This window comes from Glycomyces sp. YM15 (assembly GCF_016918015.1).
GTDB lineage: Bacteria > Actinomycetota > Actinomycetes > Mycobacteriales > Micromonosporaceae > Glycomyces.
In genome coordinates, this window is record NZ_JAERMK010000003.1 from 72,576 (window position 1) to 129,036 (window position 56,461).

Genomic DNA, 56,461 nt, shown 5'->3' on the forward strand with positions numbered 1-56,461 from the left:
TTTTACCCCGGCACGCCCCCACGCCCACCGGGCGCCGCCCCGGCCGCTCCGGGGGGGCCCGACGCCGTCAAGACGTGCGTTAGAGCTGGACCTCCGACCGGTCCCCCGACCAGTCCGTGTGGAACGTGCCCTCGCGGTCCACCCGCTTGTACGTGTGCGCACCGAAGAAGTCCCGCTGCCCCTGGATCAAAGCGGCCGGCAGGCGACGCGAACGCAGCCCGTCGTAGTACGCCAGTGCCGACGAGAAGCCCGGCGTCGGAATCCCCGCCAGCGCGGCCGTCGAGACCACCCGACGCCACGCGTCCTGCGCGTCCGTCACGATCTTCGTGAACTCCGGCGCCGCGAGCAGCGTCGGCAGCTCCGGGTTCGAGCGCCAGGCCTCGGTGATCCGGTCGAGGAAGCGCGCCCGGATGATGCAGCCCGCGCGCCACAGCGCCGAGCACGAGCCGAGGTCGATGCCCCAGTCGTATTCGGCGCTGGCGGCGGCGATCTGGTCGAAGCCCTGCGCGTACGCGACGATCTTGGAGGCGTAGAGCGCCTGGCGGACGTCCTCGACGAAGTCGGCGGGGAAGTCCACTTTGGCGGTGGGTCCGGTGAGCAGGTCGACGGCGCCTTCGCGCTGCTTCGTGCCGCTGGAGAGCGCGCGGGCGAAGGTGGCCTCGGCGATGCCGGTGACCGGGACGCCCAGGTCGAGGGCGTTCTGGACGGTCCAGCGTCCGGTGCCCTTCTGGCCGGCCTGGTCGACGATGACGTCGACGAGCGGCTTGCCGGTGGCGGCGTCGACGTGGCCGAGGACCTCGGCGGTGACCTCGATGAGGTAGGAGTCGAGCTCGCCGGCGTTCCATTCGGAGAAGGTCTTGGCGAGGTCGGCCGGTTCGATGCCGACGCCGCGGCGCAGCAGGTCGTAGGCCTCGCCGATGAGCTGCATGTCGGAGTACTCGATGCCGTTGTGCACCATCTTGACGAAGTGCCCGGCGCCGTCGGGGCCGAGGCGGGTGCAGCACGGGGTGCCGTCGGGGGCCTTCGCGCTGATGGCCTCGAGGATCGGGCCGAGGGACTCGTAGGACTCCTCGGAGCCGCCGGGCATGATCGCCGGGCCGAGGAGCGCGCCCTCTTCACCGCCGGAGACGCCGGTGCCGACGAAGTGGAGGCCCTGCTCGCGGAGGGCGGCTTCGCGGCGGCGGGTGTTCTCGAAGTGGGCGTTGCCGCCGTCGATGATCATGTCGCCGGGTTCCATGAGGGCGGCGAGCTGGTCGATGACGGCGTCCGTGGCGTTGCCGGCCTGGACCATGATCATGGCCTTGCGGGGGCGTTTGAGGGAGGCGACGAAGTCGCTGAGCTCCTCGGAGGGAACGAACTCGCCCTCGTCGCCGTGGGCCTCGATCAGCTCGGTGGTCTTGGCGTGCGTGCGGTTGTAGACGGCGACCGTGAAGCCGTGGCGGGCGAAGTTGCGGGCGAGGTTGGAACCCATGACGGCCAGCCCGACCACGCCGATGTCGGCGGTGCTCATGCCATTGTCTCCCTACGTTGCGTAAGAGGTGTGCGCCCCGATTCTCGCCGGTCGGCCCGGCGCGGGCGCCACCACGGCCGATCGTATCCACGCATCGGGAAGCGCGTGCCCGTGCGGGCCGATGCCGGGCCCGGGATCGGGCCGCCGATCGCGCCGCCCGGGTCCGCGTCCAGGTCGCACGGCCTGGGCTCCGGTCCTCCCACGGACCGCGGGCATAGGCTGTGAGCATGCAGTACTACGAATCCGTCCTCGACCTCATCGGCAACACCCCGCTGGTGCGGCTCAACGCGGTCACCGAAGGCGTGGCCGCGACGGTGCTCGCGAAGGTCGAGTACCTCAATCCCGGCGGGTCCATCAAGGACCGCATCGCGCAGCGCATGATCGACGAGGCCGAGGCCTCGGGGGCGCTGAAGCCGGGCGGCACGATCGTCGAGCCGACCAGCGGGAACACGGGCGTGGGCTTGGCGATGGTGGCGCAGCAGCGAGGCTACAAGTGCGTGTTCGTGTGCCCCGACAAGGTCTCCGAGGACAAGCGGAACGTCCTGAAGGCGTACGGCGCGGAGGTCGTCGTGTGCCCGACCGCGGTCGACCCGGAGGACCCGCGCTCCTACTACAAGGTCTCCGATCGGCTCATCCACGAGATCGACGGCGCGTGGAAGCCCGACCAGTACTCGAACCCGGCGAACCCGGCCTCGCACTACCACCAGACCGGGCCCGAGCTGTGGAAGCAGACGGACGGGAAGATCACGCACCTGGTCGCCGGGGTCGGCACGGGCGGCACGATCACCGGGATCGGCAAGTACCTCAAGGAGGTCTCGGGCGGGAAGGTGCAGGTCGTTGGCGCCGACCCCGAGGGCTCCGTCTACTCGGGAGGGACCGGGCGGCCGTACCTGGTCGAGGGCGTGGGCGAGGACTTCTGGCCCGAGAACTACGACCGGACGCTGGCCGACCGGATCGTGGAGGTCACCGACGCGGAGTCGTTCGCGATGACCCGGCGACTGGCCCGCGAGGAGGGCCTGCTCGTGGGCGGCTCGGCGGGCATGGCCGTGGTCGGGGCGCTCGCGGTGGCCCGCGACGCCGGTCCCGACGACGTCATCGTGGTGATCCTGCCCGACGGCGGGCGCGGGTACCTCTCGAAGATCTTCAACGACGAGTGGATGACCGAGTACGGCTTCATGGGCGGCTCCGGCGAGACCACCGTAGGCGAGGTGCTGGGCAGCAAGGGCGCGCAGATCCCCGAGCTCGTCCACGTGCATCCGCAGGACACGGTGCGCGAGGCGATCGACATCATGCGCCAGTACGGGGTCAGCCAGATGCCGGTGCTCAAGGCCGAGCCGCCGGTGACCAGCGGCGAGGTGGCCGGGGCGGTCGCCGAGCGGGACCTGATGGACGCCCTGTTCTCGGGGCGGGCGACGCTGCACGACCCGATCGAGCGGCACATCGGCGAGCCGCTGCCGACGATCGGCTCGGGCGAGCAGGTCGAGCGGGCCGTCGCGGCCCTGCAGGACCGGGACGCGCTCATGGTCTTCGCGGAGGGCAAGCCGGTCGGCGTGCTCACCCGCCAGGACCTGCTCAGCTACGTCGAGCACTGATGTTCTCCGCGTTCGGTTGACGCGCAGCGGCGACCTCGCGACGAACGGCTACGACTTCGCCGACACCGTCGGCTAGCGCACTTCGCCGTAGCGGGAGCACTTGAACGGCTCGGCCGGGTCTCACGGCCGCAGCAGTTCGCTCAGCAGCTGCGGATCGGTCAACGGGGGCTCCCGGCGAGGAGGGGCTGCATGCGGTGGACCTTACGGCCCCTGTGCGACACGTGCTCCCGGCTGCCGGACGCCCAGCATGGTGCGCAGGTGCGCCATGCTCCGCGCCAGGGCCCGCACGTACCCGAGGACGAGCGCCCAGATCCTGAACGCGGCCCGGTACAGGCCGAGGATCCGCTGCACGGACCATGGAACGGCTTCGAGGCCGGCGGACGCAAGCCGGTCGGCGAGGCCGGAGACCGCTTCGCGCGTCGATCCCACCGCGCCCGCGACGCCCTCGACCGCGTGGCCCAGCATCGCGGCGGTCGCGGCGACCGCCGCGATCCCGTTGACGTTGTGCGCCATCAGCTCCTGGTAGGCGAGGTGGTCGGGTCCGCTCCAGCCCTTGAGGTCGGCTTCGAGGCTCCATTCGAGGTCGGCGGCGATCTCCCGCAGTTCGGCCGCGATGAGCGCCCAGCGCCGTGCGGCGGCGGCGGCGGCCTCGCGGTCGACCTCCATGCGGTCGATGAGCGACCGGAAGGAGTCGGCCAGGGGCGCCGCCGGGTTCACGTCGCCCCGGGACCGCATTGGAGCGGCCGGGCCCCGGGCGGCGCCGTCGCCGCGGGGTGCGAGCCGGTCGTCGATCCAGGTCCGCTCCCGGAACTTCGCGACCAGCGCGTCGAAGTCGCCGGCCCGGCCTGGTCGCGACCCGGTGCCGTTCCCGGTGACCTTGCGGTTCTTGCCGCGGCCGGTGGACGCCCAGTAGTCGGGGCGGCGATCCCGGTTGCCGTTCCGCTTGCCGTCCGCCATGCGGTGGAGCTTGTGCGTCGCGATCTCGAGGTTTTCGGGGAAGCGCCCGGTCAACTGGTCCTGGTCACGGTGCCGGTCTTCGATGAGCGAGGCCATCGGGGCGCACAGGTCGCCGAACACGCCGGTCCGCAAGGCCGCCCCGGCGCTCACGTACCCGACCGATTCGATGCGGTAGCCGAGCAGCTCGAGGTTGCCGGCATGCGTTCGGAGGATCCGGGGGTCCACAGGGGGTGGAGAGCCCATCGGCCTCACTGCTCCTCAAGGGACCGGCGGCGGCAGAGTGGCCGCCGCGCTGTACCTGTGAGTCTACGCGGGCCGTGCCACCGCGGGGCGGCACGGCCGGGTCCCTTAGGCGATCGTCAGCCTGGGTTTGCGGCCGACGGTGAGCACGGGCTTGCGGGTCTCGGCGTAGAAGTCGTTGCCCTTGTCGTCCACGACGATGAACGCCGGGAAGTCCTCGACCTCGATCTTCCAGACCGCCTCCATGCCCAGCTCGGGGTACTCCAGGACCTCCATCGACTTGATGTTGTCCTGGGCGAGCTTCGCGGCGGGGCCGCCGATGGAGCCGAGGTAGAACCCGCCGTGGGCCTTGCACGCGTTCGTCACCTGGTCGGAGCGGTTGCCCTTGGCGAGCATGACGAACGAGCCGCCCGCGGCCTGGAACTGCTCGACATAGGTGTCCATGCGGCCGGCCGTGGTCGGGCCGAAGGAGCCCGACGCGTAGCCCTCGGGGGTCTTGGCCGGGCCCGCGTAGTAGACGGCGTGGTCACGCAGGTACTGCGGCATCGGCTCGCCCGCGTCGAGGCGCTCCTTGATCTTGGCGTGGGCGATGTCGCGGGCGACCACGAGCGTGCCGGTGAGCGAGACGCGGGTCTTCACCGGGTACTTCGAGAGCTCCTCGCGGATCTCGGCCATCGGCCGGTTGAGGTCGACGCGCACGACGTCCTCGTCGAGGTCGTCCTCCAGCACGTCCGGGACGTATCGGCTCGGGTCGGTCTCCAGCTGCTCCAGGAACACGCCCTCGGCCGTGATCTTGGCCATGGCCTGGCGGTCGGCGGAGCAGGACACCGCGATCGCCACCGGCAGTGACGCGCCGTGGCGCGGGAGGCGGACGACGCGCACGTCGTGGCAGAAGTACTTGCCGCCGAACTGGGCGCCGATGCCGAACTGGCGGGTCAGCTCCAGCACCTGCTTCTCGAGTTCGACGTCCCGGAAGCCGTGGCCGAGCGGCGAGCCCTCGGTCGGCAGCGCGTCGAGGTACTTCGTGGAGGCGTACTTCGCGGTCTTCAGGGTGTGCTCGGCGCTGGTGCCGCCGATGACGATCGCCAGGTGGTAGGGCGGGCACGCGGCGGTGCCGATGCCGCGCAGCTTCTCCTCCAGGAACCGCATCATCGCGTCCGGGTTGAGGATCGCCTTGGTCTCCTGGAACAAGAAGGACTTGTTGGCGCTGCCGCCGCCCTTGGCGATGAACTGGAACTTGTACGCGTCGTCGCCCTCGGCGTACAGCTCGATCTGCGCGGGCAGGTTCGAGCCGGTGTTCTTCTCGTCCCACATCGTCAGCGGGGCCATCTGGCTGTAGCGCAGGTTGAGGTCGCGGTAGGCCTGCCAGACGCCGCGGGAGAGATGCTCGGCGTCGCGGCCGTCGGTGAGGACGTGGCGGCCCCGCTTGCCCATGACGATGGCGGTGCCGGTGTCCTGGCACATCGGCAGGACCATGCCGGAGGCGATGTTCGCGTTCTTGAGCAGGTCCATCGCCACGAACCGGTCGTTGCCGCTGGCCTCGGGGTCGTCGAGGATCGAGCGCAGCTGCTTGAGGTGGGCGGGGCGCAGGTAGTGGGAGATGTCCTTGACGGCCTCGGTCGCGAGCCGCGTCAGGATCTCGGGCTCCACGGTGAGGAAGCGCCGCCCGGCGGCTTCGACCGTGTTCACCCCGTCCTTGGTGAGCAGGCGGTACTCGGTGGTGTCGGGGCCGACGGGAAGCAGGTCGGTGTAGCGGAACTCCGATGTCACGCGTTCCAACTTAGCGCGCAGCGTGACCGAGTCGGGTGTGAGGCGAAGCTCAGTCGGGGCCGGGCCGCGAACGGCCCGACGCGTTCGGTGTCGGGGCCGCGAATGTCGTACCCGGCCGGTAGCGTCACATCCAGGCGGCGCACTGAAGCCGCACCGCCTGTAAGCAGGTACGATTGCCCGGTTGCCCGTACCGGCCCGAACTCGGGGCGGCGCGGCACGCGCAAGTGAATCCTCCTGCTGCGGAGAGACCGCAGCCGTTGAGACCAAAGGGGGTGGAGCGATCTTGCGGCACTACGAACTCATGGTGATCCTCGAACCGAACATCGAGGAAGCACAGGTCAGCCCGACGCTGGACAAGTTCCTGAAGGGCGTCAAGGACGCCGGAGGGACGGTCGACAAGATCGACGTCTGGGGCCGGCGCCGTCTCGCCTACGAGATCAACAAGAGCAACGAGGGCATCTACGCCGTCATCGACCTGCAGTCCGAGCCCGGTCCCGTCGCTGAGATGGACCGCCAGCTTCGACTCAACGAGTCGGTGCTGCGCACCAAGGTGCTGCGACCGGAGCTTCGGTAACCCGACCCTTGCAACTGCGAGACCTTAGGGAGAAGAGGTCATGGCAGGAGAGACAGTCATCACGGTTATCGGCAACCTCGTCGACGACCCCGAACTGCGTTACACGCCGTCCGGTGCCGCCGTCGCGAAGTTCCGAATCGCATCGACCCCGCGCACGTTCGACCGCGAGTCGAACGCGTGGAAAGACGGTGAGGCCCTGTTCCTCACCTGCAGCGTCTGGCGCCAGTACGCCGAGAACGTCGCCGAGTCACTGTCGCGCGGTACCCGCGTGATCGTGCAGGGCAGGCTCAAGCAGCGCAGCTACGAGACCCGCGAGGGCGAGAAGCGCACTGTGTACGAGCTGGACGTCGAGGAAGTCGGCCCCGCGCTGCGTTTTTCCACAGCGAAGCTCAACAAGTCGGGCGCAGGCTCCGGCGGTGGCGGCGGTCGTTCCTTCGGGGGCGGCGGCAACACCGGCGGCGGCTCCGCACCTGACGACCCTTGGGCCTCGGCCGCCCCTGCCGGCGCTTCCGCCGGCGGTGGAGGCTTCGACGAGGACCCGCCGTTCTAACCGGACCGCTGCTTTGCAGGCACAGAAGTCCGGTAACGATCTCGAGTAAGAGGCAAGACAACACATGGCCAACCCGAAATCGGCTCCTCTGCGGAAGCCGAAGAAGAAGCCGAACCCGCTTGAAAAAGAGGGTATCGAGTACGTCGACTACAAGGACACGGCGCTGCTGCGGAAGTTCATCTCCGACCGCGGCAAGATCCGTGCCCGTCGTGTGACCGGCGTGACCACCCAGCAGCAGCGTCAGATCGCCGCGGCCGTCAAGAACGCCCGCGAAATGGCTCTGCTCCCGTACACCAGCCAGACCCGCTAAGGAAGGAGCGCAACATGAAGATCATCCTGACTCATGAGGTGCCCAACCTCGGCTCGGCCGGCGATGTGGTCGAGGTGAAGAACGGCTACGGCCGTAACTACCTGCTGCCGCAGGGCCTGGCGATCGCCTGGACCAAGGGCGGTCAGAAGGAAGTCGACGCGATCCAGCGCGCCCGTGCGGCCCGCCAGATCCACGACCTCGACCAGGCTCGCACCGTGGCCGAGCAGCTGAAGAAGACCGACGCCCACATCGTCGCCCGCACCGGCGACGGGGACCGGCTCTTCGGCTCGATCACCGCGGTCGACGTGGTGAAGGCCGTCGACGAGGCCGGGGGTCCGAAGATCGACCGCCGCCGCGTCGAGCTGCCCGCCGCGATCAAGTCGATCGGCACCTACGACGTTGCGGTCAAGCTGCACCCGGAGGTGACCGCGAAGTTCAAGCTTCAGGTCACGCCGGCCAAGCGCCGCAAGAAGTAGGACGCGTAGGCGACCAGAGGGCCCGCCACCTGTTTCCGCAGGTAGCGGGCCTTTGTCGTACCCGTATGGGAGGGTGTCCTTTTCACTGGTAGTGGTGAAGGTGGGATCGGGAGGGTACCCGGGGCCACCCGTACGGCCTCGCCGCCGGCCGCGGCACGGCCGAACCGTCGGCCCGCCCCCCTCAGATCACCCAGCCCGCGGTCCGCAGCACCACCGTCACCAGTCCGGCGCCGAGGATCGCGGCCGCAGAGCCGGCGACGCCCGCGCGCCAGCCCGCGCGCGGCAGCCGCAGGAGCACCGCCACCAAGAGGCTCGCGGTGAGCGCCGAGAGCGTCCACGCCCAGCCGCCCGCGATCGCCGCCGAGAGCCGCCCCGCCACGGTGCACCCGCCTTCGATGCAGGTCGCCTCGACCGGCGGCTGGGAGAGCACCCACGCGAGGTACACGAGCATCGGCACCGCGTACCAGGCCACCGTCACGAGCAACGTCGGCGTGAACGCCCGCTCCCCCGGGCGGTCGTCGCCGTCGGGGTCGAGCCGGGGCCTGTGCTCGGGTCGCCGGGGGGCGTTCATGGGGTGTCGCTCCTCTGATCCGTGCCGGGGGTCGCCCCTCACCTTAGCCGCAAGTTGGCACGAACGAATGTCCGTCCACAGGCGGTGGATAACGTCGGCACAGGTGAACGCCGTGAACCGAGCCCCGATCGCGTTCTTGTCCACAGGTTGTCCACAGGCCGCACGCGGTTATCCACAGGTTATCCACAGCTTTGTCCACAGGTTGTCCACAGCCTCGTTTGCAACCGTGCCCGGCGCGACATAGCGTCGTTGACGCCGCTGATCTGTCTTATGCAGGCGGTACATTCTCCATGAACGCACGGTGACCGAGGGGGTGGACGGCATGACCGACGTGTCGGCGGAAGGCGTCTACTCGCGGGGCGCCAACGGCTCCAGCAATTCCTATTTCGACACTCCACCCGAAGACCCGTTCAGCGGCGGCGGCGGGGGCGGCGGCGCCCGCGCCTACGAGCGCACCCCGCCCCAGGACGTCCAGGCCGAGATGTCGGTCCTCGGCGGCATGCTCATGAGCAAGGACGCGATCGCCGACGTCATCGAGGTGCTCGGCCCGGGCGACTTCTACCATCCCAAGCACGGCATGGTGTTCGACGCGATCATCGACAAGTTCGGCAACGGCGAGCCCGCCGACGCCGTGACGATCGCCGCGGCCCTCGCCGACACGGGCGACCTCGCCAAGATCGGCGGCGGCCCCTACCTCCACGACCTGCTCAACGCCGTGCCCACGGCCGCGAACGCCGGGTACTACGCGAAGATCGTCAAGGAGAAGGCGATCCTGCGCCGCCTCATCGAGGCCGGCACCAAGGTCGTCCAGTACGGCTACGGCGGCGGCCAGGGCGGACGCGACATCGACGACCTCGTCGACCTCGCCCAGCAGGCCGTCTACGAGGTCACCGACAACCGCCAGAGCGAGGACTTCGCGGTCCTCTCCGACCTCCTCCAGCCCGCGATGGACGAGATCGAGGCGATCGGCGCCAGCCAGGGCCTCATGACCGGCATCCCCACCGGGTTCGCCGACCTGGACCGGCTGCTCTCGGGCCTCCAGGCCGGGCAGCTCATCATCGTCGCCGGGCGTCCCGGTGCGGGCAAGTCGACCGCCGCCATGGACTTCATGCGGCACGCCTCGCTCCACCACCGGCACGCCGCGGCCCTGTTCAGCCTCGAAATGAGCAAGCTCGAGATCGTGATGCGGCTCTTGAGCGCCGAGACCCGCGTGCCGATGCACGTCCTGCGTTCGGGCGACCTCTCCGACGACGACTGGACGCGCCTGGCCAAGCGCATGGGCGACATCTCCGAGGCGCCGCTGTTCGTCGACGACACGGCTTCGATGACCATGATGGAGATCCGGGCCAAGGCCCGGCGGCTCAAGCAGCGCCACGACCTCAAGCTCATCGTGGTCGACTACCTGCAGCTCATGACCTCGCCGAAGAAGACCGAGTCGCGCCAGCAGGAGGTCTCCGAGATCAGCCGCGGCCTCAAGCTGCTGGCCAAGGAGGTGCAGTGCCCGGTGATCGCGGTCGCCCAGCTGAACCGTGGCCCGGAGCAGCGCACCGACAAGCGCCCGCAGCTCTCCGACCTCCGCGAGTCCGGCAGCCTGGAGCAGGACGCGGACGTGGTCATCCTGCTGCACCGCGAGGACTACTACGACAAGGAGTCGCCGCGCGCGGGCGAGGCCGACTTCATCGTCGCCAAGCACCGCAACGGCGCGACGGACACGATCACCGTCGCGGCCCAGCTGCACCTCTCGCGCTTCGTCGACATGGCCGTGTAAGACGGCGGCTCAGTCGCCGAAGAGGATCTGCAGGAGCGTCCGGCGCTCGCGTCCCTTCGAGGCCTCACCGTTCACGTATTGCGGCATCGGGGAGGTCGCCGCGCCGTCCTGGGCGCCGTTGACCCACTTCTCGGTGTCGATGAGGTGCTCGAGCTCGCCGCGGTCGAGGAGGACGGCGCGGCAGGCGGAGCACTGGTCGACGACGATGCCGTTGCGCTCGTACTGGCGCATCAGGGCAGCACACTTGGGGCAGGTGAGTTGCATGCCCGTCACCGTACTCCGCTTCGGCCCCTTGCCGTTGCGCGCCTGAGGCCCTTCAGCGCCACCATTCGACCGCCATGGACGGGCCGAGGCCGGTCTCCTCCTCGAGCTCGTCGACGACCTCGTCGTCCTGGGCCAGGCCCTGGAACAGGGTGCCGGTCACGGTGCCCGCCACGGCGTCGCGCAGCGGCAGCCACCAGCCGAGCAGGACCACCGGGTAGAGCAGGTACCCGAACCGGGTGGAGGGCATGAGCAGGAACGCCGTCGAGAGCCCCGCCGCGCACCACAGCGCCGCCGACGCCGCCGTCACCGGCGGCCGCGTCCACAGCAGGCCCGCGATCACGAGTGCGGCGAGCCCGAGCAGTGCCGGGGCGATGAGGTCGCCGCCGGGGACGTAGTGGGCGACGAGGAATCCGGGCAGCGGTGACTGCGCGGGCGAGGTGACCACGCCGTGGCCGAGGCCGAAGGCGATGACGTTGTCGAAGAAGCCGCGGGCGTCCACGGCGAGGACGGGCAGCATGGTGGCGGCGACGGGGACGGCGAAGCCCGCGAGATAGTGCTTCAGGCCGCCGCTTCCCGCCCTCGGCGAAGCTTGCGGGCCATGTGTTTGCAGAGTGAGGAACGCGATCACGACGGCGGCGGGCCACGCGAAGAGTTTGAGGGCGGCGGCCGCGCCGATCGCCAGGCCCGCGGCGAGGGGGCGTTCGCGGTGGGCGAAGGCGAGCGCGAGGACGATGAGGGCGACGACGGGCATGTCGTCACCGCCGGTGGCGAACGTCAAGGCGCACACCGGGAAGACGAACGTGGCCTGGACGGCGCGCAGCAGCGGGCCCTTGCCTGCGCCGGTGGCGCCCAGGGCGCTGCCGGGGCCGCCGCGCAGGAGCCGGACCGCTCCGATCGCGCAAGCGGCGGCGGCGAGGAGGAAGTAGACGCGGGCGTCGGTCCACCAGTGCTGGCCGAAGAGCGCGGCGGGGATGCCGAAGACGGCCATGCCGGGCTGGTACGGGTTGTAGCCGAGGAGGGGCTCGGGGAGCGCGGCGATCGCGTCGGCGTGCAGGTACGGGCTGCCGGTGCCGAGGAGGCGCGCGCCGGAGGCCTCGACGACGAGGACTTCCTCCTGGGCCCGCCCGCTGACGCCCGAGGCGCGCTCGATCGCCATGAGCGTCAACGGGATCGCGGTGACGGCGAGGGCGGCGCCGACGGTGACGAAGGCCCTGCGGCGCCAGACCGGGCCGGGCTGGACCAGGAGGATCACCGCGCAGATCGCGGCGGGCAGGTAGCCGCCGAAGGCGATCGCGCCCCATTGGGCGTGCGAGTCGAGCGTCGTCCAGAGCGCGGTGGCGCCCGCGAAGAGCGCGGCCGCGCCGTAGCAGGCGAGGTCGATGATGAGCGGACGGTTGGACACCCGGACAGCGTACGGGTGCGCGGCGAATCAGGGCGGGTGCGGCGGTGCCACGGGGTCGGGCGTGGCGGTTCGCCGTCGCCCCCGTATCGACCATGGCTCAGGGGTGTGACGTCGGGTCGGGGTGCGGCGCCGCTGGAGGCCCGAGGGGCGGTTCGCTCTCAGTGCACGGGGATGCGGGCCCAGACCTCTTGGGTGCCGTCGCCGAGGGGGCGGGCGCCCCAGTCGGTGGACAGTTTGGACACGATGAACATGCCGCGTCCGTGTGCGGAGTCGAGGTTGATCGCGCACACGTGCGGGTGGGTGCGGGAGCCGCCGTCGATGACGCGGACCTCGACACCGGCGGGTCCGAGCTCGTAGCTGACGCAGACGTCGCCGCCGGGGAGCGGGCGGGCGTGCCGTACGGCGTTGGAGACGAGTTCGGTCGCGCACACGAGGAGGTCGTCGCGGACTTCGTCGGCGAGGTCGGGGAGGGATTCGCGCAGCCATCGGCGCACCTGGCTCGCCGCCCCGGACTGGTGGGGAACGCGCAGCCGCTCTGGCGCCGGTATCGCAGCGGGCATCGCGGTCCCCTTCCTTCCTCCGTGCCGTGGGGAGGCTATACAGCAACCTACCTGTCAACGCCGTATGACGCCAGCATTACAGACGGACCCCGAGTCCGTCCCGGGGAAGCCGGCGGGCAGGCCCTAACCGGCGAGGGTCTGCCGGATCGCGGCCGGGCGGTCGGTGAACATGACGTCGACCTCGAGTCCGGCGCAGCGCAGCGCGGTGTCGGCGTCGTTGACGGTCCAGGTGTACACCTGGTAGCCCGCTTCGTGGCTGCGTTCGACGAATCCGGGGGTCGATTCGAGGTAGTCGACCCGCGAGCTGAGCACCTGGACGCCTTCGGGCGGGCGGCGGAACGGGTACTCGAAGATCCAGACGAGCGGCGTGTCGGCGTCGAGGCCGCGCCAGGTCTTGAGGGCGGCGCGGGAGAAGGACATGACGGTGACGTCGAGTCCCGGCCAGCGCCGCAGGGTCTCCCATAGGCGCAGTTCGAGGCGGGGGCCGAACTTTGAGGGGTGTTTGGCCTCGATGAACAGTTTGAGGTCTTTGCCGGAGTCGACGACGAGGCCGAAGAGGTCCTCGAGGGTGGGGATGCGCTCGGCTTCGGGGTTGCCGGCGCAGTCGGGGAACTGGTGGGCGAAGTTCAATGCCCGCAACTGAGCGAGGGTGAGATCCGCCACTGCGCCTTTGGCTCCGGCGGTGCGTTTGACGGTGCGGTCGTGGTGGAGGACGAGCTGCCCGTCGGCGGTGAGGCGGATGTCGAACTCGAAGCCATCGGCGCCCTCGACGATCGCCTGTCGGAACGCGGCGATTGAGTGCTCCGGGAGGAACTCGTTCGCGCCTCGGTGGGCGGCGATCAGCGGCTGGGACACCCCTTGACGATAGTCGGTGAGTCCGACGCCGGGCCCGCTTGGCGGTGTCCGTCCGGGGTGGTGGTGGTGAACGCGCCCTGGCGGCGCGGGGCCCGGTGAACGGCGGGCGCTGCGATGGGGCCGGTGTGGGCAGGTTCCCGGCGCTGGGACGGGTCCGGTTCCGGTGGCGGCTGGTGCGGGGCGGGAGGGAGGATGGGGGGCGTGCAACTCGATCCTGAATCCGCGTTCGACGAACGGCCCGAGTCCTCCGCTTCGCAGGCGTCCCCCGGGGCCGCGGGCCCGCGGGGGTTCGCCGGGGCCGGGGACGGCTACCGCGACCTGGGCTGGGCCAAGATCGATACCGGCCGTCCGGCCCGGACCGGGACGGCCGAGGCCGTGTACGCGGCGGGGAAGACGCCCGGGCAGGTCGTCGGGGCGCTCGCGGCCCTGCGTGCGGCGCATCCGGGCCGGGTGGCGGTCGCGACCCGCTGCGATGACGCCTGCACGGCGGCGGTGCGGGAGGCTTTCGGCGATGACGTGCTGGTCGAGAGCGGGGTGTGCGCGGTCGGGGCGTTCCCGGACGCGGAGACCGGGCTGCTCGCGGTGGTGTGCGCCGGGACATCTGATCTGCCGGTGGCGAGGGAGGCCGAGATCGTGGCGCGGGCCAACGGGATCGACACGCGGCTGGTGGCCGACGTGGGCGTCGCGGGGCTGCACCGGCTGCTCGACAAGGTCGCGGAGCTGCGGGAGGCGGCGTGCGTGATCGTGGTGGCGGGCATGGACGGGGCGCTGCCCTCGGTCGTGGCGGGCCTGGTGGCCGCGCCGGTGGTCGCGGTGCCGACGTCGGTGGGCTACGGGGCCGCGTTCGGCGGGCTCGCGCCGCTGCTGACGATGCTGAACTCGTGCTCGCCGGGGGTCACGGTGGTGAACATCGACAACGGGTTCGGTGCGGCGATGGCCGCGTCCCGGATGCTCGGCATGAAGGCGGCACAGTCGTGAACGAGCGGGACGACGGGGCGGCCGTGATCGCGTGGCTGGACTGCTCGGCGGGCGCGAGCGGCGACATGTTCCTGGGGGCCCTGGTCGACGCCGGGGTGGACCCGGCGGTGATGCAGGCGGCCGTGGACGCGCTCGGCACTGAGCCGATCCGCTTGCGCGCCAATAGGGTGACGCGGCACGGACTGGTCGCGACGAAGGTGGACGTCGAGGCCCCCGAGGTCGCGACGGACCGGCGCTGGCGGTCCATCCGGGCGATGCTCGAAGGCGCGGGACTCGACGCGGCGACGCGGAAACTGGCGTTGGGCGCGTTCGCCCGCCTGGCGGCGGCGGAGGCGGCCGCGCACGGGATCGACGAGGAGGACGTGCACTTCCACGAGGTGGGGGCGCTCGATTCGATCGCGGATATCGTGGGCGCCTCGGCGGGTCTGGCGGCCTTGGGCATCGGCCGGTTGACCGCGGCGACGGTGACCGTGGGCGGGGGTACGACGCGCGGTTCGCACGGGTCGATCCCGCTGCCCGCACCGGCGGTGCTGCGGGTGCTGGCCGACGCGGGCGCGCCGGTGGTCGGCGCGGTGCCGTACGAGGCGTGCACGCCGACGGGCGCGGCGATCATCGCGGCCGCGGCCTCCTGCTACGGTCCGATGCCGGAGATGGTGGTCGAGCGCATCGGGGTGGGCGCGGGCGGACGCGACCCGAAGGAGCGCGCGAACCTGCTGCGGCTCTTGGTGGGCCGCGAGGTCAGCGCGCCGGTCCGCGGGTCGCACGTCCGTCACGGCCACGGCATCGCCGCGTCGGATCACGGGCACGCGCATCATCATCACGAGCACGGTCATCCCGCGTCCCTTGCGCCTGCGGTGCGTGAACCTCGCGACGGTGCGCCGCGGAAGGCGCACGTCCGCAGCGGGGCGGCCGCCGCGGCCCTTGAAGGCCACGCGCAGGCTTCGGCGCGACCGGTCGTCATCGAGACCAATGTGGACGATCTCGATCCGCGCCTGTGGCCGGCCGCGCTGGCGGCGCTGCTCGCCGCCGGGGCCTCCGATGCCTGGCTGACGCCGATCCTCATGAAGAAGGGCCGGCCGGCGCACACGGTCCACGTCCTGTGCCGTCCCGAGGCGATCGCCCCGGTGCGGTCGGCGCTGGTCCGGCACACCACCACGATCGGCATGCGCTTCTATGAGATCGACAAGTACGCGCTCGAACGCCGGTACACGCACGTCGAGGTCGACGGTCACCGGATCGGCGTGAAGGTCGCGCTGGAGGACGGCGAGGTCGTGAACGCCTCGGTCGAGTACGAGGACGCGGCCGCCGCGGCCGCCGCGCTCGCGCGTCCGCTCAAAGTGGTGATCGCACAGGCCACTGCGCTTGCGGCCGATCAGTATTAGGCGGAACGCGGTGGTGGGGCCGTACCGATATCCTGCCCGCATGATCGATTTCGAGAACGGTTCGCTTTTCAAGCTCAAGCTCACTGACGACCCCGGCTTCAGCGACGAGGTCCAGCCGCTGCTGGTCGACGGTGAAGCGGTCGCCCTGGCCTTCGAGGGCATCCGCGACTTCGTGGTCTTCACGAACAAGCGGGTCATCGCCGTCAACGTGCAGGGGATCACCGGCCGCAAGAAGGACTACACCTCCTTGCCCTACAACAAGATCCAGGCCTACTCGGTCGAGACCGACGGGCTGATGGACAACGACGGCGAGCTCGACCTGTGGTTCAGCGGCCTCGGCCGGGTCCGCTTCGAGTTCAAGGAGAACGTGGACCTGCCCGCGATCGCCAAGCACATCGCCGCCTGCTCGCTCTAAGACCTGTTGCGGCGCAGGAAATCCCGTTCGTGGTGCCTACGGGCGGGACTTCCTGCGCCGCGTCGTCTCCGGGCCCTTGCGGCCTGGAGCGGCTCAGTGCCCGCCGTGGGAACCGGCGGCGGCGCTGACCGGGACCGTGCCGATCTCCTCGTCCTCGCCGAGGACCACGAACTGGCCCATCATCCCCGAGTCCTCGTGGGCGAGGATGTGGCAGTGGTACATGTACGGCAGGTTCGGGTCGGTGTAGTCGGCGAAGCGCATCGCGAGCCGGTACTTGGCCTGCGGGACCAGTTGGACCGTGTCCTTCCAGCCGCGCAGGCGCGGCGGCGGCTCCCGCCCGTCCACGGTCAGCACCTGGTACTGGACGTCGTGGACGTGGAAGTTGTGCATGAAGCCGTCCGCGTTCTCGACCTCCCAGACCTCGACGGTGCCTTCGCGGACCCCGAAGTCGATGCGCATGGGGTCCATGGACTCCCCGTTGATCTGATTGAAGCCCGAGAGCGAGAACGAGCGCTCGGCGGCGATCTCGGCGTCCGCGAGGTCCGGCGCGGTGCCCATGGCCTGGGGGATCTCGGTGGTGTCCGCCAGGGTGTCGGCGGCCCGGAACTCGCAGATGTCGAGCCTGTCGTCGCCGCCGTTGAAGCGCCCGAGCGGGCCTTCATAGCCCTCGTCGGCCGGGTTGGAGCGGAGGACCACGGTCTCGCCGGGCTCGAAGGCGACCACGATCTCGGCGCGTTCGCCCGGTGAGAGCTGGAGGCGGTCGGTCTCCCAGGCGGTGGGAAGCAGGCCGCCGTCGGTGGCGATGAGCGAGAACGGCCGGTCGTCGCTGAACCCGAAGTTGTACAGGCGCGAGACCGAGCCGTTGAGCAGGCGCAGACGCAGCAGGCGGGTCGTGACGTCGAAGTAGGGGCCGAGCGTGCCGTTGACCATGATCGCGTCGCCGAGGATGCCCTGGGTGCTCATGAACGAGGCTTTGTCGTCGAACTGGTTGTCGCCGTCGAACTTGCGGTCCTGGACGATCATCGGCACGTCGTCCACGCCGTAGTCGGAGGGCAGGTTCAGGCTCGTCGATTCGTCGTCGTCGACGATGAACAACCCGGCGAGACCGCGGTAGACGTGCTTGCCGGTGCGGCCGTGGGGATGCGGGTGGTACCAGAGGGTCGCCGCGGGCTGGTTCATCGTCCACTGGGGAGTCCAGACACCGTCGGGCTCGACCTCCTGGTGGGGGCCGCCGTCCATGACCGAGGGCAGGTGCATGCCGTGCCAGTGGATCGAGGTGCCCTCGTCGAGGCCGTTGTGCACCGCGAACGCGACCTCCTCGCCGCGCTTGGCGCGGATGGTCGGGCCGAGGAACGGGCCGTTGACGCCCCAGGTCTCGGTCTCGCGGCCGTCCTTGAAGGCCATGCTGCCCGACTGGATCTCGAGGTTGAAGACCCGCGCGCCCGAGGCGTCCTCGGTCGACTCGGCGAGCGGGGGGACGGCCAGGGGGTTGTCGAAGTCGACCTCGCCGACGGTCTCGAGCTTGGACTTGTTCCAGAAGTATCCGAGGGTCCCGGCTCCGCCGAGCACGACCGCCCCGACACCGCCCCCGACACCGATGAGGGTCCACTTGAGTGCTTTACGCCGCTTCATGGCTGCAATGGTCGTGCGGCGGCCCGACGGTTACATCGGGCCGGGGAAGGCAATCCGCGTACCACCCGGGGATGACGCCTCGGGCCGGCGTCAACCTCCAGTAGCGGAGCCGGGGCGACCAGCGCGGTCAGCCATCGGTGAGATAGCCGCGCAGGTGCGCCGCGTTCACCGCCGCGGCGCGGCCCGCGACCTCGAGTTTCGCCATCGCCCGCGAGAGGTGCACGCTCACCGTCTTCTCCGAGATGTACAGCTCCGCGCCGATCTGCTTGTTCGTCAACCCGCGCGCGACCTGCCGCAGTACCGCCAGCTCCCGCGGAGTCAGCGGCGTCGTCGTCGGCACCGCCGCGTCAAGACCCGCCCGCTCCGCGAGCGCGCACAACTCCTGCACCAGCGGGACCGCGCCCAGACGCAACGCGGTCGCCTTCGCCTCGGCGAGCACCGCGACCGCTTCCGTGCGCGCCTCGGCCCCCGGCGCCGCCAGCAGCGCCTCCGCGAGCCGCCAGAGCGCGAGGGCCTGCCGGTACGGCTCGGCCCAGGTCGGGTCCTCGTGCGCGGCACCGTCGACCCCGGCCTCGAACAGCGCCAAGGCCTCAGAGGCGACCGGGTCGCGCAGCGCCAGTTCCAGCCGCGCCTGCTCGTCGAGGTGCACATCGAATTCGACCGCGCCCGCCGCGCGCTTCGGCGGCGCCTGGACCGATCCGGTCTCGGCGTTGCGGTAGTCGAAGGCCGCGGCCACCGCGCGCCACAGGTCCGGGTCGCCGTCGCTGTAGAGGCGGGATTCCTCGGCATCGAGCTGGGCGACCCATGCCAGGCCCTCCGGGCCGAGCGTGCCCGACAGCGGACGGCCGTGCTCGTTGAAGAACCGGGCCCGCTCGGCCAGGCGCTCCCCCGCCGAGACGGCGCCCTTCGCTCCCGCCGCGTCGCCCTCGCGACGCAGCCGGTGGGCGAGATCGGCGGCGGCCCCGACGCCGGCGGCGCACACCGACACCCCTGCGAGGTAGTAGCCGCGCATGCGGGTCATCCGCTCGGTGGCGCGCTCCGCGCGGCGCAGCGCGTCCTCGGGACGGCCGCGCCAGCGGTCGAGTTCGACGCCGCACAGCGACGCCAGCGCGAGCACCTGCCCGTCGAGCTGCCAGCGGTCGGCGAGGTAGTCGAGGCGCCGGTCGGCGGCGTCGAAGCGGCCGCGCGCCACGTCGACGAGGAGCACGGCGGCGGCGAGGCGGGTGAGCACGACGCCGGGCAGGACGCTGGAGGCCATCTCGCCGTTCGCGTCGACCTCGTCCCAACGGCCGATCATGTAGTTGGAGATGACCTGGCGCACCGCGGTCTCGAGGCCGTAGCCGCTCCACTTGTCGCCGGTGCTGCGGGCCAGGTCCATACCGCGGTTGAAGTGGGTGAGGGCTTCGCCGATGCGGGCGGCCTCGACCATGACGAGGCCGTTGTTGAAGTGCGCGCGGAGTTCGACCTCGTGCCAGCCCTTGCCGCGCACGAGCGCGCGGGCCTCGTCGTTGCGGGCGACGGTCGCTTCGAGGGTCTGCCCGCCGCGCCGGAACGCGCCGATGCTGCGGGTGAGGAGCGCGTCGGCCTTGGCGGCGAGGTGCCCGTCGCGCATCGCTCCGGCCTCGGTGGACGGGTGTCCGGCCTGATCCTCGGCGGCGAGCGCCGCGGCGACCGCGTCGGCGGTGGCGATGGCGCGGGCGCACCATTCGGCGGCCTCGTCGTACTTGCGGCTGTGGTAGACGGTGCGGGCGACCACGGCCTGGGCCCAGGCCTTGATGGTGTGCGGCTCGTCGTCCTTGACCAGCTGCCATGCCTCCCAGGCGACCCGGTGGGCCTCCTGTTCGCCGCCTTCGATGGAGAGGAGGTGCTTGGCGTACTTGCGGCGCGTGTAGGCGCCTTGGAGCCGGTCGCCGGAGGCGTCGGCGAGGCGCACCGCGGCGGCCGAGTACGACTGGGCGCGTTTGATCTCGCCGGAGGCCTCGGCGTTGGAGGCGGCCCGGACGGTGAGCCGCAGTTCGGTGAGGCCCTCGGGGCGTTTCTCGGCGGGGACCTTCCCGAACAGGGTGAGGGCCCGCTCGAGGTGGAGCAGGGCCTCGGCGGGGGCGGCGAGTTCGACGGCTTCGTCGGCGGCGCGCACGGACGCGGCGAGGGCGCAGGGGAGGTCGCCGGATTCGTGTGCGTGGTGCGCGAGCTCGGCCTCGGCGCCCTTGCCGTTGTCGTCGGCGAGGGATTCGGCGATCTTCTGGTGGTAGCGGATGCGTTCGCCCGGAAGGAGATCGGTGTAGACGGCCTCACCGAGGAGGGCGTGGCGGAACGCGTACGTGTCCGCGCTCTTCTGGACGATGATGCCGTGCGAGATCGCGGCGCGCAGGGCTTGGTCGAGTTCGCGTTCGTGGCGCAGGCCGTTCTCGTCGAGCATCGACCAGGCGGCGGCGTTGAGGCGCTGGTAGGTGAAGCGGCGGCCCATGACGGAGGCGAGCTGCACGACCTGCTTGGCCGAGTCGGGGAGGCGTTCGAGCCGGGCGAGGAGGACTTCGGCGAGCTCGAAGGTGACCGTGTGGGTCTCGGCGGCGGCGAGCTCTTCGGCGAGGAACGCGTTGCCCTCGGAGGCGGCGGCGATCTTGGCGACGGTCTCCGCGTCGAGCCCGGTGTTGAGTTCGCGCACGAAGTCGGCGGCGTGCTGCGAGTCGAAGGGGTCGAGGTGGAGGCGCTGCACGGCGGGGAGGCGCACGAGCTCGGCGAGGAGGGGGCGGAGCGGGTGGGCGCGGTGCACGGCGTCGGCGCGGTAGGTGCCGAGGATGAGGACGCGCTGGCCGGTGAGGCGGGAGGTGAGGAAGGCGAGGAGGTCGCGGCTGGAGCGGTCGGCCCAGTGGAGGTCTTCGAGGGTGAGGACGAGCGGCTGCGCGGCGGAGAGGTCGGCGAGGGCGGCGTGGAAGGCCTCGAAGAGGCCGAGGCGGCCGAGGTCGCCTTCGGCGGGGGTGGGGTGGCCGGGGAGGAGGGGGCTGAGGCCGGGGTGGTTCGCGGCGAGTTCGGGGTTGTCGCGGGCGAGGGCGCCGACGATCTCGGCGAAGGGGAGGTAGGGGAGGGCGGAGTCGGCGGTGTCGAGGCAGTGGCCGGTGACGGTGAGGACACCGTCACCGGCGCTGTCGTTGAATTCGTGGAGGAGGCGGCTCTTGCCGACCCCCGCGTCGCCGGAGACGAGCACTGTCGCGGGGCGCCCGCCGCGGGCGGCGTCGAGCGTCTTTCGGAGTGTGGCGAGCTCGGCGTCGCGGGCGAACAGGGGGAGATCGGAACCCAGGCGCGGCATGTCAGCAATCATGACACGGGCCTACGACGTTCCGCGCCTGTCATTTCGCCGGCCGGACACGGGCGGCCCCGTGTCCGCCGGCGGGCTTCCCGGTCTCCTCGCCGCGGCCGAAGGCCTTGGCGACGCGGGAGGCGAGGCCCGCGTGGCGGACGTTCGCGCCGCCGCGGCGGGTGGCCTTGGCCGCTTTGACCATCTCGCGGGCCTGGCGTTCGTGCTCGGCCTGCTTGATGAGCTCCTCGGAGCGGGCGTAGTGGAGGTAGTTGAGTTCGAAGTCGTTCATTGCGATTCCTTTGGTGTCGTGGCCGGGTTTTTCCGGCCTGACACCAATACTCGGACTGAGGCCCACGGGTGGGCATCAGGCTTCCACGCAGTCTCGGCCCTTACGGGCCTTAGTTCGGGGCCCGTCGCGCCTCAGGTCCCTTACTTTCGGCTGAGGGCCCTTACCCGGGACAGCCGCGAGGGCCACCAGACGGTCCGGCCGAGGTCGAAGGCGAGCGCCGGGACCAGGAGCGAGCGGACGATGACCGTGTCGAGGAGCACGCCGAAGGCGACGACGAACGCGATCTGCGCCAGGAACAGGATCGGCAGGACCGCGAGCGCCGAGAACGTCGCCGCCAGCACCACCCCTGCCGAGGTGATGACGCCGCCGGTGGCGACCAGGCCGCGCAGGGTCCCGGCGCGCGTGCCGATCCGCGTCGACTCCTCGCGGACCCGCGTCATCAGGAAGATGTTGTAGTCGATGCCCAGGGCCACCAGGAACACGAAGCCGAACAGGACCACAGTGGGGTCGGCGCCGGGGAACCCGAAGAGGTGGTTGAAGACCAGTGCCGAGACGCCCATGGTGGCGCCGAAGGACAGCACGACCGTGGCGGTGAGCAGCAGCGGCGCGAGCACGGCGCGCAGGAGCAGCATGAGGACCGCCAGGATGACCGCGAGCACGATCGGGATGATCACGGTCCGGTCCCTTGCGGAGGTCTCGAGCGTGTCGAGCTGGATCGCGGTGGGGCCGCCGACTTTCGCGTCGGCGCCGTCCACGGCGTGCACCGCGTCGCGCAGGCGCTCCACAGTGCTCATGGCCGCGTCGCTGTCGGGCGCGTCCTGCAGCACCGCGTCGATCGCCACGAGCCCTTCGGCTTCGACGACCTGCCCGGACGGGTCGGTCTTCGGGGCGACCTCGGCGACACCGTCCACTTCGGCCGCGGCGAGCACCGCGTCGAGCGCGTCGGCGTCGGCGATGATCAGCGCGGGCGCTCCCGAGCCGGCGGGGAAGTGCTGGGCGAGGACCTCCTGGCCGGCGACGGAGTCGACATCGGTGAGGAACACGTCGGTCTGCGCCGTGCCGTCCGCCTTGAGCTGCACCATGAAGGCCGCGGCGACGAGCAGGCCGACGGCCGTCGTCAGCCAGACCGCGCGAGGCCGGCGGGCGACGAGCCCGGCGACCGAGGACCACAGCCGGGAGCGGCGCGCCCTGCCCTTGGCGACGCGGCGCGGCCAGAACGCGGCCCGTCCGAACAGCGCCAGCACCGCCGGGAGGAACGTCACCGCGGCCAGGAACGCCGCGGCGATCCCGATCGCCGCCACCGGTCCCAGGCCCCGGTTGGAGTCCAACTGGCTGAACAGCAGGCACAGCACGCCGAGGATCACGGTGCCCGCCGAGGCGGCGATCGGCTCGATCGTGGCACGCAGGGCCCGGCGGACCGCGGTGAAGCGGTCGGCGCCGGCGTCGAGCTCCTCCCGGAACCGGGCCACCAGCAGCAGCGCGTAGTCGGTGGCCGCGCCGAACACGAGGATGAACAGGATCCCCTGGCTCTGCCCGTTGAGGTCGATCGCGCCCGCGTCGGCGAGGGCGTAGACGACGGCGCTGGCAGCGGCGAGCGCGAACCCGCACGAGAGCAGCACCAGGATCGGCAGCAGCGGGGAGCGGTAGACGAGGACGAGGATGACCGCGACGACGGCGGCGGCCACGAGCAGGAGCAGGCCGTCGACGCCGGCGAAGGCCTCGCCGAGGTCGGCGCCGAGCGCGGCCTGGCCGGTGACGAGCACGTCGAGGCCGTCGGGGCGCTCGGCTTCGAGCACGGCGCGGATCTCCTCGACCGCCGCCGCGTCGTCCTCGGCGTCGATGAGGACGACGAGCTGCGCGGCCTCGGGCGGGGTCTCGGCCGAGAGCTGCGGCGGGATCGGCGGCCCGGCGTTGAACTCGAGGTCCGCCAAGGCGGCGCTCGCCGTCTCGAGGTAGGCGAGGTCGGCGTCGGTGAGGCCGCCGAGGCGTTCGGCGACGACGACCGCGGGGGTCGCGTCGGTCTGGTCGAACGCGGCCCGCAGGTCGTTGACCTCGGTCGACTCGGCGGTGGACGGCAGGAACGCGGAGCCGTCGTTGGAGGCGACCTCGCTGAGCTTCCCGGCGAACGGCCCGGCGAAGGCGCCGAGGGCGAGCCAGGCCAGGGCCAGCAGTGCGGGTACGAGCCAGCGCAGCCGGGGTACGGGTCGGTCGGGCGCCATGAGCGGGTCTCCTCGCGTCTCGGTGTGGTTCCACGTCAGGATAGTTCGATGATCGAAGCATTTCGCGGAGGCGTGGCCGGGATCATGGGGGATGATGGGTCGCATGACCCGCGACTCCGGCGACGAGCAGGCGCTCACCGACCTCGACCTCACCCGTCTGCTCCAGACGCTCACCGTCGAGTCCGACCGGTACGCCGAGCGGTTCGGCGCGCACCACGGCCTGCACCGCACCGACGTGAACGCGCTCGCGCTCATCCTCGCGGCCGCCCGCCGCGGCGACCACATGTCCCCCACCGCCCTCGCCCGGGAACTCGGGCTGAGCCCTTCGGCGACGACCGCGCTCATCGACCGGCTCGAGGCCCTCGGGCACGTCCGGCGGGCCCGGCCGGCCGGGGACCGCCGCCGCGTCGCCCTGGAAGTGCCCGAAGCGGCCCTGGAGGAGGGGCGGCGGATGTTCGTGCCGCTCGCGGCGGCCTTCGCGGCGGCATGGACGGGCTTCGACGCCACCGAGCGGGAGGTCGTCGCGCGCTTCCTCGAAGTGAGCACGGAGGCGATGCGCGAGGTCGGCGCCGAGTGGGGTCACGACGACCCCCAGCGCCGCCGGTAGGACCCGTCGGGGTCGAAGCGTTCGGCCTGCCTGGCGTGGTTGAAACCGCGGTTCGGCCGGGTGTCGTTGCCGGTCCCGGCCGTCCACTGCCAGTTGCCCCAGTTGTTCGCCTCGTCGAGGTCGACCAGGTGGCGGGCGAACCAGTCCGCGCCGTCGCGCCAGTCGAGGCCGAGGGTCCTGACGAGGTACCCGGCGCAGATGAGCCGTGCGCGGTTCGGCATCCAGCCCTCGTCGAGGAGCTGGCGCATGCCGGCGTCGACGATGCCGATCCCGGTGCTCGCGCTCTGCCAGGCGGCGAGGGCGGTGAGGTCGACCCGCCACTCGTCGCGGGCGCCGCGGCGGTAGGGCGTGTCGGTGAGCGCCGGGAACGCGTGGAGGACCTGGCGGTGGAAGTCGCGCCAGCACAGCTGCCTGACGAATGCCTCGGGCACGCGCGGGTCGGTCGCGAGGGCGCGGGCGGAGAGGCAGCCGAGGGCCAGGTGCGGGCTGAGCCGCGAGGTGCGGTCCGCGGCGAGCTCATCGCGCCGGTCGCCGTAGTCGCCCGCGCCGGGAGCCCACGCGTCGAGCCGGGTGAGGGCCGCGCGTTCGCCGCCGACGGGCAGGTTCGGTGCGGTCCCCTCAGGTGCGGGCAGGTCGTCGCTCTTCGGGAAGTCCTCGGGGACGCGCAGCCGTTCGGGCTCGGGGGCTTCGCCGCGCCGGCGCGCCTGCGACCAGGCGCGCCAGTAAGGGGTGAAGACCTTGTAGTGGTCGCCGCCGCCGCTGGGCAGGAGTCCGCCGGGCTCGACGACGGAGGGCCCGGCCGTGACGGTGCAGGCGATCCGTTCGCGCTCGCAGGCCGCGGCGAGGCGTTCGCGCAGCCCGGTCTCGAAGCGGCCGACGTCGCCGCCGCAGACGACCGCGTCGGCGCCGGTCTCGGCCCGCACCGCCATCACCAGGTCGACGGTCGGGCCGCGGCGCACGGCGAGGTCGCCGCCGAGTGCGCGGAGGGACCGCCGCAGGTCCGCGAGCGCGTCGAGCAGGAGGCGGCGGCGGTTCGGGTTGGACGCCCGGGCGGGGTCGTCCACGTAGAGCGGTACGACGCGGTCGGCGCGGGCGGCTTCGGCCAGCGCCGGGTTGTCGTGGACGCGCAGGTCGCCGGTGAACAGCAGCAGTGCGGTGGCGGGCATGTCGACTCCGGACGCTCCAAGGGGGCCGTCCATTGCGGACGACCCCCAGGAATCGTATGCGATCAGGGCATGAGGACCGTGTCGATGATGTACACGGTCGCGTTGGCGGTCTGGACGTTGCCGCAGACCACGGCGGCCTGGTCGTTGACGGTGAAGTCCTCGCCGGAACCGGTCACGGTGAGGCTTTCACCCTGGAGGGTGGTGTGCTCTCCGGCCAGGTCCTCGGGCGCGAGCTGGCCCGCGACGACGTGGTAGGTGAGGATGCCGGTCAGCGTCTCCTGGTCGGCCAGCACGGCTTCGAGGTCGGCCGCGGGGATCGCGGCGAACGCGTCGTTGACCGGCGCGAAGACCGTGATGTCCTCGGCCGAGTTGAGCGTGTCGACCAGGTCCGCCTCGGTCACCGCGGCGACCAGTGTGGACAGCACCGGGTTGTTGCTCGCGGCGGTGGCGACCGGGTCGTCGGCCATGCCGGTGAAGGAGCCTTCGCCGTCCGCCGGGACGGCCGAACACGCCGCGCCGAACTCGCCGGAGGCCATCTCCTCGGTGGTCTCCTCCTCCGCCATGGTCGTTTCAGAGGAGGTGGCGTCCTCGGCGGCGTCGTCACTGCCTCCGTCGGAGCAGGCGGACATGGTGATCGCGAATCCGGCGGCCGCGGCCAGGGCTCCGGCGCGGGTCAGGAATCGAGTGTTCATGGGTCTTGCCTCTCTCATCGGATGCCGGGGGCGGTCGCCCTCGGCGGTCGTTCGGGTGGTCTATGCGGCGGTGACGACGACCGAGTGCCAGCCGGTCGCACCGTCGGGGAAGGGGGTGACCCGCTCCTCGGTCTGGGTGTCGCCCGCGGCGTCGGTGGCGCGGACCTCCAATTTGTGGCGCCCGGGTGCGGCGTCCCACTCCCACAGCCATTGGCGCCACGTGTCGGGGCCGATCACGGGAGCGAGGTCGGCTTCGGCCCAGGGGCCTTCGTCGACGCGGACCTCGACGCGGTCGATGCCGCGCCGCTGCGCCCAGGCGACCCCGGCGACGGCGGTGCGCCCGGCGGCGATGGTCCTGAGCGGCTTGGGGGTGTCGATGCGCGAGAAGGTCTTGATCGGGGCCTCGGCGGCCCAGTCCCGGCGGACCCAGTACGGGTCGAAGTCGGCGAACGAGGCGAGCTCGATCTCGACCAGCCACTTGGTGGCCGACACGTACCCGTACAGGCCGGGGACGATCATGCGGACGGGGAAGCCGTGCTCGATCGGCAGCGGTTCGCCGTTCATGCCCACCGCGACGAGCGCGTCGCGTCCGTCGGTGCACGCGCTGGTGGGGGTCCCGGCGGTCCAGCCGTCGTGCGAGCGCCCGACCACCTGGTCGGCGCCCGGCCGGACGCCGGCCTCCTCGAGGAGCTCGGCCAGGGGGACGCCGAGCCAGCGGGCGTTGCCGGCCAGGGTGCCGCCGACCTCGTTGGAGACGCAGGAGATCGTGATCTCCCGTTCCACCAGGTCACGGTCGAGCAGGTCCTGATAGGCGAACTCCAGCGGGCGATCGACGCGTCCGGTGACGCGCAGGCGGTAGTCGTCGGGGAGGACCTGAGGGAGCACCAGGGCGGTGTCGACGCGGTAGAACTCGGCGTTCGGCGTCAGGTAGGGGGTGAGGCCCTCGACGTCGAGGCCTTCCCCGGCCGGGCCGGCGTCGATCGGTTCCGGCAGCCGGACGGCACCGCGGGCGGTCTCGACTTCCCCCGTGCCGCCCAGGCGCCATCCGGCCGCTCCCACCGCGCCCGCTCCCGCGAGCGCGATCAGGACCCCGCGCCGGTCGACGACCCTGCCGGGCACCGGCGGCGGTGCGGCGCTCGGCCGTCGGTACAGCATCCGCAGCACGAGCGCGCCGGCGACCGCGCCGACCAGGGAGGGCAGTGCCCAGGCCGCTGCGGCCGCGGGCCGGGAGAGGGCGGCAGCCGCTCCCGTCGCGCCGAGCAGCGCCAGGGCCGTGTAGCCGACCGCGATCCGGCGGCGTGCGAGCACGCCGACGGCGGCCGCGGCGGACGCGAGCACGAGTCCGATCCCGATGAACAGCACCAGCTTGTCGTGGACCCCGAAGGTCCGGATCGCGAAGGCCTTCACGGGTTCGGGGACGGCGTCGACCATGACCGCGCCCACGGCGGCGACCGGCGCGCTGCCGGGGGCCACCGCGGCGGCGGTCAGCTGGGCCGCGGCCAGGGCGGACCCGGCGCAGGCGAGGCCCGCGAGGGCTGCGATCGGTCTGCCGTTCATGCCGGGTATTCGGGGCCGGGCCGCCGGCGGATGGGCCCTGGATCAATCTTTTTCGGATCAATGCCGTGAACGGGTAGGAAACACGGCGAAGGCCGGGCCCGCCGGCCCGGCCTTCACTCCTCCCCAGGCGCCTACGCGGGCAGTGCCACGTCGGCGACCATCGGCAGGGTCGGGGTCGTCGACCCGCCCGCCGGCTCTTCGGTGACACCGATGAGGTCGGTGTCGCCCAGTCCTTCGATCAGCATCGTCGCCGAGGAGTCGCCGGCGTCCATGACGCCCGCCGACTCCTGGCCGCCCTCATCGACCAGCCACACCTGGTACGAGCGGTCGTCGTCGACGGCGGCCAGGCCGGAGACGACCACGACGGCGTCGTCGAGCGATTCGGAGGCCACGACGGTGACGCGGCCGCCGCCGTCGGCCTCCTGATAGGCCACCTCGGCATCGGGGGCCTCCAGCACCGCGATCATGCGCTCGGACTCCAGCGGCTCCTCCGGCCGCATGACCGTCCAGGCCGCGAAGATCCCCGCGAAGGCCGCGACGGCGGCGAGCGCGGCGGCGCCGACGGCGAGCCGCAGGCGCGGGAAGTGCAGGCGCGGGAGGCGCAGCCGCGGACGGCGCCGGGCGGGCCGCGGCGCGGCGTCAGGCTCGGTCGCGGCAGGGGCCTCCTGGCGAGTGCGGCGCACCTCCGCGAGGACGCGCTCGCGCAGGGCCGCGGGCGGTTCGGCCAGCGTCACGTCGGAGAGGCGCCACACCGCCTCCCGCAGCTCGGCCGCCTCCTGAGCGCACGAGACGCATGCGGCCAGGTGCTCGTCGACGAGGCGTCGCTCGTCGTCGTCGACCGCGTCGAGGACCCAGGGGCCGATGAGGGTGTGGACGTCGGTGCTCATCGGGCCACCTCCAAGCAGTCGCGCAGTTTCGCGAGGCCGTCGCGGATCCGCGTCTTGACGGTGGGGACGGCCGTCTCGAGCAGGGTCGCGACCTGCCGGTACGTGTGCCCGCCGTAGTAGGCGAGGGTGACCGCCTGCCGTTGGAGTTCAGTGAGGGTCTTCAAGCAGCGGCGGACCTGGCGGTGCTCCAGGCGGCTGGCGGCGGTCTCGGCGACGGTGTCGTACTCGGGTTCGGCACCGCTCGCGGCGGCGCGTCGCTCGCGGTCGCCGGCGGCCTGCGCTGACCGGACCCGGTCGACGGCGCGGCGGTGGGCGATCGTGGTGATCCAGGCGCTCGCCGACCCGCGGCGCTCGTCGAACCGGGTGGCGGTGCGCCACACCTCGACCAGGACTTCCTGGGCGACCTCCTCGGCCTGGGCCGGGTCGCGCAGGACGCGCACGCACAGCCCGTAGACGCGCGGCGCCATCAGGTCGTACAGGGAGGCGAAGGCCTCGTCCTCGCCGAGGGCGGTGCGATGCAGCAGCGCCTCCGGGCTCGCGGCCGCCGTAGCCGCGACGGCGGCCAGGTGCGGCTCTCGCCTGGCCCCGGCACCGGTGTCGAACATCCTCACGCTCCCGCGGTCGACTTGAGTGGTCGCTCAAGGTTCGCAGCCGGAAGGCTCCCGGATGGGTCGGCGCGGCGGATTTCTCGCGCGGCGGGTCAGGGCCGGGGCGGCTCCACCTCGACCTGGGCCTTGACGACACCCACGGGGCAGGAGAGGCCGGTGGGGCCGTGGTTGCAGTACCCGTTCGGGTTGTGATGCAGATATTGCTGGTGGTAGCCCTCGGCGAGCCAGTAAGGGCCGGCGGGGAGGATCGCGGTCGTGATCGGGCCGAGCCCGGCCGCGCGCACGATCGGCTCGAACACGTCCTTGCTCACCTCGGCGGCGTCCTGCTGCTCGGAGGTGGTGGTGAACAGGACCGAGCGGTACTGACTGCCCACGTCGTTGCCCTGCCGCATGCCCTGCGTCGGGTCGTGGTTCTCCCAGAACACCTTGAGGAGCTGCTCGTAGGCGACCGCGCCGGGCTCCCAGACGACCTTCACGACCTCGGCGTGACCGGTCAGGCCGGTGCAGACCTCCTCGTAGGAGGGCGTCTCGGTGTTGCCGCCCATGTAACCGACGGAGGTCGTCCACACACCGGGGACGCGCCAGAACAGGCGTTCGGCGCCCCAGAAGCAGCCCATGCCGAAATAGGCGGTCTCGGCGCCCGGACCAGGGGAGCCTTCGATGGGATGGTGCAGGATCGGGTGCGTCGTGCTCATTTGGCAAGTCTGTCACGCGCGAATAACGATCGCCAGCCGTCGTTGCGGGACGTTAGCGTATGCGCATGGTTTCATCTATCAACCAGGTCACGTTCGACACCCGGGACGGCTATGCGCTCGCGCAGTTCTGGGCGAAGGTCACCGGTTACACCGAGCACCCCAAGTACCCGAACTCGCCCGGCGACGAGGAGCACTTCATCGGCCCCGGCGGCGGCCACCCCGGGCTGCTGTTCATCAACGTCCCCGAAGGCAAGACCGTCAAGAACCGCCTCCACCTCGACCTCGTCCCCGAGACCACCCGGGACGAGGAGGTCGAGCGCCTCCTGGGGCTCGGCGCGACCCTCCACGAGGACCACCGGCGCGAGGACGGCACCGGCTGGGTGACGCTGCTCGACCCCGAGGGCAACGAGTTCTGCGTCGAACGCTCCAAGGCCGAACGCGGCGAGGACTGAACGACGCCGCGGGCGCCCCCGGCCGGGGGCGCCCGCGGCGCGAAGTCTGACGGGCATTGCGGGCAGGGTGGGCACCCGCCGAGGAGAGCGGGCCCTACTGCTCGGCGACCGCGTCCATCTGGCCGTCGCCGTTCGCGTCCACCACGGCCGCGTCGTACTTGCCGTCGCCGTCGTTGTCCAGCAGCACGTGGTCGATCACGCCGTCGCCGTCCGCGTCCACGGCCAGCATGTCCGCGGTGCCGTCGCCGTCGACGTCCACGTGGTACTCGACCGAGCCGTCTTCGTTGCGGCGCACGCCGACCGTCTCGTCGACGCCGTCACCGGTGATGTCCATCTTGTGTACTTCGTCGAAGCCCATGAGGCGCCCCTTAACTGAAGTGGGAAAGTGTTGTCTGCACGATAGCGTGCCTATCCATAGGCAGTGGTACTCGCGTCGGTTAGCGTAGGGACATGCATGAGGGTCACGGGTTTTCCACACGAGCCATCCACGCCGGGCAGGAGCCCGACCCGCTCACCGGTGCGGTCGTCCCGCCCATCTACGCCACCTCCACGTACAAGCAGGACGGCGTGGGCGGCCTCCGCGGCGGCTACGAGTACTCCCGGTCGGGCAACCCGACCCGCACCGCCCTCGAAACCTGCCTCGCCTCCATCGAAGGCGGCACCCGCGGCTTCGCGTTCGCGTCAGGCCTCGCCGCCGAGGACACCATCCTGAGGGCCCTCCTCGCCCCCGGCGACCACGTCGTCATCCCCGACGACGCCTACGGCGGCACGTTCCGCCTCTTCGACAAGGTCGCGACCCGCTGGGGCGTCGAATACACCGCCGCCCCCATCGCCGACGTCGACGCCGTCGCCGCGGCCATGAACGCGCGCACCAAGATGGTGTGGATCGAGACCCCCACCAACCCGCTCCTCAACATCGCCGACATCGAGCGGCTCGCCGACCTCGCCCACCGCAGCGGCGCCCTCGTCGTCGTCGACAACACCTTCGCCAGCCCCTACCTGCAGCAGCCGCTCGCGCTCGGCGCGGACCTCGTCGTGCACTCCACCACCAAGTACATCGGCGGCCACTCCGACGTCGTCGGCGGCGCGATCGTCGTGCAGGACGCAGCGATCGCCGACGCCATCGCGTTCCACCACAACTCGATGGGCGGCGTCGCCGGACCCTTCGACGCCTTCCTCACCCTGCGCGGCATCAAGACCCTCGGCGTGCGCATGGACCGCCACTGCGACAACGCCGAAGCCCTCGCCGAATTCCTCGCCGGGCACGCCAAGGTCGCCGAGGTCCGCTACCCCGGCCTCGCCACCCACCCCGGACACGACGTGGCGGGCAAGCAGATGAAGCGCTACGGCGGCATGATCTCCTTCCGCCACAAGGACGGCGAACAAGCCGCCGTCGACCTCTGCGCCCGAACGGAGGTGTTCACGCTCGGCGAATCGCTCGGCGGCGTCGAATCCCTCATCGAGCACCCCGGCCGCATGACCCACGCCTCCGCCGCCGGCAGCGCCCTCGAAGTCCCCGCGGACCTCGTGCGCCTGTCCGTCGGCATCGAGGACGCCGACGACCTCCTGGCCGACCTGCGCCAGGCCCTGGGATAGCAGGACCGCACCCCTGACATCCCCCGTGAGAAAGAAGGACGTGCAGTGAGCTGGTCGGGAACCACCGCGCAGCAGATAGCCAAGGCGGTCCGGCGCGGTGACGCCGACGCCGCGATCGTCGTCGACCACCACCTCCGCCGCATCGAGGACCACCGCGAGGCCGAAGGCGCCCTCACCAGCGTCCGCAAGATCGAATCCCTCGCCGAAGCCGCGGCCGTCGACGAGATCGACAACCGCGACACCCTGCCCGCCGCGGGCGTGCCCGTGGCCGTGTGCGAGCAGCTCGCCGTCACCGGACACGCCCCCAGGCTCGGCTCCAACGCCGCCGTCCTGCCGATCGCGGACACCGACCACCAAGCGGTGCAGCGCATCCGAGGCGCGGGCGCCGTGATCGTCGCCTTCGGACGCTCCTCCGAGCTCGGGCTCTGGCCCGCCACCGACGACGACGGGAACGTCCCGGCCAACCCCTGGCGCCCCGACCGCGGCATCGGCGGCCCCAGCGGCGGCACCGCGCTCGCCGTCGCCACCGGAGCCGCGCCCATCGGCATCGGCCTCGACGGGCCCGGCTCGGCAGGCGGCGTGCGCACTGCGGCCGCCGCGTGCGGCATCGTCGCCTACAGCCCCGAGCACGTCCCAGCCGACATCAACACCGACCCCGAGCACTGGCTCGGCGCCCACACCGGGGTCATGGCGACCACCGTCGAGGACGCCGCGCTGGCGTACGCGGCGCTCACGCACCGGCACCCGCGCTCCACAGGTGACCCCGGACGGCTGCGGATCGCCGCCACCAACGTCGCGCCACTCCCGGCCCGCGTCGACGACGAGGCCACCAAATGGCTCCTCAAGGCCGTGCGCTCCCTCACCGACCTCGGGCACGACACGTTCCGCGCCAAGCCCCGCTTCGGCGCCCGCCTGACCCCGGCCTCTTCCGGGGCCTGGACCTGCGCGGCGTACCTGCGCAGCCTCAAGTGCGGCCCCGACGGGCTGCAGCGGCGCACCCGGCGGCTCGTGTCCGTGGGCGAGAAGACCTACCTGCGCGGCCTGTTCGGCGGCGTCCTCGGCGACGGCAACCGCGTCCGCCGCCACCTCGAGGACTGGTTCGACCTCGAGGACTACGACCTGCTCATCACCCCGGGCCTCCCCGCGGCGCCTCCGGCGGCCAAGGAGTGGTCCACGGAGACCCTGCGCGCCAACGTGACCCACCTCGCCAGCGCCGCCGCCTTCACCGCCCCGTTCGGCCTCGCCGGCCTCCCGGCCCTGGTGGTGCCGGTCGGCATGCGCGGCGACGGCGCCCCGGCCACGGTCCAGCTCGTGGGGCCGCCCGGCTCCACCGGCCGCCTCTTCGACGTCGCGGCCCAACTGGTGGCGAAACTCCGCCCCCGCCGTTACGCCCCCGGCCTCAGCTGGGACTGACGACAAGGTCAGGGCCCTCGCGCTCGGCGCGAGGGCCCTGACCTTTTCCATGCCCTGAAACTCGCCGCTCGACCCACCCGACCAGCACCGCAAACCCCCAGCTCACCAACGTGACCGCCGTCTCCAGGCCCTCCCTGGGGCGGCCCCCGAACACTGTGTAAACTAGTCCCGGTTCCAAGGTCTCAGGCCTCTGGAACGCCAATCAAGGGGCTTTGGCGCAGTTGGTAGCGCGTTTCCATGGCATGGAAAAGGTCAGGGGTTCGAATCCCCTAAGCTCCACAGAAACGGACAATACATACATGAGCGGTCATCGAGTTGATGACCGCTCATTTGTGTTTCCAGGGTTGTCTCTTGGGTCGGGGCCCGTGTCGCCCATAGGCCCGAGCATTTCCCGGCCGCAGGTGGGCGGTGAGGGCGCGTGGCTGTGACTGGATGAGCTCCCGGCTTCACGTTCTTCGGGCGCACGGCGCGTGTCCTTGCGCCCGGGCAGACGATATCCGTATACAAGGCACGAAAAACTCAGGACAGCGAAAATGGCTTCGCGTTGTTACCCTGAGTCGGTTGGAGCGGTGAGACCGCTTCCCAAAGCCCCGACCCCGCGAGGTTTCCGTGTCAGATAGAAAGTTCGATGCTGCCGAGATTCGACGTATCGGCGAGGAGGTTTGCCCCAAACTCGCGGACGAGTACGAGAACGTCGTCGACACCGCGGACGAGGCCGGGCGGTACAGCAGGGCGTTCGAGGGCAGCTCGGGGGCGATGTCCGACTTCGGTGAACTCTGGGACCAGTGCTTCAGGCTGTTTTACAACGCGGCCTACGAGACCGGCGTCAATGTTCGGGGCTACGGCTCGGCCCTGGTTGACATCGCCGACCAGGGAGAGGCCGACGAGCACGCGATTGACCAGAGTTTTCATCAGGCCGTCGACGACAACATGGCCGAGGGGTACAGCACTGTCTCCGAGCAGACCGCCGAGCAGGACATCAACCCGGAGACTGATGACATCTACAACCTCGACCAGGCGCCCAACCCATACGAGGAGGACCTCAGCCCAGATCCGAACGCCGGTCCCTCCACGTTCAACTGACGACACCTGACCGAGAGAGGAAACCACATGGGAGAGATGGACGCCAGCCAAGTGCCCTCGCCGGGGGACATCTTCGATCTGATCGAGGAACTCCGTGCTCCGCTGTACGCGGCCAAGGTCCGCCAGATCGCCGGCAATCTCGCAGGTGACGTCGCCATTACCGAGGACTATCAGGAGATCATCGGGAGCAAGGGCTCCTCGGTCGACCGTTCGTGGATCTTCGAGTACTCAGCTGCGCAGTACTCGAGCTGGAACGGTTTCCTGCATCAGGACGAGGCCGTCTCCGCGCCGCCGTGGGTCCAGCAGATCTACAAGGTCAAATGGTCGAACTACACCGATTGCCCGGTTGACGAGGACTGCGGCGATCAGACGCAGTGGGGCATCAGCCAACAGGCCCAACATCAAGTCGACACATTGTTGGCCTCGATTCACGACGAGTTCAAGGAATACCTTGAGGACGGCAACCTGGCGAGCATGACGCTGTTGCAGTCGCGGATGACCACGGCCAAGGACGCGATGGTCGCCCTGGTCGACACCGCGGAGAAGTCCTGGTACGAGGACATTCGAACCCTCACCGTTCCTGAGAGCGAGGTGTGGAAGGGTGCTGATGCGGACGAGGCGCACGAGCAGTTCGGAGCGGTCGTTCGCCAGGCCGGACAGTCCCAGGAGGCGATGGCCCGGACGCTCGAGACCGCTGCCGATGCCGAGACTGCGGCGAAGGCCGCGCTGCATGTCGGTCTCCACGAGGCGTTGAAGCACGCGCACAACACGATCTACCAGAAGACCTATTTGGATCACATGAGCACCTTCCCGCTGCTGGGCACGGTGGGGTTGATTATCGGCGCAATCACGCTGCCGATCTCGCTGGGCACTACGGTCGCGGTGGTCGGGTTCGCCGCCGGAGCCATGAACTACTTCGGGAAGGACGTTCAGATCGACATCACGGTCAGCCATGTCCTCAACCAGGACCAGGCCGATGACCTGGTCGCGGATCTGCGGGAGGCTGCGCGCGAGATCAATGAGGCGCGGGTAGCGTTGCGCAAGGAGCTCAAGGACGGGCTCGAAGCCCAGTTCGACCCGTTCTTCTACAGCGCCGCAACCGGGGCGCTGGACTTGATCCCCGGCCAGAGCTTCGGAGAGGACTGATGTCGGTGAACCGGCACTTCATGTCGATCGGTATCGGTATTGCGGCCGCTCTCGCGTTGCTCGCCACCGGTTGCGATGCGAACTCGCCCGACTCCGACCCCTCGAGCGAGGAAGCCAGCAGCGAGGGATCGGCGGCCGCTGAGATGCAGGCGTGGACCGAGTTCTGCGACAAGGCCGACCCGGATGTGATCGCGGAGCACTTCAGCGCATCAGCGGTGACGATCGACGACGACGGGTTCACTGGTGAAGGCGCCTTCGGGGAGGTCGCTTCGGGCTCGTGTGGCGGTACGTTCGAGTTCGAACCTGGGAACAGTGTCCCGTTCCAGGTAGCACTCCGCGCGTATGGTTCGGCGTCCGAGGCCAGGGAATCCTTGGACGAATGGCGTGATGCCGACACCGGGCCGGCTCCGGCGAACGAGGTCGGGGCAAAGGACGCGGACCTGTGGATCGTCCAGCAGGATATGGGCTCGACCTACAAGATCGACGGCTCGGTCGCTCAGGACTTCTACCGGATCACCTTCACGGTGACCTACCTCGTGTACGACGAGGAGAATGAGTGCGGCGAAAGTGGCCCCGCCTGCACGGAAGATCCGGTCACCACGTTGCAGTGGTTCGAGGCAACTTACCTGCCCGGTCTCATTGCCAGGATCGACGAGACGCAAAGGTAACAGAGCGGATCTCTGATTTCGAGCTTGTTGATATGCAGGACAACGCAAACAGAGATCCGTTTCCACCAAACCTGCTCCCCCCGCCTCTGCCGAGGCTCCTTGTGAGGCTATTCCTCCTGCCCGGCTGTGAACGAACCGGATCTCGCCGAGCATCACGAGCAAGGCGTTTGACGCTGGAGAGGCTGATGCCGTACTTCTGCGCGAGCGTCTTCTGGGTTACCCCTGCTTGATATTCGCCGACGATGGCGGCGCGGTCTGCGCCGGTGAGGCGGCGGTCCAGGGACCAGGGCTTTCCGTTGGATGTACGGGGTACCGGCTGTTCGGTCGTGGGACAGGGGTCAGGATTTCGGGTGGGGCGGGTGAATAGGTCAGGGAGCCGGTTTGCGTGGGTGTTGACCTGGGGTGATGGGTTCAAGTAGGCCGCTGCAAGCTCCACAAAAGGATATACAACGCGTGAGCGGTCATCAGGTTGATGACCGCTCATTTGGTGTCCGGAGGCTCCTCAAGTCCAGTCAATCGGCGGGGTCGAGCAATGCCGCGAGATCGTCTGCGCCTAGGTACTGACGGCGGTCTGCAATGCCCGCTTCGCTGAATCGGATCCCATCAGCCTCGAGGTGTTCTCGCGCCTTCTCTGCGCCTGAACCGTCGGCGTATCTGAAACCTTCGGCGACCTTGCCCTCGGCGATGAGCACTCTGTGCGCATTGAAGATGCTCGGGTTCTCCTTCAGATGGCTGCCCACGGCTTGGGCGGCAGACCCGATGAGTCGTGCGACGGCGCCATAGCTGGTCCAGGAAGCATGCGGCAGTGCCGCAAGGACCTCGTGCATTTTTTGCCAGTCGCGTCGGCGAGTAGCTTCGCCAACTCCTGCTAGTGGGGCCGGCCAGATCCTGATCGCACGGTCGGCGAGATCGTCGGCTCGGGCGCGGATCTCGGCGGCACCCCACTTCGGTGCCTCGGCGATCTCACGATTGGCCTCGAGATGGCTCAGGTCGAAGATCTGGCGTTTGCGTTTGAACGGGTGATTCGACAGGTCCGCGTTCATGGCGGTGAGGGTCAGGTTTCCGATCGTGTGCACCAGGCTCTGATGCAGGTCCTCTGGCGTCTCGTCCTCCCCGCACTCTGCGGCGAGCTGATTGAACCAGTCTTCGGACGGCTTCTGAGGTAGGACGTGCTCGATCGTGTACTGCGTGCTCGCGAAGTTGACCGGCTCGGGGTGTCCGTAGGACTCTTCCAGGTACTGGAGGATGTACCGGCGCTGCGATCCGCGGCCGCGTTGGTAGAACGGGCTGAGCTGGAACTGTTCACGGATTTCGGCATCCGTCGGCCAGTATCGGCGTTTGGCGGACAGGAGCCGGTGTATGCCGTCGATGGGAGAGGGTTCGGCAGCGAGTTGCGATGGCAGCGCGAGGAAGATCCTGTTGAGGCTGTGGGTCGGCACCCAGGCGATCATGCGACGCACCAGGAAGCTCTCGATCAGGGCAAGACCTCGCGCGACCTGTTCAGAGGTGATCGCCCCCGCGTCACGTTGATCGAGGAGGTAGAGCATGGCGGGCTCAGCAGTGGTTGCGCCCCATTGCCGAAGTCGATGCAGATGCTCGCTGACGACTCGATCGGGTTCCCGGCGAGGGTGGATCATGAGCGCGAACAGATGGGACCGGCGATTCAGTTGCTCGACGTACCTAATGATGGTGTCATGGTCTTCGCCGTTGCGGGCGAACCACTTGACTTGTTCGCTGTATAGGTCTTCTGCACGGGGGTTCTCGACGCCGAGTAGCGCCATTTGAAGGAGGAGAAGGCGGCTCAGCTGGTCTTCGTCGGAACTGCGGGTGTCGAGCACCGATTCGATGGGTTGCCAGTGGTCGCGGTGGACTTGGTCGGCTACCTCGCCCAGCCTCATGAAGAGGTAGTTCTTCAGCAGGTCTGCTTGGCTCAGGCGCAGCCCGGTGTTGTTGAGCGACTCGTAGATGCGGTGGGCGTTCTCGTCGGCCCCCACCGTGATGCTGACGAGATTGAGCCGTTCTCCGATGACCTTCTCGATGTGGAAGATGTCGTACGGGTCGGCAGGATCATCCACAGCCGCGAGCTTTTGCATGAAGAACCGATAGGCGCGGGTGATTGCCGATCCTTCGTCCGGATGGTGCAGTCCGAGCATGACGGCCCGGTAGGCCTCTCGATCCTGTTGCGTCGGAATGAGCCGGAACCGGTCATCGCCTTCGCTGCGGGTGTTGAGGAGGAACTCCGCGTTGATTCGAGCTCTCGCGTCCGAGTCCCCGCTCGCCTCCTGATAATCCCTGAGCGCCGCGAGTGCGATGGTGAGCGTGGTGAGGCGTTGCTGACCGTCCACGACGATGTAGCGGGGAAATCGGGCTTCGGTCAGCGGCGACGTTGCGAGGACCACTGCGCCGAGGAAGTGGTTCGGTGAGCCGCTGTCCGCTGCCATGCTCTCGGCCTGGCTGAGGATGTCTTTCCAGAGCGTGCCAAGCTGCTTCGTCCCCCAGGAGTACACCCGCTGATAGAGCGGTACCTGGTACTGCTGACGGTCTCGGCCGATGAGGTCGAAAAGATTGTCTTCGGAGGCTTTCATCAATCTCCAACAGGCCGTAGGGGTCTGATGACACGGTACCTCTTAACAACAGACGCTCCGCCAGGCCCCTTTTCGAAATGCTTGACAGGAGGTTCCAGCCAAAAGGACGAAATGATCATCGAAAGTACTTTTGATATCTCTCTTCACTTTGGCATACAGGTTTGCCAGAGTGTTTTTTGTTGTTCCAGACTTGACCTATGCAGCGACTGATTCGTGTCTTCGAGGATTTCGTCTATCGATTCGATCGTGGTGTCGATGTGCCGTTGGAAGCGGCGCATGCCCTGGTTCGCGGCCTTGAAACTCCGGGCCTGGTCGAACTCGCCGGGATGCATCGCAATCAGACACTCGACATCGAGGATCTGATCCCACAGGTCATCGACGAACTTGGCATTGCCATCGCTGCGCGCAGCACGGTGGTCGAGCGGCGGGCGAGCGAGATTGCGTCCGGCTACCTCGCCGGCGATATCGCGTTCATCGACGGGCTCTCGGGTGTGTTGTCCTGGCAGACCCAGTATTTCGAGGAAGGCTACGGATATCGGTGCTGTGATTCGATGCTTTGGCTTGAGCCGTGGCTCATCTCCGTTGACGACGACGGCGACACGACCTACTGGTTCGGCTCGCAAGCTGCCGCCAAGGAGGCGTTCAGGGAGCACTGTTCAGCGATGGTCGAAGGCCGCAAATGCCCGAAGCCCGAGAAGAGCCGCTAGCGGTCACCTCGTGCTCCGTGACGCTCGAAGCAGTCTCTTGATGCTGGAGAGGCTGATCCCGTGGCGGTCGGCGAGGACCTGTTGGCGGACACCCTCTCGGTACGCGGACACGATGGCGCTCCTGACTTCGTCGGACAGGCGGCGGTTTAGCGCCCAGGCGGTGACGGTGCTTTGGGGTGATGGCGCGGGGTCAGGATTTTTGACGGGCCGGGTGAACAGGTCGGGGAGCTGGTTTGCGTGGGTGTTGAGCTGGGGTGATGGGTTCAAGTAGGCCGTTGCAAGCTCCACAGAATCGGATATTCAGTATGAGAGCGGTCATCAGATTGGTGGCCGCTCGCTGCTATCTCAAAGGCGATGCTCGGCGAGAAGACCTCGCGGTGGTTGTCGACCCTGAAGTGCTGGGCTACTAAGAGCGTGTCTCAGTTGGCGGTTCGATCCGGTCCCAGGTGATGGCGACCGGCTGTATAGCCGGTCAACACTCTTACGCGCTCGCTGCTCGCGCGGACCTGTCTTCTACCCCTCGGGGTAGAAGAGGAACAGTCTGCAGCCCGTGGTCGATTGCGGTACGTGGCTGGAGCCGGCCGGGCAGTGGATGAACGATCCGGCGGGGTAGTCGCGGACCCCGTCGTTGAACACTCCGGAGACGACGAAGACTTCTTCTGGGCCTGGTTCGTGGATGTCGAGGTTCGGCCATACAGCGCCCGGCGCGATGTCGACGACGTAGGACTTGCGATCGGCCGGTCCCTGCCACATCTGGCGCAGGGTGATGCCGTCAGTGAACTGGTGGGCCGGAACCTCGTCGACGTGCGACCAAACCATCTCGGCCATCGGACCTCCATATATCAGTAGATGATGATATGAAGAGAATATATCATTGTCTCCTGATGGATTACCGTGACGTTGACGACCGCTTGTTCGACATCGGCAAAGCCCTGAGCTGCCGCCTCCGCCTGGCACTGCTGCACGCACTCGCCACCGGCGACGCATCGGTCGGCGAGCTGGTCACCAGCACCGGCTCCACCCAGCCGAACGTTTCCAATCACCTTGCCGTGCTGCGAGACGCCGGTCTGGTCGCCGCCGACCGCAACGGCCGCGTGATGCGATACCGGCTGGCCTCGCCAAGAGTTCGCGACCTGGTCAAAGCCCTCAACGATGTCACCGACGAGCATTGACCGGCTGCCTACCGGGAACATGGGCGGTCGCGGGGCGCGCGAGGGGACCTGCTACTTCACGAGTTTCTTGTAGCAGGTGATGGCGGCTGCGAGGGCGAGGAATGCGGCGAAGAGGTGGCCGTGGCGCTCATATCGGATGGTCAGGCGGCGGTAGCCGCCGAGCCAGGCGATGGTGCGTTCGACGGCCCAGCGGTGGCGGCCGAGCCGAGTCGAGGACTCGATGCCGCGGCGCGCGATGCGGTCGCCGATCCGGCGCTCGCGCAGTGCGCGATGGCAGTCGGGGATGTCGTAGGCCTTGTCGGCGTGGAGCTTCGCCGGTTTGCGGCGGCGTGGCCCGCGCCGAGACCGGATCTTGGGATGCCCTGAACGAGCAGCTCCAGTGCTTGGGAGTCGTGGAGGTTCGCGGCGGACACCGCCAGGGCCAGGGGTAGCCCGTTCCGGTCGGTGAGAATGTGGACCTTCGAGCCTGCTTTGCCGCGATCGACCGGGTTTGGGCCAGTCAGCGATCCCCCTTTTTGGCGCGCATGCTCGCGGCGTCGACGATCGCCCTTGACCAGTCGATCTCGCCGGCGGCGCCGAGCCGGTCGAGGACCGATCGGTGGAGCTTCGCCCACAGCCCGGCCTCGGACCATTCGGTGAACCGGCGGTGCGCGGTCTGGTGCGAGACGCCGAAGGAGGGCGGCAAGTGTCGCCAAGCGACACCGCTGGTCAACACGAACACGATCGCGCAGAACACGGCCCGGTCATCGGCCCGGGCGATTCCGCCGCCCTGCGCGCGCTTCGGCGCGACCGGAACCAGCGGCTCGACCATGTCCCAAAGACCGTCGGGTACAAGACGTTTCGCGAACTTGTCCACACCTGAGTAATACCAGATGCCTTGCACGCCAACTGAGACACGCTCTAACTGACCCGATGTGTCGCAGACAGCCTGAGGGATCCTCGATCAGATTGGATCGGCACCTGTTCATCGCCACCTCCTGCATCACCGCCGACTCGGCCGAGCGCTTCTGGCTCTCCGCGACCGCGCCACGATCGTCGGCTCCCGCATCGAGATCTGAACGCTCACAGGCCAGCGTGACCGCGAACCCAATTAGGAGGCTGACCGCGGCCCGGCCGATGAGCGTCAGGTCCCGTTGCAGAACGCCGCAACGGGGGCCGAAGCCGGGGCCGAGGACCATGCGCCGACGATGAGGATCGGCTGGTCCAGCAGGGCACCAATGACCGGCACCGAGCAGGACCCAAATCGAGCACCACGGCTGCGATGGTGATCCCGGGCATGCGCTCGGCTAGGGGCATGAGGGGGTACGGGCGCTGGGTAGGTCATGTCGTGGGATTCCAACGGGTCAGGCACTTGTCGATTGCGACAGCGAGTTCGCGCTGCCGGGTCGCGGGGCGGCCCGGCAGCGCACGGTCCTAACGGTTCAACGGGGTCTCATCCACCACAGCTTCGAAGTTGAAGCTGCCGGCCTCGACGTCGATGCTGGTGACCGTGATGGTGATGGTGTACTCCGCGTCTGTTGAGACGTCGATCAGCACGCAGGAGTGGATCGCACCCTCATACAGGGTCCTCGTAGTGGCGTCGCCACAGTCGATGTCGTTGCCCGCCCCCCATTCGGCCGCCACCGCGTCTGCGACCGCCGCGGCGAAGTCTGGGGCGGGAACCACGATGCTGTTCGCGTCGGCGGCCGTTGCCGAGGTGTCGGCCTCGGCGGGATCGGAGGTCGGGTCCTCGCTGGGGGCGTTGTTGGGCTCAGAGGCCACTTCCACGCTGATCTCGTATTCCCTGCCTTCGACGCTGGTGAAGGTGATGATGGCGTCGTATTCGGCGCCGGTCTTGGTGGAGGTCGCCACGCAGTCGACCTCCTTGCCTTCACTGACGATGATCGAGTCGTCGTCGCCGCAGTCGAGGTCGGGACGCGATCCGGTCTGCTTCTCCAGGGCGTCCGCGGCCAGTTCGGCGAGTTCTCCGCCGGAAACCGTGGGGCCGGCTTCGGCAGTGCACGCCGCGAGTCCGAGGAGGGCGAGGACAAAGGGCAGGGCCGCTAGTTTTCGGCTGGGCACAACGGGGCCTTTCATTAGCTGGGTGAGGATTGCAGTCTCCTGGCGTGCTTGACGCCTCCCGGAGGAACGGCGAGCGTTCCGCTTGCGGCGGTGCTTCGCCTCGGCCTGCTGCGGCCGTGGACGATGCCGACTTGATCCGATAACTAGGCAATTTTTCCCGCAGGATGAGTGACATACAAGGCGGGACACCGGCGGGACACCGGCAGGCCACTGCCAGCGCGAGGCGAGGGACCTCGTGACACGCGGCCAGCCGCTAACGTTCTGGATGCCGCTCCCCAACCCCCCGCGGCCCGAACTGAAGGACAAACCCTCATGGGGCAGACGCAGTACCGCGGAGCGCCGACCGGTACTGGGACCGCGGCCGGGACTGACGCGAGCCCAAGGGCTCCGTCGAAGGCGTCTTCCATCTTCTGGAATTCCCCGACGGGTCCAGCATAGTCTTGGGCATCGACAGCCCGGTCTGACAAGCGGCAGCCTCGCCTCTCGACCGGGAAACGGGGCTTGCGACGAGGGCGATGGTGCTGTTCCGCGAGTTGGCTGTGGCAGAGCCCGATGCCTTCCCCGCGAAACTTGCAGCCGCCGAGACACTCCGAACCGTTGAAAGCGGTGTTCGAGCGGCGGGTCCGGGAGATTGCCGCCGCGTACTCGGCCGGGGAACGCGAGTTCAGCGATGCGCTGTCAGGCATCCTCGCGTTGTTCTGGCGCAGACTTTGCTCCACGAGATCGTCCAGCGGGCGTCTCAGGCCACGATCTGCCTGGTCTCGGCGCAACCTGACCGACCAGATCCCGCCCGTCATCGACATCGCGATCCCGCGAGGCCACCGCCGCCCCGTCACCGAAGCGCCGGTCGCCTGGCATTCCTTCGATCCCGAGACCTTCACCGTCGGTCGCACCGAATTGGAGCTCGATGAGGAAACCGCGATCGGTCTATATGGACCCGAACGGAGCATCATCGACGCTTTTCGTCTGCGACAACTCGAAGGCCATGAACTCGCTGTCGAGGCCGAACGATGGCTGCGTCGCCCTGCGACATCCCCGGCCGCCATCCTTGCCATGGCCAGCGACTTCCCGAAAGCGCGCCCCGCGCTGCAGAACGCCTTGGAGATCCTGCTGTGAACGAGCGACCGACCCGAGCGACCGCAGCCGACCGCGCCTACCTCGATCTGCAGAACCTCGCCCGCCGCGACCGTCCGCTGGCGGTTAGTGGTCGAGGATCTGGTGTGCCAGATCCCTGACGCGGCTGCGTGGTCCGCGCCAGCGCGACCGTCGCGGTGCCGATGACCGCGGCCGCGCCCGCCGCGGTGCCATCGTCCAGTCGCTGTCCGGGTTCGGCTTCGCGCTCCTGAGCGCGCCCCTGCTGATCGCGACCATCGGCGGGCCCGAGGCCGTATCGATGGTCGCGATCGCAGGGACACCTGCAACGTCGCCGTCCTTGTCGTGCTTAACAATCTGCGAGACGGCACGCCGTAGTTACCGTCTGGTCCATTGCTGGTTGACCTGTCCGCTGCCGCAGGTCCAGAGCTTGACCTTCGTGCCGTTACTGGTGCCCCAGCCTGAGGCGTCCAGGCACAGGCCGGACTGCACACCGGTGATGGTGCCGTCGGCGTTGACGTTCCACTGTTGGTTGGGTTGTCCGTTGCAGTCCCAGATCACCACCGCGGTGCCGTTGCTGGTGCCCTGGCCGGAGGCGTCCAGACACTTGTTGCCGTACACCATGAGCTGCTTGCCGGGGGTGTAGGTCCACTGCTGGTTGGAGCCGCCCCAGCAGTCCCACAGCTGCACGTCGGTGCCGTTGTCGGTGCCGAGCCCGGTGACCTCGAGGCAGCGGCCGGACTGGGCTCCCACGATCTCGGTGCTGTCCGTCGGCGTGCCGATGCTGCCGGGTACCGATTGCAGTGCGGAGTACCAGACCGCGGCCATCTTGTCGTATCCGGCGGCGGTCGGGTGGACGCCGTCGTCCAGGTCGGCGGCGGTCAGGGCGCTGTGCATGTCGACCAGGTGCACGTTCTTGCCGGCGTTCACCTTGCTCTGCACGATGCCGGGGATCGCCGCGTTGAAGCTGTTCACCGCCGCGTCCCCCTCGCTCCATCCGAGCGGAGTGATCTGCGCGACGAACACCTCGGCGTTCGGCGCCGTCGTGGTGATGCGGTCGATCAGTGCGGACAGCCGGTTCGGGGCGCCGGCGACATCGTGGTTCTGCAGGATGTCGTTGGTGCCGATGTGCAGCAGCACGGTCTGTGGCTGGTAGGTGTTCAGCCAGTCGACGATGTTCGCGTCGATCTGGTCGATACGCCAGCCGGGGTGGCCTTCGTGATCGTGGTCGCCGAGACTTCCCGGGCCGTTGAACTGCGACCCGACGAAGTCCGCGGTGTACCCGCCGTTGACGAGGTGCTGCCACAGGCCGATCCGGTATCCACCCGGCGTGGCCGTGCCCTCGGTGATGGAGTCACCCAGCGGCATGACCCGAACCCCGCCGTTCGACTCCGCGCTCGCGGTACCGATCGGCATCGCCACCATGCCCACCATGAGACCGAGCGCCACGATCGGTCCGAGCCACCTTGCTCTTGTTCGCATCTCTTGTTCCTTGAATTCGTAGGATCATTTCCATTCCAGGCGGCCGTAGGGATCCGGGCTCGGTCTCGCGCCAAGCACGCCCGCTACCTCAGGAACGCCCGAGCCGGACCTGCGTCATGCCGCTAGCGCTGCAGGGTCAGCAGACCCGGCCGATAGGACAGTTATCGCTCACATATCGCAACCTGGTTCCGAAACATCTGATGATTATTCCGGCGACTCGAACTATAGAGAGATCTCTATGTGTAGTCAATGGCTCGACCGGAGTTTGTTGGCACACCTAGCGTTAAATTGCCGCTTCGAGCGCCTTTACGGTCGTTCACTGAAGGCCGGCAAGTGGTCTCCGGCAGCGATCGTGCCGCGACAGGAGGTTACCGGCCTGCGGGCGATCATCCTGTGGTAGCGGTCGCCTCGGTCGGTCCGGCTATTGCCATACGGTGCGGGTGTGGGTGGTCTGGAAGCCGAGCCGGGCGAGGTTGTCGTGGCTGGGCGAGGCGAATGCGACGGTGACGACTGCCAGGTCGCTGTCTTCGGCGGCGTCGCTGAGGCGTCGGGTGATGAGGGCGCCTTGGCATCCGTGGCGGCGGTAGGCCGGTAGTGTCGCCGCGCCGGCGAGGTAGCTCGTGCCCTCGTGGGTGAACAAGGCCCCCGCTGCGGCCGGGTGGCCCTCGACGAAGGCGATGTATCGCCGTATCCCGCGTGTGTGGTGCTCTATCGAGAGCATGGTGCGGAACTCGATCGCCTCTGAGTCGACTCCGTAGCCCTGGTACAGGATCTCCATGTAGCGTTCGTCGTCGTCGATCTCGTGGACGGTCACGCTGCCCGATGCTTGGACGGGGGACGGCCGGGCGTGCAGTATGGCCGTCGGGCGGCCGGGCACCAGACCGGCATCCAGTAGGTCGCGGTGAAGGCCTGCGTCGGAGTCGCCCGCCCAGACCTCGAGCGCCGGGTGCAGGCCGTGATCGTTGTAGAAGGCCAGCATTTCGTGGAGTGCGCCGCGCTGTTCCTGCCGGAAGGGTCTGGCCTTGTTGTACGGGACGTGCTGCGGTAGTTCGGCCAGTCGAGTGGCGAGGGCGGAGCCGAAGTGTCCGACCGCCGCACCGGGAAACGGTTCGGCGGCCACGGCGAAGTCAAGTTCCGCCTTCCGCAGGACCGTATCTTCGGCTCGCTCGATGACCCGCGCCAACCGCATTCCTGTCCCGCTCATGTCGCCACGCTACCGATTGCATCCCGGTTCGATCGTTCTCGCCTCGCTTCCCGGACCAACCGCTTGACACTGGAAAGGTCGACGCAGTATCGCTCGGCGAGCGTCTTCTGGAGTGCACCAGACCATCGGTCAGGCGAGGAAGATTCCTATTTTCTTGGCCAGCAATGCATCTCGTACATGTTGTGCCGCGAACGGGTCGCTTCCTCGCTGCGCGGTCATGGGGTGGCGAGTCCGGTTCTCCAGGCCCAGGCGGCGATGCCGACGCGGTTTCGGGCCCCGGTCTTTCGCTGAGCGTTGGCGATATGCGTCTTGACGGTGCCGGCTGAAATGAACAGGTCGGTGGCGATCTCGGCGTTGGACTTGCCTTCTGCCACCAGTCTGACCACCTGCCGTTCGCGTTCGGACAGGCCGGGTCCGTTCTCGGGATCGGGCTTGCGTTCGGCCAGGCCGGTCAGGAGTCGGATGGTGAGCGACGGGCTGATGAGGGTGTCTCCGGCGACCGCGGCGCGGACGGCCTCCACAAGCAGGGCCGGCCCCGAGCGTTTGAGGACGAAGCCGGAGGCGCCTGCGTCCAAGGCGGTGCGGACGTAATCGTCGTCGTCGAAGGTGGTCACGACGATGACTTTGGGCGGGTGGGTTTCGGCGTTCAGCCGTTTGAGGACTTCGATCCCTTCGAGTCGCGGCATGCGGATGTCGGCGAGTACGACGTCGGGGCTGAGCCTGCGGGCGGCTGCGAGCGCCGCTTCGCCGTCGGCGACCTCGCCGACTACGCGCATGTCGGGTTGGGCGTCGAGGATCATGCGAAAGCCGTGGCGGACCAGGTCGTGGTCGTCGGCGATGAGGACGCGGATGGTCACAGCGGCAGCACCGCGGACAGGCGCCAGCTCTCGTGGTCGTCGGGTCCGGCATCGAACGTGCCGCCGAGGCCGTTCACCGAGCCCTCCAGCTGATGCAAACCTTGACCTCCGGCGATCCGGGTCTGGTGTCCGCCGTTCGATGCAGGTGGCAGGTCGTTGGCGACCTCGACCGCCAACGCGTTCGGGAGTCTGTTCAGGGAGATGCGGACGTCGGCGGCGTCGGGTGCGTGTCTGCGGACGTTGGTCAGCGCTTCGGTCACGATGCGGTGCGCAAGCGCGCTGACCGTCTCGGGGATCGTGACATTGGTGAGTCCATGGTCAATGGCGATGCTGGTCCTCGCGCCTCCGGTCTCCTCGAATCGCCGTGCCAGGACGGCGATGTCGGCAAAGCTGTGGCCCTGGTCGCGCAGGAGAGCGTCGTGTTCGCGCAGGAGGAGGACCGTGCGGTCGAGCGAGGAGAGGGCCTGCAGCCCGGCTGTCTCGATGCGGGCGAGTGCGGCGAGCGCCTGGGCGGGTTCGCCGACGATCTGTGCCGCTTGGGCTTGAACGACGATGCCGGTCACGTCGTGGGCGACGTAGTCGTGAAGGTCCCGCGCGAGTGACAACCGCTGCGCGCGGCGCGCCTCGCCGACGGCCCGATCCCGTTCGTGCCGTTGGCGTCGCACGAACCGACCGACCGCGGCTGCCGCGACCGCGGCAACAGTCCACAATAGAACCAGCACGGCGAGTTCTTCCGGGGCGGAGGGCGGGTCCATTCGCAGGCCGAGGCGCAGCGGCGACAGCCCTATCGCGATGCCCGCGGATACGACGGCTGTCGCTTCGATTCTGGTCGCGGCCGTGCTCGAACCCAACGCGACCAGTGCGACCAGCACGGCGGTCTCCGCGATCCACCACGCTGCGGCACGGTTCGAGGTCGCCGCTCCCGGGTCGGCCGTCGCCATGAGGGAGACAACCGCGACGGCCAGCAGCGCCCATGGTCGCTGACGGTCTCGCAGAATCGGCCTGGCGGCAAGGGCGGCTGTGGCCAGGGCGGCGGGCGCGGACGCCGCCGAACCGGTGGCGAACGCCTCCGACACCGCCAAGCCGACCACAGCCGCAGCGGCCGTCCAGCGTGCCGCCGGTTTGATCCACTGCTGCATGGGAGCCAAGTCTAGAGACGCGCGCCCGGCCCGCCCTCTGCCGAAGGGCAGAGCGGGCGCATATGAACGGCCTGAGAATCAGCCGCTCGGGGATACCGTCCCGCACTCGCCTCGACCAGAGTCGACGGCATGACAGATCCGAGAATCAGACACCGATTCCGTTGGCCCGCATTGATGTTGGCTTCCTTGCTGGCGCTGGGGTCGGGGGGGGGGGGGGGGGGGGGGCCCCCCCCCCCCCCCCCCCCCCCCCCCCGCCGGGGCCCACCCCCCCCCCCGCGCGGGGCCCCCCCCCCCACGGCGACCCGCTCCCGCGCTGCTGCTGGCCGACACGAACCGCGACGGTCGTGTCAACGCCACCGACAGTGCGGGCAGGAGCGAATGGACGACCGAACGGGGCGCCATCGTGGTGCCCAACCTCGACGACGACCTCGAGGCCTGCCCAACCGCTGGAGCCGATGGGGAGCGGCTCGGCGACGACGCCCTGGCGGCCTGCTCGGATGGCGCTGACGAGGTGGTCAACGGCGCGGCCGACCTCCTCGACATGGCATCGCTGCGGATCAGGCCGATGCGCGGCATCGGGGACAGCGCGAGTGCCGCGATCAGTGTCGACGAGGCCTCGGCGGCAACCGCGCGTCTGTTCGTCCGCGACGGCGACGACTACGCCGTGCTCGGCCCGAACGAACGGATCGCCGCCGACCGTCTGCGCGGCGGCATTGACCTGGCCCTCGAAGCCACCGACTTCACCCGGGACTCGGAGGGATGGGACGGGTTCGTCGACGTGACGCTGACCGTGCGGGACGGGCGATCCGTCGAGTCCGACCAGGTGCGCGTCCGTATCGCGCCGCTGCTACTGAGCCACGAGTTGGCTCCGATCGACCGACTGATCGTCGCCGACAACAGGACTGGAGTGGAGGCCGCCGAACGGGACGGCTACGACCCTGATGTCGAGACCCCTGCCGTCCACGACGGTGAGGAGGCCTTCCGCCAAGACTTGGTCGCCGGCCTGGAGTCGGCCGGGCTCGACGGACGACTGACCATGTACCCCACCGGCGATGACCGGTGGATGCGGGACCAGTTCATCACCGGCTACGCCGCCATGCCCGGCCGCGACGGCCTCCCGCACACCATGACGGTGCTGCTGCGCTCCGCCGTCGTCGATCCAGAGGGCAGCACCGCCGAGTTCCCGCTGCGCGATGCGGGACGGCCGGTGTTCTCGCTGCTGCGCGGGGCCGACACGGCCGCGGTCCAGGCGTACAGTCCCGACCGGGTCGGCCAGGACGAGTACAACGCCTTGTGGGGTTCGTTCAGCTCCACCGGCAATGTCATCGTCGCCCCGCCCCATGCCACTGCAGAGGGCACCTGGCCTGCTGGAAGGATCCTGTACGGCTCGGACGGCGGCGACGCCGCGCCCGACCCCTCGTTCGTCGAGCTCCTTGAGGCGCAAGGCGACCAAGCGCCGCTCGCGATCGACACGAGCTGGCTCGGCGTCGGCCATGTCGACGAGTTCCTGTCGTTCACCGCCGCCGAGAACGACCGCGGCTGGGCGGCGGTCGTCGCCGACCCGGCGCTGGGTACAGAGCTGCTCGAGGGGCTGGTCGACGACGGCCTCGGCGGCCAGACCCTCGTGCAGGGCCTCGAAACGGGCCCGGCCATGACCGTGGAGGAGGCATTGGCGTCACCGGAGCTGATCGAGGGCAACCGGATTGCGACGGACGGCATCGAGGCTGCGGTTGCGGTCCTGACCGCGGAACTCGGTCTCGGGGAGGAGGAGATCGTGCGAGTCCCGGCGGTGTTCACCGAACTCGTCGTCGATGGCTACCCTCGCCAGGACATCGTGGCGAACCACATGCCCGCCATCGTCAACGGCGTCGAAACCGGCACCGGCACCTTCCTCGCCATCAAACCCCACGGGCCACTCGACTCGGCCGGGCGGGACGTACTCGCGAACAGTGCCGAAACGGCCTTCAGCGCCGCGGGCAGTCGGATCGCCTGGGTCGAAGCCTGGGACTACGGGCACGCGGTCGGCACCGTGGGAGGAGAGGTCCACTGCCTCACCAACGCCCTGCGCGATCAATCCGCAACCGAGCCATGGTGGCGGGTCTGAACGTGTTCCGGGTTCTCGGCCTTGTGGGCGAGAACCCGGAACACGGCGGGCAATGATCATTTCTTCATCGAGTGCTCGCGGGCTCAGGCGCCTCGGAGGACGGTCGTGACGCTGCCGATGGCGTACTGCGCGGATTCGGGCCGAGAGGCAGTCGACTAAGGGGTCACGAGTCCGGTCTGAAAGGCGATGACCACCAACTGCGCGCGGTCGCGGGCGCCGAGCTTGCTCATGGCGTGGCTGACGTGGGTGCGGGCGGTGGCCGGGCTGAGGAACAGCTCAACCCCGATCTCGTCGTTGCTCAGCCCTCGCCCCACCAACGTGAGCACCTGGCGTTCGCGTTGGGTCAGAACGGCGAGTCGTTCCTCGCCGGCCTTCGATGCGGCGCGACTCGCGGTGACCTGGCCGATCAGCCGCCGAGTGATCCGCGGAGCGAGCAGCGCGTCGCCGGCCGCCACCACTCGGATGCCGTGCAGGAGCTCAGGCGGGCCCGCGTCCTTGAGTAGGAAGCCGCTTGCGCCGGCTTGCAGCGCCTCGAATACATAGGCGTCGGTCTCGTAGGTGGTCAGGATCAGAATCCGTACCTCCTCGAGTCCGTCCATCCTGACGATCTCGCCGGTCGCCTCGATGCCGTCCATCGACGGCATGCGGATGTCCATGAGGACGACGTCGGGCCGTGTCTCGCGCGCCTGCTTGACCGCTTGTGCGCCGGTCGCGGCCTCACCCACTACCTCGATGTCGTCCTCGAGGTCGAGCAGCGCTCTGAATCCCGATCGGACCAGGACTTCGTCGTCGGCGAGCAGCACTCTGATCGGTCGGCCTTCCAAGACACCCATCAGAGTGCCGACCCGACGGGGGCGTGCGGCAGCCGCGCAACGACCTCGAATCCGCCGCCGGCCCGGGGACGAGCGGTGACATCGCCGCCGAGGAGCTGGCAGCGCTCGCGCATGCCGAGGATGCCCCTTCCTGAGCCCTGCTCACCAGCGAGTGTTACGACGGCACCGCGTGGTGCCCTCTGGGAACCTTCGTCGACCACCTGCACCTCGAGTTCGTCGAGGCCGTATGCCAACGAGATCGTGACTTGCGTGGGGCCGACATGCCGGATCACGTTGGTGATCGACTCCTGCACGACCCGGTAAGCGGTGCTGTCCACTGCGCTGGGCAACTGGTACGGAGGCGGACTCGCATCGAGCCGGACGTCGAGTCCGGCCTCCCGCGCCCGTGCGGTGAGGTCGCCGATCTGACCCAACCCGGGATGGGGCTCCCGCCCGTCCGCCGGGTCCCGGAGCACGCCGAGGATGGTGCGCATCTCCTGCAGCGCCGCGGAACTGGCGTGCTTGATGGCCTCCAAGGTCTCTCGCACGCGTTCCGGTCGCTTGTCCAGCAGATGCGCGGTGACCCCCGCTTGCACGTTGATGACCGCAATGGCGTGGGCGACGGTGTCGTGCACTTCGCGGGCGATCCGGAGCCGTTCGGCGTCGACTCGGGCCCGCGCCTCCTCCTCACGGGTCCGCTCTGCCGCCTCGGCGCGTTCGACGGCCTCGGCAGCGATCACCCGCCGGGATCGAACTGATTCGCCCAAGGTCGCCGACATACCTGAGATGCCGATCCTGAAGAAGACCCAACCGATCGCGGACGCCGGTTCGATGCCCTGCGCGGCGACCAGCCAGGCGGTGGCGAGCACCGCGATGGCCGCGCCGGCGACCGCCAGCGACCGCCGCCCGTCCCCGTAGGCGGTGACGGTGTAGAGCGCGACCATGAGCGCCAGTCCCCCTGGACCGTCCGGAAAGTCGAGGGCGTAGTAGGCCGCGCTGGCGGCCCCTGTGGCGAGAAGGACCGGTACCGGCCAGCGTCGGCGCACCGCGAGTACGAGCCCGCTCACGATCAGCAGGACGGTTCCCAGGTTCCCGAAGTCGCTGAGCGGTCGCGACACCACTTCGGACCTGGCGGCGATCTGCAGGACGCCTTGCACCTGCATCGCGGCGACGAAGGACGCGAGCATCACGTCCTGCGCCGCCACCGGCATGCGAACGGACGTGACGCGGTCGAACATGCCGCAATCATAGGGCGATCGCGAAGGCCCGGAGTCCGACGCGAAGCGCGATCGTGTACGTCGAGGAGCGCGGCAGGGATGCAGGTCGCTACGCGAATCTGCGTAGACGCCGCCATCCGCCGACCGAAGACGGACCCTCCGCCGGAGCGCGACGATGGACAGCGACGACACCCATCTATGGAGGCTTCCATGACCGATGCGCCCCGACCCGATCAGGGCCACGACCGAGCCGATGCGGTCCCCGACCGCCCGATGGCGTCGCGCGCCCGCCCCACCGGGATGCGTCGGTTGGCCGGACTCGCACAGCGGCACCGCTGGACGGCCCTGATCTCCTGGGTCGCCGTCCTCGTCGGCGTCACCTTTGCAGCGCAGGCGATCGGCGACGACTACAGCAACGGCAGCGACGTCTCCCTGCCCGGCAGCCAGTCGCAGGCGATGGCCGACCTGCTGGAACGGCACCGTCCCGAACAGAACGGCGACAGCGTCACCGTGGTGCTCCACGACGAGCGAGGCTGGGACGCCGACGTGGACCTCGCCGGGCTCAGCGAGGGCTTGGCGGCCATCGACCACGTCGAGCAGGTCACGCCGCCCGACCCGCGGCTCGGCACCGTCTCGGCCGACGGCACGGTCGCACTGGTCGACGTGGCACTGGACGTCGAGCGGGGCGGCGCCCCGAACGAGACCTACGACGAGCTCATCGAAGTCGCGGGCTCCTATAGCGCCGACGGCCTGCAGGTGGAACTCGAAGGCAAGGGCATCAGGAAAGTCGAGAACGGCGGAGGGTCCGGAGCAGAGGGAGCGGGGATGCTCGCGGCACTGGTGATCCTGATCTTCATGTTCGGCTCATTCCTCGCGGCCAGCCTGCCGCTGATCACCGCGGTCTTCGCCGTCGGCACCGTGCTCGGACTCGCAGCGCTGCTCTCCCACCTGATCGCAATCCCCGACTACACGACGGCGCTGCTGGTCCTGGTCGGACTCGGCGTCGGCATCGACTACGCCCTCCTGGTCTTCAGCCGCTACCGCGGCGAACTGCTGCGAGGCGCGGACCGGCCCGAGGCCACGGCGACGGCCCTGGCCACCGCGGGGCGCTCGGTGCTCTTCGCCGGCGCCAGTGTCATCCTCGCCATGGCCGGGCTGTTCACGCTCGGCATCGCCGCGTTCGAGGGAATGGTGACCGCGGTCGCCGTGACCGTGCTCGTGACGATGGTCGCCTCCCTGACCCTCCTGCCCGCACTGCTCGGACTGTTCGGCAAGCGGATCGAGAAGCAGGTCCGCAAGCGCGCGGCCAAGACCAGCCGCGAACCCGGCGAACGCTGGCGCCGCTGGGCACGATTCGTGCAGCGCAAGCCTTGGCCGGCATTGCTCGTGTCGGTGATCGCGCTTGGTGCGTTGGCGACCCCCGCACTGGGCATCCACCTGGGATTCAACGACGCCGGCAACGACGGCGAGGACACCACGACGCGGGCGGCGTACGACCTCATCAGCGAGAGCTTCGGGCCCGGCGCCAACGGGCCGTTGCTGATCGTCACACAGGGCACCCGGGAACAGGCGGAGGCCGCTCACGCGGTCATCGCCGCAGATCCCGGCATCGTGGCCGAACGCGTGAGCCCTCCGACGCCCATCGCCGACGGCGTATTCCTGATCCGGGCCGAACCGACGACCTCGCCCCAGGATGAGGCCACCGCCGAACTGGTCACCGACCTGCGCGACGAGCTCGGCGAGCCCCACCTGGTGGGCGGTCCCACTGCGGCCACCATCGACTACTCCGGAGCGATCGCGGACCGCTTCCCGCTGTTCGTCATCGTCGTGATCGGACTGTCCGGTCTGCTGCTGCTGAGCGTGTTTCGGTCGGCGGTGATCGCGGCCAAGGCCGCCGTGCTCAACGTGCTCTCTATCGGCGCCGCCCTTGGCGCGATGAAGCTGGTCTACCAGGACGGGTGGCTGTGGGCCGACCCCGGCCCGATCGAGGCGTTCATGCCGGTCTTCATCTTCGCCATCGTGTTCGGCCTGTCAATGGACTACGAGGTGTTCCTGCTGTCGCGGATGCGCGAGATCTGGACGGCGACCGGCGACGCGCAGCACGCCGTCCGCGAAGGACTCGCCCACACCGGCGGAGTGATCACAGCGGCCGCGGCGGTGATGATCGTGGTGTTCGGGTCGTTCGCGATGATGCCTGACCGGATGCTGCAGCAAGCGGGCTTCGCGCTGGCCGTCGCGGTGCTGATCGACGCCGTCGTGATCCGATGTCTGGCGGTCCCGGCGGTGATGCGCCTGCTCGGTCCGAAGGCGTGGTGGCTGCCGCGCGCCATGGACCGCCGGCTCCCTCAGCTCGACGTCGAAGGACGCCCCGAAGCGGCCCGCCCGCCCGAACGCGAGCCGGAAGCGGCTTCGCACTCCCGCTGAACCACCCCAGGACAGAAGCCGACCGCCAGTACGACGCTTCGCCGCCCCTGCTCGCCCGGCCTCAGGTCTGAGACCGGGCGAGTAGTCTCCGGACAGCTCGTCGAGAGCTATCGCGCGTACTCACCGAGGAATTCCAGCGTCGCCGGCCGCAGCGCCTGCGAACCCCACGAGCCCCACCGGCCGGTGAAGCCGTGATGCGACCATGCCAGGTCCAGCTCCGAGACCGGGACGCCGGCCGCCCTGAGCGCTCGCGCCAGCACCGCGCCCTGGTCGAGTGACACGAGCCGATCTGCTTCGCCCTGCACCATCATCGTTGGAGGCGCTTCGGCGTCCACATGGGTCAGCGGCGAGGCCGTCTCGTAGCGGCCGGGTTCCTCGTCCAGGCGCGCGCCGAGGAACGGGGTGAGGTAGCCCTCGGCACTGGCGGGCATGTCCGAGTCGGCCGCGAGCGTGGTGAGGTCGGTGGGAGCGAACCAGGACGACACCGAGGCCACCGGAGCGTCCTCGACGGCGCATGAGGGCGTGAACCCCGGGTCGCCGACGGTGTAGGCGGCCATCATCGAGAGGTGCCCGCCCGCGGAGTCGCCGACGAGCGAGACGGTGGCGGGATCGGCCCCGAACGCCGCAGCGTTGGCGCGCACCCATCCAAGTGCGCACTTGACGTCCCCCACCGCGTCCTGCCAGCGCGGCGGAGAAGCGAGCCGGTAGTCGATCGAGAAGACCGCGTAGCCCTGGTCGGCCAGCCACTGCTGCCAAGGGGCGCTTTCGGATCGCGATCCGCCGGACCAGCCGCCGCCGTGCACGTAGACGATCGCGGGCGCCGGGCCGCCGGTGTCAGCGGGCTCGTAGACGTCGACTTCGAGATCCTGACCGTCCACTGTCGCGTAGGTCTCGGTCGCGTCCGGCATCGCCTCCGGCGCGGCGGCGAAGTACTCGCCCCAGGACACGTCGGCGTCGCGTCCCGCGGCGATCCATGGGACGGCGCACATGAGCGAGGCCGAGATCCCCGCGAGGATCCCGGCGGTCGCGAGCGCCCGGCGCCGAACCCGCCACGCGCATATGGCAATGGCGATCCCGATAAGGCCGAACACGATCAGGGTGCCGGTCAACCAGGGTACGAGCATCGCGACCACGCTCACCGTGTCCTCGGCGGGACCGAGCGGGATCGGGCCGCTGAAGAACGCGAGTCCGATCAGGATGGTCAGTGCGGCGGTGGCCCAGGCGAGTCCGCGCCCGAGGCCGCCGATCAGGCGGCGCCCCGGCGATCGGCGCGGTTCGGTTGCAGCGTCGGTCATCATGTCCTCCTCAGCTTGCGCACACTGTGCGCTTCATGAGAACACTGTACGCATCATGTTGAGCGGTGTGCAAGAGGGGCCGCGCGTTGGCATCGAACTGTTTGGAGCGCAAGGAAAACGGGCGGCGC

The 56,461-nt window shown here is 69.5% G+C and carries 50 protein-coding genes, 1 tRNA gene and 1 pseudogene; 22 read left to right on the forward strand and 30 right to left on the reverse strand.

Annotation, left to right across the window (positions count from 1 at the left end; genetic code table 11):
* Positions 1 to 79 precede the first annotated feature (79 nt).
* Positions 80 to 1,510: an NADP-dependent phosphogluconate dehydrogenase gene (gndA, locus tag JHY01_RS04680; protein WP_205324449.1), complete on the reverse strand. Its 1,431-nt coding sequence runs from the start codon at positions 1,508 to 1,510 to the stop codon at positions 80 to 82.
* 227 nt (positions 1,511 to 1,737) lie between these two features.
* Between gndA and JHY01_RS04685 the strand changes: the two genes are divergently transcribed.
* Entirely contained in the window at positions 1,738 to 3,102 is a 1,365-nt protein-coding gene (locus JHY01_RS04685; RefSeq protein ID WP_205324450.1) for a cystathionine beta-synthase, read from the forward strand.
* A 201-nt stretch (positions 3,103 to 3,303) separates the two neighbouring features.
* Here the strand turns inward: JHY01_RS04685 and JHY01_RS04690 are convergent, their stop codons facing one another.
* The gene (locus JHY01_RS04690) at positions 3,304 to 4,302 is read right to left on the reverse strand and encodes a hypothetical protein (protein ID WP_205324451.1); all 999 of its coding nucleotides are present in this window, start codon (positions 4,300 to 4,302) and stop codon (positions 3,304 to 3,306) included.
* A 105-nt stretch (positions 4,303 to 4,407) separates the two neighbouring features.
* Complete coding sequence (locus tag JHY01_RS04695; protein WP_205324452.1) at positions 4,408 to 6,069, reverse strand: fumarate hydratase; 1,662 nt, start codon at positions 6,067 to 6,069, stop codon at positions 4,408 to 4,410.
* A 283-nt stretch (positions 6,070 to 6,352) separates the two neighbouring features.
* On the opposite strand from JHY01_RS04695, the gene rpsF reads away from it, so the two are divergent.
* The 4 genes from rpsF to rplI all read left to right on the forward strand — a co-directional run bounded on the left by rpsF (position 6,353) and on the right by rplI (position 7,979).
* Positions 6,353 to 6,643: a 30S ribosomal protein S6 gene (gene rpsF / locus JHY01_RS04700; protein ID WP_205324453.1), complete on the forward strand. Its 291-nt coding sequence runs from the start codon at positions 6,353 to 6,355 to the stop codon at positions 6,641 to 6,643.
* 40 nt (positions 6,644 to 6,683) lie between these two features.
* The gene (locus tag JHY01_RS04705) at positions 6,684 to 7,193 is read left to right on the forward strand and encodes a single-stranded DNA-binding protein (RefSeq protein ID WP_205324454.1); all 510 of its coding nucleotides are present in this window, start codon (positions 6,684 to 6,686) and stop codon (positions 7,191 to 7,193) included.
* A gap of 64 nt (positions 7,194 to 7,257) precedes the next feature.
* A complete protein-coding gene (rpsR, locus tag JHY01_RS04710) occupies positions 7,258 to 7,503 on the forward strand; it encodes a 30S ribosomal protein S18 (RefSeq protein ID WP_030160643.1) in 246 nt (81 codons plus the stop codon).
* 14 nt (positions 7,504 to 7,517) lie between these two features.
* Entirely contained in the window at positions 7,518 to 7,979 is a 462-nt protein-coding gene (rplI, locus tag JHY01_RS04715) for a 50S ribosomal protein L9 (RefSeq protein ID WP_205324455.1), read from the forward strand.
* 181 nt (positions 7,980 to 8,160) lie between these two features.
* Here the strand turns inward: rplI and JHY01_RS04720 are convergent, their stop codons facing one another.
* Positions 8,161 to 8,550, reverse strand: coding sequence for a hypothetical protein (locus JHY01_RS04720; RefSeq protein ID WP_205324456.1), 390 nt, complete (start codon positions 8,548 to 8,550; stop codon positions 8,161 to 8,163).
* 301 nt (positions 8,551 to 8,851) lie between these two features.
* Between JHY01_RS04720 and dnaB the strand changes: the two genes are divergently transcribed.
* Positions 8,852 to 10,318 carry a replicative DNA helicase gene (dnaB, locus tag JHY01_RS04725; RefSeq protein ID WP_307814237.1) on the forward strand — a complete coding sequence of 489 codons (1,467 nt, stop codon included), beginning with the start codon at positions 8,852 to 8,854 and terminating at the stop codon, positions 10,316 to 10,318.
* Between the two features lie 9 nt (positions 10,319 to 10,327).
* On the opposite strand, the gene JHY01_RS04730 is transcribed toward dnaB, so the two are convergent.
* The 4 genes from JHY01_RS04730 to JHY01_RS04745 all read right to left on the reverse strand — a co-directional run bounded on the left by JHY01_RS04730 (position 10,328) and on the right by JHY01_RS04745 (position 13,399).
* A complete protein-coding gene (locus tag JHY01_RS04730; RefSeq protein ID WP_205324457.1) occupies positions 10,328 to 10,582 on the reverse strand; it encodes a zf-TFIIB domain-containing protein in 255 nt (84 codons plus the stop codon).
* 52 nt (positions 10,583 to 10,634) lie between these two features.
* Entirely contained in the window at positions 10,635 to 11,984 is a 1,350-nt protein-coding gene (locus JHY01_RS04735) for a glycosyltransferase 87 family protein (protein WP_205324458.1), read from the reverse strand.
* A 158-nt stretch (positions 11,985 to 12,142) separates the two neighbouring features.
* A complete protein-coding gene (locus JHY01_RS04740; RefSeq protein ID WP_205324459.1) occupies positions 12,143 to 12,544 on the reverse strand; it encodes an ATP-binding protein in 402 nt (133 codons plus the stop codon).
* A gap of 123 nt (positions 12,545 to 12,667) precedes the next feature.
* Positions 12,668 to 13,399 (reverse strand): glycerophosphodiester phosphodiesterase family protein, encoded by a 732-nt coding sequence (locus tag JHY01_RS04745; protein WP_205324460.1) that lies wholly within the window; start codon positions 13,397 to 13,399, stop codon positions 12,668 to 12,670.
* A gap of 201 nt (positions 13,400 to 13,600) precedes the next feature.
* Here JHY01_RS04745 and larB point away from each other — a divergent pair, with 201 nt between their 5' ends.
* The 3 genes from larB to JHY01_RS04760 are packed head-to-tail and all read left to right on the forward strand — an operon-like array spanning position 13,601 to position 16,174.
* Entirely contained in the window at positions 13,601 to 14,377 is a 777-nt protein-coding gene (larB, locus tag JHY01_RS04750) for a nickel pincer cofactor biosynthesis protein LarB (protein ID WP_307814238.1), read from the forward strand.
* Positions 14,374 to 15,759, forward strand: coding sequence for a nickel pincer cofactor biosynthesis protein LarC (gene larC, locus JHY01_RS04755; RefSeq protein ID WP_307814240.1), 1,386 nt, complete (start codon positions 14,374 to 14,376; stop codon positions 15,757 to 15,759). Before larB ends, larC begins: the two co-directional genes overlap by 4 nt.
* A gap of 40 nt (positions 15,760 to 15,799) precedes the next feature.
* A complete protein-coding gene (locus tag JHY01_RS04760; RefSeq protein WP_205324462.1) occupies positions 15,800 to 16,174 on the forward strand; it encodes a PH domain-containing protein in 375 nt (124 codons plus the stop codon).
* Between the two features lie 93 nt (positions 16,175 to 16,267).
* Here the strand turns inward: JHY01_RS04760 and JHY01_RS04765 are convergent, their stop codons facing one another.
* The 4 genes from JHY01_RS04765 to JHY01_RS04780 all read right to left on the reverse strand — a co-directional run bounded on the left by JHY01_RS04765 (position 16,268) and on the right by JHY01_RS04780 (position 23,612).
* Positions 16,268 to 17,806, reverse strand: a complete 1,539-nt coding sequence (locus JHY01_RS04765; protein ID WP_205324463.1) for a multicopper oxidase family protein — start codon at positions 17,804 to 17,806, stop codon at positions 16,268 to 16,270.
* Between the two features lie 127 nt (positions 17,807 to 17,933).
* Complete coding sequence (locus JHY01_RS04770; protein WP_205324464.1) at positions 17,934 to 21,125, reverse strand: AAA family ATPase; 3,192 nt, start codon at positions 21,123 to 21,125, stop codon at positions 17,934 to 17,936.
* Between the two features lie 28 nt (positions 21,126 to 21,153).
* Positions 21,154 to 21,393, reverse strand: a complete 240-nt coding sequence (locus tag JHY01_RS04775; RefSeq protein ID WP_205324465.1) for a hypothetical protein — start codon at positions 21,391 to 21,393, stop codon at positions 21,154 to 21,156.
* A gap of 140 nt (positions 21,394 to 21,533) precedes the next feature.
* Positions 21,534 to 23,612: an MMPL family transporter gene (locus tag JHY01_RS04780; protein WP_205324466.1), complete on the reverse strand. Its 2,079-nt coding sequence runs from the start codon at positions 23,610 to 23,612 to the stop codon at positions 21,534 to 21,536.
* Between the two features lie 103 nt (positions 23,613 to 23,715).
* Between JHY01_RS04780 and JHY01_RS04785 the strand changes: the two genes are divergently transcribed.
* Positions 23,716 to 24,219, forward strand: a complete 504-nt coding sequence (locus tag JHY01_RS04785; protein WP_205324467.1) for a MarR family winged helix-turn-helix transcriptional regulator — start codon at positions 23,716 to 23,718, stop codon at positions 24,217 to 24,219.
* Here JHY01_RS04785 and JHY01_RS04790 read toward each other — a convergent pair.
* The 6 genes from JHY01_RS04790 to msrA form a co-directional block, all read right to left on the reverse strand.
* Positions 24,192 to 25,385, reverse strand: a complete 1,194-nt coding sequence (locus JHY01_RS04790) for a deoxyribodipyrimidine photo-lyase (RefSeq protein ID WP_205324468.1) — start codon at positions 25,383 to 25,385, stop codon at positions 24,192 to 24,194. The genes JHY01_RS04785 and JHY01_RS04790 overlap by 28 nt on opposite strands.
* Positions 25,386 to 25,447: 62 nt before the next feature.
* Entirely contained in the window at positions 25,448 to 26,077 is a 630-nt protein-coding gene (locus tag JHY01_RS04795) for a fasciclin domain-containing protein (RefSeq protein ID WP_205324469.1), read from the reverse strand.
* A gap of 60 nt (positions 26,078 to 26,137) precedes the next feature.
* Positions 26,138 to 27,634: a molybdopterin-dependent oxidoreductase gene (locus JHY01_RS04800; protein ID WP_205324470.1), complete on the reverse strand. Its 1,497-nt coding sequence runs from the start codon at positions 27,632 to 27,634 to the stop codon at positions 26,138 to 26,140.
* A 131-nt stretch (positions 27,635 to 27,765) separates the two neighbouring features.
* Positions 27,766 to 28,521: an anti-sigma factor domain-containing protein gene (locus JHY01_RS04805; RefSeq protein ID WP_205324650.1), complete on the reverse strand. Its 756-nt coding sequence runs from the start codon at positions 28,519 to 28,521 to the stop codon at positions 27,766 to 27,768.
* Positions 28,518 to 29,126 carry an ECF RNA polymerase sigma factor SigK gene (gene sigK, locus JHY01_RS04810; protein ID WP_205324471.1) on the reverse strand — a complete coding sequence of 203 codons (609 nt, stop codon included), beginning with the start codon at positions 29,124 to 29,126 and terminating at the stop codon, positions 28,518 to 28,520. Before sigK ends, JHY01_RS04805 begins: the two co-directional genes overlap by 4 nt.
* A 95-nt stretch (positions 29,127 to 29,221) precedes the next feature.
* Positions 29,222 to 29,824, reverse strand: coding sequence for a peptide-methionine (S)-S-oxide reductase MsrA (gene msrA / locus JHY01_RS04815; protein WP_205324472.1), 603 nt, complete (start codon positions 29,822 to 29,824; stop codon positions 29,222 to 29,224).
* A gap of 65 nt (positions 29,825 to 29,889) precedes the next feature.
* Between msrA and JHY01_RS04820 the strand changes: the two genes are divergently transcribed.
* Positions 29,890 to 30,276, forward strand: coding sequence for a VOC family protein (locus tag JHY01_RS04820; RefSeq protein ID WP_205324473.1), 387 nt, complete (start codon positions 29,890 to 29,892; stop codon positions 30,274 to 30,276).
* Positions 30,277 to 30,370: 94 nt separating this feature from the next.
* Here the strand turns inward: JHY01_RS04820 and JHY01_RS04825 are convergent, their stop codons facing one another.
* A complete protein-coding gene (locus tag JHY01_RS04825; protein WP_205324474.1) occupies positions 30,371 to 30,634 on the reverse strand; it encodes a hypothetical protein in 264 nt (87 codons plus the stop codon).
* Positions 30,635 to 30,726: 92 nt separating this feature from the next.
* On the opposite strand from JHY01_RS04825, the gene JHY01_RS04830 reads away from it, so the two are divergent.
* From JHY01_RS04830 to JHY01_RS04855, 6 genes are all read left to right on the forward strand, one after another.
* Complete coding sequence (locus tag JHY01_RS04830; protein ID WP_205324475.1) at positions 30,727 to 31,872, forward strand: cystathionine gamma-synthase; 1,146 nt, start codon at positions 30,727 to 30,729, stop codon at positions 31,870 to 31,872.
* A 45-nt stretch (positions 31,873 to 31,917) separates the two neighbouring features.
* Positions 31,918 to 33,285: an amidase gene (locus JHY01_RS04835; protein WP_205324476.1), complete on the forward strand. Its 1,368-nt coding sequence runs from the start codon at positions 31,918 to 31,920 to the stop codon at positions 33,283 to 33,285.
* A 206-nt stretch (positions 33,286 to 33,491) separates the two neighbouring features.
* Positions 33,492 to 33,564: transfer RNA gene (locus JHY01_RS04840), tRNA-Ala, on the forward strand.
* A gap of 330 nt (positions 33,565 to 33,894) precedes the next feature.
* Positions 33,895 to 34,368: a hypothetical protein gene (locus tag JHY01_RS04845; protein ID WP_205324477.1), complete on the forward strand. Its 474-nt coding sequence runs from the start codon at positions 33,895 to 33,897 to the stop codon at positions 34,366 to 34,368.
* A gap of 27 nt (positions 34,369 to 34,395) precedes the next feature.
* Positions 34,396 to 35,514, forward strand: coding sequence for a hypothetical protein (locus JHY01_RS04850; protein WP_205324478.1), 1,119 nt, complete (start codon positions 34,396 to 34,398; stop codon positions 35,512 to 35,514).
* Positions 35,514 to 36,182, forward strand: coding sequence for a hypothetical protein (locus JHY01_RS04855; RefSeq protein ID WP_205324479.1), 669 nt, complete (start codon positions 35,514 to 35,516; stop codon positions 36,180 to 36,182). Before JHY01_RS04850 ends, JHY01_RS04855 begins: the two co-directional genes overlap by 1 nt.
* Positions 36,183 to 36,694: 512 nt before the next feature.
* On the opposite strand, the gene JHY01_RS04860 is transcribed toward JHY01_RS04855, so the two are convergent.
* Entirely contained in the window at positions 36,695 to 38,767 is a 2,073-nt protein-coding gene (locus JHY01_RS04860; protein WP_205324480.1) for a DUF262 domain-containing protein, read from the reverse strand.
* Between the two features lie 197 nt (positions 38,768 to 38,964).
* On the opposite strand from JHY01_RS04860, the gene JHY01_RS04865 reads away from it, so the two are divergent.
* Positions 38,965 to 39,474: a hypothetical protein gene (locus tag JHY01_RS04865; RefSeq protein ID WP_205324481.1), complete on the forward strand. Its 510-nt coding sequence runs from the start codon at positions 38,965 to 38,967 to the stop codon at positions 39,472 to 39,474.
* A 513-nt stretch (positions 39,475 to 39,987) separates the two neighbouring features.
* Here the strand turns inward: JHY01_RS04865 and JHY01_RS04870 are convergent.
* On the reverse strand, positions 39,988 to 40,302 hold the full coding sequence (locus JHY01_RS04870) for a cupin domain-containing protein (RefSeq protein WP_205324482.1): 315 nt from the start codon (positions 40,300 to 40,302) through the stop codon (positions 39,988 to 39,990).
* Between the two features lie 56 nt (positions 40,303 to 40,358).
* Here JHY01_RS04870 and JHY01_RS04875 point away from each other — a divergent pair, with 56 nt between their 5' ends.
* Positions 40,359 to 40,646 (forward strand): helix-turn-helix transcriptional regulator, encoded by a 288-nt coding sequence (locus JHY01_RS04875; RefSeq protein WP_205324483.1) that lies wholly within the window; start codon positions 40,359 to 40,361, stop codon positions 40,644 to 40,646.
* A gap of 51 nt (positions 40,647 to 40,697) precedes the next feature.
* Here JHY01_RS04875 and JHY01_RS04880 read toward each other — a convergent pair.
* Both JHY01_RS04880 and JHY01_RS04885 read right to left on the reverse strand, forming a co-directional pair.
* A pseudogene (locus tag JHY01_RS04880) lies at positions 40,698 to 41,457 on the reverse strand (IS5 family transposase).
* Positions 41,458 to 42,059: 602 nt separating this feature from the next.
* Positions 42,060 to 42,707: a DUF4333 domain-containing protein gene (locus JHY01_RS04885; protein ID WP_205324484.1), complete on the reverse strand. Its 648-nt coding sequence runs from the start codon at positions 42,705 to 42,707 to the stop codon at positions 42,060 to 42,062.
* A 597-nt stretch (positions 42,708 to 43,304) separates the two neighbouring features.
* Here JHY01_RS04885 and JHY01_RS04890 point away from each other — a divergent pair.
* On the forward strand, positions 43,305 to 43,823 hold the full coding sequence (locus JHY01_RS04890) for a hypothetical protein (protein WP_205324485.1): 519 nt from the start codon (positions 43,305 to 43,307) through the stop codon (positions 43,821 to 43,823).
* A gap of 354 nt (positions 43,824 to 44,177) precedes the next feature.
* On the opposite strand, the gene JHY01_RS04895 is transcribed toward JHY01_RS04890, so the two are convergent.
* The 4 genes from JHY01_RS04895 to JHY01_RS04910 all read right to left on the reverse strand — a co-directional run bounded on the left by JHY01_RS04895 (position 44,178) and on the right by JHY01_RS04910 (position 48,481).
* Positions 44,178 to 45,281 (reverse strand): ricin-type beta-trefoil lectin domain protein, encoded by a 1,104-nt coding sequence (locus JHY01_RS04895; protein WP_205324486.1) that lies wholly within the window; start codon positions 45,279 to 45,281, stop codon positions 44,178 to 44,180.
* Between the two features lie 421 nt (positions 45,282 to 45,702).
* Positions 45,703 to 46,485, reverse strand: coding sequence for a hypothetical protein (locus tag JHY01_RS04900; RefSeq protein ID WP_205324487.1), 783 nt, complete (start codon positions 46,483 to 46,485; stop codon positions 45,703 to 45,705).
* 215 nt (positions 46,486 to 46,700) lie between these two features.
* Positions 46,701 to 47,342 carry a response regulator transcription factor gene (locus JHY01_RS04905; RefSeq protein WP_205324488.1) on the reverse strand — a complete coding sequence of 214 codons (642 nt, stop codon included), beginning with the start codon at positions 47,340 to 47,342 and terminating at the stop codon, positions 46,701 to 46,703.
* Positions 47,339 to 48,481 carry a sensor histidine kinase gene (locus JHY01_RS04910; RefSeq protein WP_205324489.1) on the reverse strand — a complete coding sequence of 381 codons (1,143 nt, stop codon included), beginning with the start codon at positions 48,479 to 48,481 and terminating at the stop codon, positions 47,339 to 47,341. The genes JHY01_RS04905 and JHY01_RS04910 overlap by 4 nt, the downstream gene beginning before the upstream one ends.
* Positions 48,482 to 48,884: 403 nt before the next feature.
* Between JHY01_RS04910 and JHY01_RS04915 the strand changes: the two genes are divergently transcribed.
* Positions 48,885 to 50,585, forward strand: coding sequence for a protein-arginine deiminase family protein (locus tag JHY01_RS04915; RefSeq protein ID WP_205324490.1), 1,701 nt, complete (start codon positions 48,885 to 48,887; stop codon positions 50,583 to 50,585).
* Between the two features lie 155 nt (positions 50,586 to 50,740).
* On the opposite strand, the gene JHY01_RS04920 is transcribed toward JHY01_RS04915, so the two are convergent.
* Both JHY01_RS04920 and JHY01_RS04925 read right to left on the reverse strand, forming a co-directional pair.
* Positions 50,741 to 51,418 (reverse strand): response regulator transcription factor, encoded by a 678-nt coding sequence (locus JHY01_RS04920; RefSeq protein ID WP_205324491.1) that lies wholly within the window; start codon positions 51,416 to 51,418, stop codon positions 50,741 to 50,743.
* Positions 51,418 to 52,635: a sensor histidine kinase gene (locus tag JHY01_RS04925; protein WP_205324492.1), complete on the reverse strand. Its 1,218-nt coding sequence runs from the start codon at positions 52,633 to 52,635 to the stop codon at positions 51,418 to 51,420. Before JHY01_RS04925 ends, JHY01_RS04920 begins: the two co-directional genes overlap by 1 nt.
* Positions 52,636 to 52,824: 189 nt before the next feature.
* Here JHY01_RS04925 and JHY01_RS04930 point away from each other — a divergent pair, with 189 nt between their 5' ends.
* Positions 52,825 to 55,038 carry an MMPL family transporter gene (locus JHY01_RS04930; RefSeq protein WP_205324493.1) on the forward strand — a complete coding sequence of 738 codons (2,214 nt, stop codon included), beginning with the start codon at positions 52,825 to 52,827 and terminating at the stop codon, positions 55,036 to 55,038.
* 107 nt (positions 55,039 to 55,145) lie between these two features.
* On the opposite strand, the gene JHY01_RS04935 is transcribed toward JHY01_RS04930, so the two are convergent.
* Complete coding sequence (locus tag JHY01_RS04935; RefSeq protein ID WP_205324494.1) at positions 55,146 to 56,333, reverse strand: alpha/beta hydrolase; 1,188 nt, start codon at positions 56,331 to 56,333, stop codon at positions 55,146 to 55,148.
* Positions 56,334 to 56,461 lie beyond the last annotated feature (128 nt).

Excerpts from the sequence above, each read along its gene's own strand:
- gndA (WP_205324449.1), bottom strand. The coding sequence starts at position 1,510 with ATGAGCACCGCCGACATCGGCGTGGTCGGGCTGGCCGTCATGGGTTCC.
- JHY01_RS04685 (WP_205324450.1), top strand. The coding sequence starts at position 1,738 with ATGCAGTACTACGAATCCGTCCTCGACCTCATCGGCAACACCCCGCTG.
- JHY01_RS04690 (WP_205324451.1), bottom strand. The coding sequence starts at position 4,302 with ATGGGCTCTCCACCCCCTGTGGACCCCCGGATCCTCCGAACGCATGCC.
- JHY01_RS04705 (WP_205324454.1), top strand. The coding sequence starts at position 6,684 with ATGGCAGGAGAGACAGTCATCACGGTTATCGGCAACCTCGTCGACGAC.
- rpsR (WP_030160643.1), top strand. The coding sequence starts at position 7,258 with ATGGCCAACCCGAAATCGGCTCCTCTGCGGAAGCCGAAGAAGAAGCCG.
- rplI (WP_205324455.1), top strand. The coding sequence starts at position 7,518 with ATGAAGATCATCCTGACTCATGAGGTGCCCAACCTCGGCTCGGCCGGC.
- JHY01_RS04720 (WP_205324456.1), bottom strand. The coding sequence starts at position 8,550 with ATGAACGCCCCCCGGCGACCCGAGCACAGGCCCCGGCTCGACCCCGAC.
- JHY01_RS04730 (WP_205324457.1), bottom strand. The coding sequence starts at position 10,582 with ATGCAACTCACCTGCCCCAAGTGTGCTGCCCTGATGCGCCAGTACGAG.
- JHY01_RS04740 (WP_205324459.1), bottom strand. The coding sequence starts at position 12,544 with ATGCCCGCTGCGATACCGGCGCCAGAGCGGCTGCGCGTTCCCCACCAG.
- JHY01_RS04760 (WP_205324462.1), top strand. The coding sequence starts at position 15,800 with ATGATCGATTTCGAGAACGGTTCGCTTTTCAAGCTCAAGCTCACTGAC.
- JHY01_RS04765 (WP_205324463.1), bottom strand. The coding sequence starts at position 17,806 with ATGAAGCGGCGTAAAGCACTCAAGTGGACCCTCATCGGTGTCGGGGGC.
- JHY01_RS04770 (WP_205324464.1), bottom strand. The coding sequence starts at position 21,125 with ATGATTGCTGACATGCCGCGCCTGGGTTCCGATCTCCCCCTGTTCGCC.
- JHY01_RS04775 (WP_205324465.1), bottom strand. The coding sequence starts at position 21,393 with ATGAACGACTTCGAACTCAACTACCTCCACTACGCCCGCTCCGAGGAG.
- JHY01_RS04780 (WP_205324466.1), bottom strand. The coding sequence starts at position 23,612 with ATGGCGCCCGACCGACCCGTACCCCGGCTGCGCTGGCTCGTACCCGCA.
- JHY01_RS04785 (WP_205324467.1), top strand. The coding sequence starts at position 23,716 with ATGACCCGCGACTCCGGCGACGAGCAGGCGCTCACCGACCTCGACCTC.
- JHY01_RS04790 (WP_205324468.1), bottom strand. The coding sequence starts at position 25,385 with ATGCCCGCCACCGCACTGCTGCTGTTCACCGGCGACCTGCGCGTCCAC.
- JHY01_RS04795 (WP_205324469.1), bottom strand. The coding sequence starts at position 26,077 with ATGAACACTCGATTCCTGACCCGCGCCGGAGCCCTGGCCGCGGCCGCC.
- JHY01_RS04800 (WP_205324470.1), bottom strand. The coding sequence starts at position 27,634 with ATGAACGGCAGACCGATCGCAGCCCTCGCGGGCCTCGCCTGCGCCGGG.
- JHY01_RS04805 (WP_205324650.1), bottom strand. The coding sequence starts at position 28,521 with ATGAGCACCGACGTCCACACCCTCATCGGCCCCTGGGTCCTCGACGCG.
- sigK (WP_205324471.1), bottom strand. The coding sequence starts at position 29,126 with ATGTTCGACACCGGTGCCGGGGCCAGGCGAGAGCCGCACCTGGCCGCC.
- msrA (WP_205324472.1), bottom strand. The coding sequence starts at position 29,824 with ATGAGCACGACGCACCCGATCCTGCACCATCCCATCGAAGGCTCCCCT.
- JHY01_RS04820 (WP_205324473.1), top strand. The coding sequence starts at position 29,890 with ATGGTTTCATCTATCAACCAGGTCACGTTCGACACCCGGGACGGCTAT.
- JHY01_RS04825 (WP_205324474.1), bottom strand. The coding sequence starts at position 30,634 with ATGGGCTTCGACGAAGTACACAAGATGGACATCACCGGTGACGGCGTC.
- JHY01_RS04830 (WP_205324475.1), top strand. The coding sequence starts at position 30,727 with ATGCATGAGGGTCACGGGTTTTCCACACGAGCCATCCACGCCGGGCAG.
- JHY01_RS04850 (WP_205324478.1), top strand. The coding sequence starts at position 34,396 with ATGGGAGAGATGGACGCCAGCCAAGTGCCCTCGCCGGGGGACATCTTC.
- JHY01_RS04855 (WP_205324479.1), top strand. The coding sequence starts at position 35,514 with ATGTCGGTGAACCGGCACTTCATGTCGATCGGTATCGGTATTGCGGCC.
- JHY01_RS04860 (WP_205324480.1), bottom strand. The coding sequence starts at position 38,767 with ATGAAAGCCTCCGAAGACAATCTTTTCGACCTCATCGGCCGAGACCGT.
- JHY01_RS04865 (WP_205324481.1), top strand. The coding sequence starts at position 38,965 with ATGCAGCGACTGATTCGTGTCTTCGAGGATTTCGTCTATCGATTCGAT.
- JHY01_RS04870 (WP_205324482.1), bottom strand. The coding sequence starts at position 40,302 with ATGGCCGAGATGGTTTGGTCGCACGTCGACGAGGTTCCGGCCCACCAG.
- JHY01_RS04875 (WP_205324483.1), top strand. The coding sequence starts at position 40,359 with ATGGATTACCGTGACGTTGACGACCGCTTGTTCGACATCGGCAAAGCC.
- JHY01_RS04895 (WP_205324486.1), bottom strand. The coding sequence starts at position 45,281 with ATGCGAACAAGAGCAAGGTGGCTCGGACCGATCGTGGCGCTCGGTCTC.
- JHY01_RS04900 (WP_205324487.1), bottom strand. The coding sequence starts at position 46,485 with ATGAGCGGGACAGGAATGCGGTTGGCGCGGGTCATCGAGCGAGCCGAA.
- JHY01_RS04910 (WP_205324489.1), bottom strand. The coding sequence starts at position 48,481 with ATGCAGCAGTGGATCAAACCGGCGGCACGCTGGACGGCCGCTGCGGCT.
- JHY01_RS04920 (WP_205324491.1), bottom strand. The coding sequence starts at position 51,418 with ATGGGTGTCTTGGAAGGCCGACCGATCAGAGTGCTGCTCGCCGACGAC.
- JHY01_RS04925 (WP_205324492.1), bottom strand. The coding sequence starts at position 52,635 with ATGTTCGACCGCGTCACGTCCGTTCGCATGCCGGTGGCGGCGCAGGAC.
- JHY01_RS04930 (WP_205324493.1), top strand. The coding sequence starts at position 52,825 with ATGACCGATGCGCCCCGACCCGATCAGGGCCACGACCGAGCCGATGCG.
- JHY01_RS04935 (WP_205324494.1), bottom strand. The coding sequence starts at position 56,333 with ATGACCGACGCTGCAACCGAACCGCGCCGATCGCCGGGGCGCCGCCTG.